56 protein-coding genes, 1 tRNA gene and 2 pseudogenes (1 of these 59 running past the window's edge) are annotated in these 57,671 nt (G+C 44.0%); 27 read left to right on the top strand and 32 right to left on the bottom strand.

All coding sequences use genetic code 11. The annotated features are described in order from the left end of the window. Positions 1 to 521, bottom strand: partial view of a glycosyltransferase gene (locus tag G343_RS0102775; RefSeq protein WP_020006585.1) — the 5' end (the start) only. It extends 1,078 nt beyond the left edge of the window; 521 of the gene's 1,599 nt are visible here — the first part of the coding sequence; its start codon is at positions 519 to 521; its stop codon lies off the left edge, out of view. A 139-nt stretch (positions 522 to 660) separates the two neighbouring features. Between G343_RS0102775 and G343_RS0102770 the strand changes: the two genes are divergently transcribed. Beyond that, positions 661 to 1,332 carry an RluA family pseudouridine synthase gene (locus tag G343_RS0102770; RefSeq protein ID WP_020006584.1) on the top strand — a complete coding sequence of 224 codons (672 nt, stop codon included), beginning with the start codon at positions 661 to 663 and terminating at the stop codon, positions 1,330 to 1,332. Between the two features lie 174 nt (positions 1,333 to 1,506). After that, positions 1,507 to 1,620 (top strand): annotated as a pseudogene (locus G343_RS15915) (cadmium resistance transporter); the annotation flags it as partial. A gap of 35 nt (positions 1,621 to 1,655) precedes the next feature. Here the strand turns inward: G343_RS15915 and G343_RS0102765 are convergent. The 4 genes from G343_RS0102765 to G343_RS0102750 all read right to left on the bottom strand — a co-directional run bounded on the left by G343_RS0102765 (position 1,656) and on the right by G343_RS0102750 (position 6,329). Next, a complete protein-coding gene (locus G343_RS0102765; protein WP_020006583.1) occupies positions 1,656 to 2,666 on the bottom strand; it encodes an NAD(P)/FAD-dependent oxidoreductase in 1,011 nt (336 codons plus the stop codon). A gap of 241 nt (positions 2,667 to 2,907) precedes the next feature. Beyond that, a complete protein-coding gene (gene cysC, locus G343_RS14165; protein WP_020006582.1) occupies positions 2,908 to 4,743 on the bottom strand; it encodes an adenylyl-sulfate kinase in 1,836 nt (611 codons plus the stop codon). After that, entirely contained in the window at positions 4,744 to 5,646 is a 903-nt protein-coding gene (gene cysD / locus G343_RS0102755; RefSeq protein WP_020006581.1) for a sulfate adenylyltransferase subunit CysD, read from the bottom strand. It lies immediately after the preceding gene. Positions 5,647 to 5,786: 140 nt separating this feature from the next. After that, a complete protein-coding gene (locus G343_RS0102750; RefSeq protein ID WP_020006580.1) occupies positions 5,787 to 6,329 on the bottom strand; it encodes a recombinase family protein in 543 nt (180 codons plus the stop codon). A 114-nt stretch (positions 6,330 to 6,443) separates the two neighbouring features. On the opposite strand from G343_RS0102750, the gene G343_RS0102745 reads away from it, so the two are divergent. Both G343_RS0102745 and G343_RS0102740 read left to right on the top strand, forming a co-directional pair. Next, entirely contained in the window at positions 6,444 to 7,898 is a 1,455-nt protein-coding gene (locus G343_RS0102745) for a SulP family inorganic anion transporter (protein ID WP_020006579.1), read from the top strand. A 16-nt stretch (positions 7,899 to 7,914) separates the two neighbouring features. Next, a complete protein-coding gene (locus G343_RS0102740; RefSeq protein WP_020006578.1) occupies positions 7,915 to 8,328 on the top strand; it encodes a universal stress protein in 414 nt (137 codons plus the stop codon). 121 nt (positions 8,329 to 8,449) lie between these two features. Here the strand turns inward: G343_RS0102740 and G343_RS0102735 are convergent, their stop codons facing one another. After that, positions 8,450 to 8,899 carry a GNAT family N-acetyltransferase gene (locus G343_RS0102735; protein WP_020006577.1) on the bottom strand — a complete coding sequence of 150 codons (450 nt, stop codon included), beginning with the start codon at positions 8,897 to 8,899 and terminating at the stop codon, positions 8,450 to 8,452. A gap of 247 nt (positions 8,900 to 9,146) precedes the next feature. Between G343_RS0102735 and G343_RS0102730 the strand changes: the two genes are divergently transcribed. The 3 genes from G343_RS0102730 (at position 9,147) to G343_RS0102720 (ending at position 10,466) form a co-directional block, all read left to right on the top strand. Further along, positions 9,147 to 9,219, top strand: a tRNA-Ala gene (locus tag G343_RS0102730). A gap of 210 nt (positions 9,220 to 9,429) precedes the next feature. Then, positions 9,430 to 10,143: an AzlC family ABC transporter permease gene (locus G343_RS0102725; protein ID WP_020006576.1), complete on the top strand. Its 714-nt coding sequence runs from the start codon at positions 9,430 to 9,432 to the stop codon at positions 10,141 to 10,143. After that, positions 10,140 to 10,466, top strand: a complete 327-nt coding sequence (locus tag G343_RS0102720; RefSeq protein ID WP_020006575.1) for a branched-chain amino acid transporter permease — start codon at positions 10,140 to 10,142, stop codon at positions 10,464 to 10,466. Before G343_RS0102725 ends, G343_RS0102720 begins: the two co-directional genes overlap by 4 nt. Before the next feature lie 93 nt (positions 10,467 to 10,559). On the opposite strand, the gene G343_RS0102715 is transcribed toward G343_RS0102720, so the two are convergent. From G343_RS0102715 to G343_RS0102695, 5 genes are all read right to left on the bottom strand, one after another. Continuing rightward, on the bottom strand, positions 10,560 to 11,234 hold the full coding sequence (locus G343_RS0102715) for an ABC transporter ATP-binding protein (RefSeq protein ID WP_020006574.1): 675 nt from the start codon (positions 11,232 to 11,234) through the stop codon (positions 10,560 to 10,562). A gap of 1 nt (position 11,235) precedes the next feature. After that, positions 11,236 to 12,264, bottom strand: a complete 1,029-nt coding sequence (locus tag G343_RS0102710) for an ABC transporter permease (RefSeq protein WP_020006573.1) — start codon at positions 12,262 to 12,264, stop codon at positions 11,236 to 11,238. An 86-nt stretch (positions 12,265 to 12,350) separates the two neighbouring features. Further along, a complete protein-coding gene (locus G343_RS0102705) occupies positions 12,351 to 13,739 on the bottom strand; it encodes a sensor histidine kinase (protein WP_020006572.1) in 1,389 nt (462 codons plus the stop codon). Further along, positions 13,739 to 14,413 (bottom strand): response regulator transcription factor, encoded by a 675-nt coding sequence (locus G343_RS0102700; protein ID WP_020006571.1) that lies wholly within the window; start codon positions 14,411 to 14,413, stop codon positions 13,739 to 13,741. The genes G343_RS0102705 and G343_RS0102700 overlap by 1 nt, the downstream gene beginning before the upstream one ends. A 111-nt stretch (positions 14,414 to 14,524) precedes the next feature. After that, positions 14,525 to 16,912, bottom strand: a complete 2,388-nt coding sequence (locus tag G343_RS0102695; protein ID WP_020006570.1) for a heavy metal translocating P-type ATPase — start codon at positions 16,910 to 16,912, stop codon at positions 14,525 to 14,527. Positions 16,913 to 17,178: 266 nt separating this feature from the next. Here G343_RS0102695 and G343_RS0102690 point away from each other — a divergent pair, with 266 nt between their 5' ends. Continuing rightward, positions 17,179 to 17,952: a CHAD domain-containing protein gene (locus G343_RS0102690; RefSeq protein WP_020006569.1), complete on the top strand. Its 774-nt coding sequence runs from the start codon at positions 17,179 to 17,181 to the stop codon at positions 17,950 to 17,952. Positions 17,953 to 17,982: 30 nt separating this feature from the next. On the opposite strand, the gene G343_RS0102685 is transcribed toward G343_RS0102690, so the two are convergent. Continuing rightward, a complete protein-coding gene (locus G343_RS0102685) occupies positions 17,983 to 18,363 on the bottom strand; it encodes a DUF3021 family protein (RefSeq protein WP_026366247.1) in 381 nt (126 codons plus the stop codon). A 535-nt stretch (positions 18,364 to 18,898) separates the two neighbouring features. On the opposite strand from G343_RS0102685, the gene G343_RS0102675 reads away from it, so the two are divergent. Genes G343_RS0102675 through G343_RS0102665 form a run of 3 tightly spaced genes read left to right on the top strand, consistent with a single transcriptional unit; the run spans position 18,899 to position 21,040 of the window. Then, positions 18,899 to 19,759, top strand: coding sequence for a fructosamine kinase family protein (locus tag G343_RS0102675; protein ID WP_020006566.1), 861 nt, complete (start codon positions 18,899 to 18,901; stop codon positions 19,757 to 19,759). Positions 19,760 to 19,783: 24 nt separating this feature from the next. Then, on the top strand, positions 19,784 to 20,566 hold the full coding sequence (locus G343_RS0102670) for a sulfite exporter TauE/SafE family protein (RefSeq protein WP_020006565.1): 783 nt from the start codon (positions 19,784 to 19,786) through the stop codon (positions 20,564 to 20,566). A gap of 24 nt (positions 20,567 to 20,590) precedes the next feature. After that, on the top strand, positions 20,591 to 21,040 hold the full coding sequence (locus G343_RS0102665; RefSeq protein WP_020006564.1) for a hypothetical protein: 450 nt from the start codon (positions 20,591 to 20,593) through the stop codon (positions 21,038 to 21,040). Positions 21,041 to 21,071: 31 nt separating this feature from the next. On the opposite strand, the gene G343_RS0102660 is transcribed toward G343_RS0102665, so the two are convergent. From G343_RS0102660 to G343_RS0102600, 12 genes are all read right to left on the bottom strand, one after another. After that, on the bottom strand, positions 21,072 to 21,704 hold the full coding sequence (locus tag G343_RS0102660; protein WP_020006563.1) for a helical membrane plugin domain-containing protein: 633 nt from the start codon (positions 21,702 to 21,704) through the stop codon (positions 21,072 to 21,074). Then, a complete protein-coding gene (gene fdhF, locus G343_RS0102655; protein ID WP_020006562.1) occupies positions 21,704 to 24,664 on the bottom strand; it encodes a formate dehydrogenase subunit alpha in 2,961 nt (986 codons plus the stop codon). Before fdhF ends, G343_RS0102660 begins: the two co-directional genes overlap by 1 nt. Positions 24,665 to 24,794: 130 nt before the next feature. Next, positions 24,795 to 25,295, bottom strand: a complete 501-nt coding sequence (locus G343_RS0102650) for a CHAP domain-containing protein (RefSeq protein ID WP_026366245.1) — start codon at positions 25,293 to 25,295, stop codon at positions 24,795 to 24,797. Positions 25,296 to 25,399: 104 nt separating this feature from the next. Then, positions 25,400 to 26,566 carry a M24 family metallopeptidase gene (locus tag G343_RS0102645; RefSeq protein ID WP_020006560.1) on the bottom strand — a complete coding sequence of 389 codons (1,167 nt, stop codon included), beginning with the start codon at positions 26,564 to 26,566 and terminating at the stop codon, positions 25,400 to 25,402. 109 nt (positions 26,567 to 26,675) lie between these two features. Then, entirely contained in the window at positions 26,676 to 27,122 is a 447-nt protein-coding gene (locus G343_RS0102640) for a hypothetical protein (protein ID WP_020006559.1), read from the bottom strand. Between the two features lie 12 nt (positions 27,123 to 27,134). Next, complete coding sequence (locus G343_RS0102635; RefSeq protein WP_033426501.1) at positions 27,135 to 28,763, bottom strand: sodium/proline symporter; 1,629 nt, start codon at positions 28,761 to 28,763, stop codon at positions 27,135 to 27,137. A 351-nt stretch (positions 28,764 to 29,114) separates the two neighbouring features. Then, positions 29,115 to 31,070 (bottom strand): fructose-bisphosphatase class III, encoded by a 1,956-nt coding sequence (locus tag G343_RS0102625; protein WP_020006556.1) that lies wholly within the window; start codon positions 31,068 to 31,070, stop codon positions 29,115 to 29,117. A gap of 218 nt (positions 31,071 to 31,288) precedes the next feature. Next, positions 31,289 to 32,581, bottom strand: coding sequence for an acyl-CoA thioesterase/bile acid-CoA:amino acid N-acyltransferase family protein (locus tag G343_RS0102620; protein WP_020006555.1), 1,293 nt, complete (start codon positions 32,579 to 32,581; stop codon positions 31,289 to 31,291). Between the two features lie 136 nt (positions 32,582 to 32,717). After that, entirely contained in the window at positions 32,718 to 33,146 is a 429-nt protein-coding gene (locus tag G343_RS0102615) for an Hsp20/alpha crystallin family protein (RefSeq protein ID WP_020006554.1), read from the bottom strand. 122 nt (positions 33,147 to 33,268) lie between these two features. Beyond that, positions 33,269 to 33,544: a hypothetical protein gene (locus tag G343_RS0102610; RefSeq protein WP_020006553.1), complete on the bottom strand. Its 276-nt coding sequence runs from the start codon at positions 33,542 to 33,544 to the stop codon at positions 33,269 to 33,271. A gap of 437 nt (positions 33,545 to 33,981) precedes the next feature. After that, the gene (locus G343_RS0102605; RefSeq protein WP_020006552.1) at positions 33,982 to 34,743 is read right to left on the bottom strand and encodes a 2OG-Fe dioxygenase family protein; all 762 of its coding nucleotides are present in this window, start codon (positions 34,741 to 34,743) and stop codon (positions 33,982 to 33,984) included. Positions 34,744 to 34,969: 226 nt separating this feature from the next. Then, positions 34,970 to 36,598: a BCCT family transporter gene (locus G343_RS0102600; RefSeq protein ID WP_020006551.1), complete on the bottom strand. Its 1,629-nt coding sequence runs from the start codon at positions 36,596 to 36,598 to the stop codon at positions 34,970 to 34,972. Between the two features lie 276 nt (positions 36,599 to 36,874). On the opposite strand from G343_RS0102600, the gene G343_RS0102595 reads away from it, so the two are divergent. Continuing rightward, complete coding sequence (locus G343_RS0102595) at positions 36,875 to 37,204, top strand: antibiotic biosynthesis monooxygenase (protein ID WP_020006550.1); 330 nt, start codon at positions 36,875 to 36,877, stop codon at positions 37,202 to 37,204. A gap of 59 nt (positions 37,205 to 37,263) precedes the next feature. Here G343_RS0102595 and G343_RS14160 read toward each other — a convergent pair whose 3' ends face one another. Both G343_RS14160 and G343_RS0102585 read right to left on the bottom strand, forming a co-directional pair. Beyond that, the gene (locus tag G343_RS14160) at positions 37,264 to 37,563 is read right to left on the bottom strand and encodes a TIGR04104 family putative zinc finger protein (protein WP_020006549.1); all 300 of its coding nucleotides are present in this window, start codon (positions 37,561 to 37,563) and stop codon (positions 37,264 to 37,266) included. A 200-nt stretch (positions 37,564 to 37,763) separates the two neighbouring features. Continuing rightward, positions 37,764 to 38,768 (bottom strand): NADP-dependent oxidoreductase, encoded by a 1,005-nt coding sequence (locus G343_RS0102585; RefSeq protein WP_020006548.1) that lies wholly within the window; start codon positions 38,766 to 38,768, stop codon positions 37,764 to 37,766. A gap of 461 nt (positions 38,769 to 39,229) precedes the next feature. On the opposite strand from G343_RS0102585, the gene qoxA reads away from it, so the two are divergent. Genes qoxA through qoxD form a run of 4 tightly spaced genes read left to right on the top strand, consistent with a single transcriptional unit; the run spans position 39,230 to position 43,132 of the window. Further along, positions 39,230 to 40,198 carry a cytochrome aa3 quinol oxidase subunit II gene (qoxA, locus tag G343_RS0102575; protein ID WP_020006546.1) on the top strand — a complete coding sequence of 323 codons (969 nt, stop codon included), beginning with the start codon at positions 39,230 to 39,232 and terminating at the stop codon, positions 40,196 to 40,198. Beyond that, a complete protein-coding gene (gene qoxB, locus G343_RS0102570; protein WP_020006545.1) occupies positions 40,198 to 42,153 on the top strand; it encodes a cytochrome aa3 quinol oxidase subunit I in 1,956 nt (651 codons plus the stop codon). The genes qoxA and qoxB overlap by 1 nt, the downstream gene beginning before the upstream one ends. Beyond that, the gene (gene qoxC / locus G343_RS0102565) at positions 42,140 to 42,745 is read left to right on the top strand and encodes a cytochrome aa3 quinol oxidase subunit III (RefSeq protein WP_020006544.1); all 606 of its coding nucleotides are present in this window, start codon (positions 42,140 to 42,142) and stop codon (positions 42,743 to 42,745) included. The genes qoxB and qoxC overlap by 14 nt, the downstream gene beginning before the upstream one ends. Then, positions 42,746 to 43,132 carry a cytochrome aa3 quinol oxidase subunit IV gene (gene qoxD / locus G343_RS0102560; protein ID WP_020006543.1) on the top strand — a complete coding sequence of 129 codons (387 nt, stop codon included), beginning with the start codon at positions 42,746 to 42,748 and terminating at the stop codon, positions 43,130 to 43,132. Positions 43,133 to 43,308: 176 nt separating this feature from the next. Here the strand turns inward: qoxD and G343_RS0102555 are convergent, their stop codons facing one another. The 6 genes from G343_RS0102555 to G343_RS15815 all read right to left on the bottom strand — a co-directional run bounded on the left by G343_RS0102555 (position 43,309) and on the right by G343_RS15815 (position 47,371). Then, positions 43,309 to 43,665: a DoxX family protein gene (locus tag G343_RS0102555; RefSeq protein ID WP_020006542.1), complete on the bottom strand. Its 357-nt coding sequence runs from the start codon at positions 43,663 to 43,665 to the stop codon at positions 43,309 to 43,311. A 97-nt stretch (positions 43,666 to 43,762) separates the two neighbouring features. After that, on the bottom strand, positions 43,763 to 44,125 hold the full coding sequence (gene dhaM, locus G343_RS0102550; protein WP_020006541.1) for a dihydroxyacetone kinase phosphoryl donor subunit DhaM: 363 nt from the start codon (positions 44,123 to 44,125) through the stop codon (positions 43,763 to 43,765). After that, positions 44,118 to 44,702: a dihydroxyacetone kinase subunit DhaL gene (gene dhaL / locus G343_RS0102545; RefSeq protein WP_020006540.1), complete on the bottom strand. Its 585-nt coding sequence runs from the start codon at positions 44,700 to 44,702 to the stop codon at positions 44,118 to 44,120. Before dhaL ends, dhaM begins: the two co-directional genes overlap by 8 nt. A gap of 17 nt (positions 44,703 to 44,719) precedes the next feature. Then, positions 44,720 to 45,682: a dihydroxyacetone kinase subunit DhaK gene (gene dhaK, locus G343_RS0102540; RefSeq protein WP_020006539.1), complete on the bottom strand. Its 963-nt coding sequence runs from the start codon at positions 45,680 to 45,682 to the stop codon at positions 44,720 to 44,722. A 72-nt stretch (positions 45,683 to 45,754) separates the two neighbouring features. Further along, positions 45,755 to 47,182, bottom strand: coding sequence for an aldehyde dehydrogenase family protein (locus tag G343_RS0102535; RefSeq protein ID WP_020006538.1), 1,428 nt, complete (start codon positions 47,180 to 47,182; stop codon positions 45,755 to 45,757). 57 nt (positions 47,183 to 47,239) lie between these two features. Further along, positions 47,240 to 47,371, bottom strand: a complete 132-nt coding sequence (locus tag G343_RS15815; RefSeq protein ID WP_020006537.1) for a hypothetical protein — start codon at positions 47,369 to 47,371, stop codon at positions 47,240 to 47,242. A gap of 122 nt (positions 47,372 to 47,493) precedes the next feature. On the opposite strand from G343_RS15815, the gene G343_RS0102525 reads away from it, so the two are divergent. From G343_RS0102525 to G343_RS0102475, 11 genes and pseudogenes are all read left to right on the top strand, one after another. Then, a complete protein-coding gene (locus tag G343_RS0102525; RefSeq protein ID WP_020006536.1) occupies positions 47,494 to 48,066 on the top strand; it encodes a thymidine kinase in 573 nt (190 codons plus the stop codon). Positions 48,067 to 48,189: 123 nt separating this feature from the next. Continuing rightward, positions 48,190 to 49,050 carry a PepSY domain-containing protein gene (locus G343_RS0102520; RefSeq protein ID WP_020006535.1) on the top strand — a complete coding sequence of 287 codons (861 nt, stop codon included), beginning with the start codon at positions 48,190 to 48,192 and terminating at the stop codon, positions 49,048 to 49,050. A 149-nt stretch (positions 49,051 to 49,199) separates the two neighbouring features. Further along, the gene (locus tag G343_RS0102515) at positions 49,200 to 49,877 is read left to right on the top strand and encodes a response regulator transcription factor (protein WP_020006534.1); all 678 of its coding nucleotides are present in this window, start codon (positions 49,200 to 49,202) and stop codon (positions 49,875 to 49,877) included. 4 nt (positions 49,878 to 49,881) lie between these two features. Continuing rightward, positions 49,882 to 51,255, top strand: a complete 1,374-nt coding sequence (locus G343_RS0102510; protein ID WP_020006533.1) for a sensor histidine kinase — start codon at positions 49,882 to 49,884, stop codon at positions 51,253 to 51,255. Continuing rightward, positions 51,239 to 51,967 carry a PepSY domain-containing protein gene (locus G343_RS0102505; RefSeq protein ID WP_020006532.1) on the top strand — a complete coding sequence of 243 codons (729 nt, stop codon included), beginning with the start codon at positions 51,239 to 51,241 and terminating at the stop codon, positions 51,965 to 51,967. The genes G343_RS0102510 and G343_RS0102505 overlap by 17 nt, the downstream gene beginning before the upstream one ends. A 136-nt stretch (positions 51,968 to 52,103) precedes the next feature. Then, on the top strand, positions 52,104 to 52,841 hold the full coding sequence (locus G343_RS0102495; RefSeq protein ID WP_020006530.1) for a methionine ABC transporter ATP-binding protein: 738 nt from the start codon (positions 52,104 to 52,106) through the stop codon (positions 52,839 to 52,841). Then, positions 52,834 to 53,520, top strand: a complete 687-nt coding sequence (locus G343_RS0102490) for a methionine ABC transporter permease (protein WP_020006529.1) — start codon at positions 52,834 to 52,836, stop codon at positions 53,518 to 53,520. The genes G343_RS0102495 and G343_RS0102490 overlap by 8 nt, the downstream gene beginning before the upstream one ends. 26 nt (positions 53,521 to 53,546) lie before the next feature. Beyond that, the gene (locus G343_RS0102485; RefSeq protein ID WP_020006528.1) at positions 53,547 to 54,392 is read left to right on the top strand and encodes a MetQ/NlpA family ABC transporter substrate-binding protein; all 846 of its coding nucleotides are present in this window, start codon (positions 53,547 to 53,549) and stop codon (positions 54,390 to 54,392) included. Positions 54,393 to 54,593: 201 nt separating this feature from the next. Beyond that, positions 54,594 to 54,818, top strand: a pseudogene (locus tag G343_RS15685) (amidohydrolase); the annotation flags it as partial. Positions 54,819 to 54,859: 41 nt separating this feature from the next. After that, a complete protein-coding gene (locus tag G343_RS0102480; RefSeq protein ID WP_020006527.1) occupies positions 54,860 to 55,870 on the top strand; it encodes a PTS sugar transporter subunit IIC in 1,011 nt (336 codons plus the stop codon). Between the two features lie 109 nt (positions 55,871 to 55,979). Then, positions 55,980 to 57,335 (top strand): alanine/glycine:cation symporter family protein, encoded by a 1,356-nt coding sequence (locus G343_RS0102475; protein WP_020006526.1) that lies wholly within the window; start codon positions 55,980 to 55,982, stop codon positions 57,333 to 57,335. The last annotated feature ends 336 nt before the right edge of the window (positions 57,336 to 57,671 follow it).

Genomic DNA, 57,671 nt, shown 5'->3' with positions numbered 1-57,671 from the left:
TCATAGAAAATTTCCTGCCTGACTTTATTCTCTTCGAAACTGAAGTATTGCACCCTGTCTATGTGTCCGTGATAGTTATAGTGTTCCCTCCTGATCCGGTATCGATTCTCATTGAAGTAATCAATAAAGTCCAGGGTGTCATCATCTCTCAGGGAAATGTATTTTTCATATATTCCATTTTTATAGAGCCTGTATGCATTGTGGTTATCTCTTTTTGTCACAGCATATGTTCCGGAGTAGGCGGAGATGTTCACTTTCAGTTTATCAATCGGTATTTTATCCCGTCTGTTGTAGGCCGCAAAATCCCTGAACATGTTTTTGATGGTGACCCTTTCACTGATTTTCCCCATCTGTACAAGTTTTTTGCAGATAAAGGGGAATCTGGGTTCGTAATTGAACGTTAAAATCTGAGTGTCATAACCGGCATCTGCGAATGCGCTTGCCTGTCTCATGGAGGCATTGGTCAGCCCGCCTCTATTCACGTCTATGGAATTAAGCAAAAATATAATCCTGGGTTTCATATAACCATCCTTCTCTTAACCTCATTTATACTATTTTATATTACTTTAAGTATATACTAAATGAAAAAAGATAAACGTAAAGCATGTCACAAATGAAGCAATTAATGATAAATTAGACACTAGGTAAAGGAGTGATCCAGTGGAAATTAATGTGCTTTATGAGGATAATCATATGCTGGCTGTTGAAAAACCGGTGAATATTCCGGTTCAGGCAGATGAATCAAAGGACAGAGATCTGTTGAATATCTTAAAAGCTTACATAAAAGAAAAATACAACAAACCCGGCAATGTATATCTGGGCCTGGTTCACAGACTGGACCGTCCTGTCGGCGGCGCAATCGTTTTTGCAAGGACTTCGAAGGCAGCCGCCCGCCTGGCCAACGAAATCAGGAAAAATCAAGTCGAAAGAAAATATCTGGCTGTCACCCGGGGACACCTTCCTGCCGACAAAGGACAACTGAGAGATTATCTCTATAAAGATCGGCGGAAGAACAAGGTCAGTGTTGTAAATCGTGGCATGCAGGATTCTAAGGAGGCAATTCTTGATTATAAGGTCCTGGACAGAACTGGTGAAGGCAGTCTGATTGAGGTCAGACTGCAGACCGGCCGTTCCCATCAGATCAGAGTCCAGCTGGCAAATCAGGACGCACCGCTTTATGGCGACCAGAAGTACGGTCAGTATGTGAATCAGCCCGGTGAACAGATTGCGCTCTGGGCCGCACATCTAAGTGTCAGACACCCGACAAAAGATGAAACGGTATCTGTGGACTGCCCGCCGCCGGATGCATCGCCATGGAATAGGTTTCTTTGATTTCGCGGGGCGATATCGTATGACTGTTTCTATTCCCCGGAAATAGTATCAGTGTATATTCGACGGTATTTTTCAGCTTTGAATATGCCTGGAATTATTGCAGCTGTGATTGTCTTTTTAATTAAGGCCGGTATGCTATGTTCGATAAGTTATCGGTGATCATCTTTAAACTTTGTCTCAGAAAAAATCGAGAAATACGGACGGATTGTACCTGTTGTATTCAGAGGTTTTGGTGTTTATATTATACATGAAAATGGCACATTCGATGCGCTGTTTTCACAGATCTGAGCATTAAATGCACCATTTGAGTAGTCGTTCTTTTTTCACACCTGTTCATTTTGAGAGAACATGGCTGTACTGTGCTTAGGTTGTACTTTGGCTTCCGGATTCATGTAAACCTTGGCATTATTCACAGCTGTCGGCCCTTCCCCAAAGCCCGTAGCAATGAGATTGATTTTCCCTTCATAGGTGCACACATCTCCTGCAGCATAGACTCCGGGAATTACAGTTTCCTGTTTCGAGTTTACAACAATCGAATTTCTATCGATTTCAAGCCCCCAGTCTTTAATCGGACCGAGTGTTGAAACAAAGCCATAGTTACATATCACTGCGTCTGTATCCAGTAACTGCTGCTCGCTCGTATTCCTTTCTTCAATGAGGACCTGCTGTACTGCTTCCTCATCCCCAATAAGGGACACGGGCTCATAGGAGGTGCGGATGTTTACACTCGATGTTTTGAGTTTTTCCACGCTATGTTCATGTGCACGGAATTTATCCCGTCTATGGACAATTGTGACTGATTCAGCAATCGGTTCCAGCGTTAATGCCCAGTCCACTGCCGAATCTCCGCCGCCGAACAATACGACTTTCCGGCCTTCGAGATCATTCAGATCATCGATAAAGTAATGAAGATTATTGTTTTCATATTTCTCGGCGTTTTCCAGCTTCAGACGTCTGGGTTGGAAAGCGCCATTTCCTGCTGTGATAATGATTGTTTTGGAATAGTGGGTCTCCTTGTCAGTTACAATACGGAATATGCCATCATCATGTTTGTCCAGGTTCTGAACTGATTGATCGAGCACCACTGAAGTGTCGAACATTTCCATCTGTTCTGTCAGGTTGTCCACCAGTCCCTGCGCTCTGATATTTGGAAAACCGGCAACGTCGTAAATGTATTTTTCAGGGTAAAGGGCGGTCAGCTGGCCGCCCAAATGGGGCAGACTGTCCATGATTTTCACTTTAGCCTGTCTCATTCCGCCGTAAAAGGCAGTAAACAGGCCGGTCGGTCCTCCGCCGATGATTGTGATATCAAATATTTCTTCATTATCGAGCAATATTTTCACCTCTATAAGTATTATAGTTATTCATATCCAGATGGGTTGAACTAAAAGATTCTCTTTTCCATTATATAGATTTCACTTATTTTTTAAATCCTACTTTATTATGATATTACCATTTCGATGGTTTACACTTATAGTTAACTGCTTCCTCCGGAATTTAAGAGCGCCTGGCACGAAAATAACCCGACCCTCAAACAGTTTGCCTGATGGTCGGGACCCTGTCATATTGATATCGTTATCGTGAGATTTTTGGCCTGATGACTTCTGATAGTATTAATTCGGCTGCGTCTTCGACTGAATATTGCGCGGTATCTACGGTAATATCCGGGTGGGACGGCGCTTCATACGGGCCTGTCACACCTGTGAAGCTGGTGATTTCTCCTGCACGTGCTTTTCTGTACAGCCCCTTTGTATCTCTCTGCTCACATACTTCAATGGGGGTGTTTACATAGACGGTGATAAACTGCCCGTTCCCTATGATTTCCCTGGCATTCTCCCGGTCGCTTTCGTAAGGGGAGATAAATGAAGCAAGCGTAATCAGCCCGCCATCGTTCATCAGACGGGCGACTTCGGCGATGCGGCGAATATTTTCCACGCGGTCTCCTTCGTTAAAACCCAGATCTTTATTCAGGCCGTGTCTCACGTTATCTCCATCGAGCAGGGTGGTATGATATCCGGCTGAGGCCAGCCTTTTTTCGATTTCGTTGGCCAATGTGGTCTTGCCGGAACCGGAGAGCCCGGTAAACCATATTGTTAAAGGTACCTGCCCTTTCTGTCGGGCACGGATATCCGGCGTTATTTCGGTTTTCTGCCACTCGATATTTTTCGAACGTTGAAGTGAGCGTTCCACCACTCCGCATCCGGAAGTCATATTTGTCACTCTGTCGATAAAGATCATGCTGCCCATGGACGCGTTGGCAGAGAATTTATCAAATGGGATACGTTCTGCCAGAGATATTTCACACTCGGCCAGCTCATTCTTATAAATCCGGTCCGCCGGCAGTTTTTCGCCCGTGTTCGTGTCAGTCTTGTGTTTGATCTTCATCACGGAACCAGGCACTGTACGGGTGCCGATTTTTATCAGATAGTTTCTGCCGCTATGAAGCGGCCGATCATCCATCCATAGCACTGAGGCACTCAGCATATCGTTGACCTGCAGATTTTTATCTGTGGTCAGAACACTGCCCCGGGAGACATCCACCTCTTTGTTCAGCTGCACCGTAATTGGCTGCCCGGCGCTGGCTTCCTCTGCCTGTTCATCGGCGAAAAGAAGCGATTCAACCGTCGCGCTTTCATTGCCCGGCAATATCTGCAGCTCTTCTCCGATAGAAACGGTGCCTGTTTCCACCTGTCCCTGGAAGCCGCGGAATTCATGGTTTGGCCGGCTGACCCGTTGTACAGGCATGACGAACTGATCCTGTGCCGGCGTCTGTCCGACCTCGATCAATTCCAGGTAAGGCAGCAGCGGCAGACCTGTATACCACGGTGTGTGACTGGAATTCTCAGTAATATTGTCTCCTTCTGTTGCAGAAATTGGGATGACCTGCAGGCTCGCAATATTAAAGGAAGCCGCCATGTGTTCAAAATTGGTTTTAATTTCTTCAAAATGTTTCCGATCGTAGCCCGTCAGATCCATTTTATTGACAGCGAGTACGAAATGCCGGATTCCCATCAAAGCGCAGATGCGCAAATGCCGCTTTGTCTGGGATGTCAGCCCCTGCGTTACATCCACCAGAATCACCGCGAGATCGGCGGCGGAAGCCCCTACCGCCATATTGCGTGTATACTCTTCATGCCCTGGGGTGTCCGCGACGATGAAAGAGCGGTGTGAGCTTGTGAAATAACGGTAGGCGACATCAATGGTGATTCCCTGTTCCCTTTCTGCCATCAGACCATCCAGTAACAGGGAATAATCGATGTTTCCTGCTCTGCTGCCCAATTTACTCTCCAATTCAAGTGCTTTTATCTGATCTGTGAACAAAAGCTTTGCATCGTATAACATATGTCCGATGAGTGTCGATTTTCCGTCATCCACACTGCCGCACGTAATAAATTTCAGTAATGGTTTCATTTAGAAATAGCCCTCCCGCTTGCGGCGTTCCATGCTTCCGGACGCCTCATGATCGATCACACGGCTGGTCCGCTCAGAAGACACTGCACCAAGTGTTTCATCGATGATTGCATCCAATGTATCCGCGTCGGAATGCACCCCGCCGGTCAGCGGATAGCATCCAAGTGTGCGGAAGCGCACTTTTTCGCGGCGGATTGTTTCACCGTCCTGCAATTTCATGCGGTCGTCATCAACCATGATAATGTTGTTGTCCCGGTGAACGACCGGGCGTTCTTTGGCGAAATAGAGGGGGACAATGTCGATGTTCTCCCTGCGAATGTATTGCCATATATCCTTTTCTGTCCAGTTGGACAACGGGAACACCCGCATGCTTTCTCCCTGGTTTATACGGGTGTTATAAAGCTTCCACATTTCCGGTTTCTGGTTTCTGGGGTCCCAGGTATGATATTCATTGCGAAAAGAGAACACCCGCTCTTTGGCACGGGATTTTTCCTCATCCCGCCGGCCGCCCCCAAACGCTGCTGTAAACCCATACTTATCAAGTCCCTGCTTTAAAGCCTCAGTTTTCATGATATCTGTATAGGCAGCTCCATGGTCAAAGGGATTCATTCCTTCATCCAGGCCTTTCTGATTCGTATGGACGATCATTTCAATCCCATATTCCGCTGCTTTTTGATCCCTAAAGTGTATCATTTCCTTGAATTTCCAAGTCGTATCTATATGCATAAAAGGGAAAGGTGGTTTTTCCGGATAAAATGCTTTGATTGCCAGGTGAAGCATGACAGAGCTGTCCTTGCCGATGGAATACAGCATCACCGGCTTTTCACATTCCGCCGCCACTTCACGAATGATATATATCGCTTCTGCTTCAAGCTGATCAAGGTGCGAGTGCACGTTGGACATAAAATAAGCCTCCTGCTACGGAATTTAAAGTTAAGGATCATGTTACCACTATTTTCGAGTTTCTCTCAACTGGTGTCCGGGAACAGCTGTTTCAAAATTATGCTGAATCTAAAATGACGCGGTTTATTTGTGATTTTAAACTATCTTTCTAAATGACGGTACAATGTCGCACGGCTGATGCGGGTCGCTTCCTTGATTTCATCCAATGTATATTTTTTCGACATATACATTTCTACTGCTCTCTTTATATTTTCATCATTACGTCTCGGTCTGCCCATCTGTTTTCCCCCTTTGGCTGCCTGGTTGATCCCGCGCTTTGTCCTGAACTTCACGATATCGCTTTGAAAGCTGGAAATTTCATACAATACTTGATGAAAGCTGAACTGGGATGAAGGATCGATGACAACATCTATATTGAGCACATGAATACGGAGCGCCTTACGTTCGGAATCATTGACGATATCTACGAGCTGTTTCGTTGAATCGGCAAGGATGCATAAATCGGTAACAAACAATTCATCACCAGGGGATATCGTATCTTTAAGCAATTTCTCCAATTCGTATCGTTTCTTACTATCTGAGTGTGCTTCCGTGAAAAGCCTGTCTGCATAGCTTTCCAGTTTTAGCTGCTGCTCTGAGATTTCATCATATAAGTCCACGGGTCTGGTATAACCATATTTCATCGAATAACACTCCTGCTTTTTTAAAAATTATAACATGCTTTTCTCAAAAAGGGGTATACATATGAAACTATTCTGTTATAATTGCTCTAGTTATTTCAGAGGAGTGCTTCAAATATGATAGAAAAATTCAAAAGAGAATGGCTGAGTAACCCGGGGACCAATATTATGGCAGGTATAGTCGTTGCCCTGGCATTGATTCCCGAGGCTATCGCATTCTCAATCATTGCAGGTGTCGATCCGATGGTCGGACTATATGCATCATTTCTCATTGCAGTTATTATTTCTTTTGCCGGCGGTCGTCCAGCGATGATTTCAGGCGCCACAGGGGCGATTGCTTTACTCGTTGTCCCGCTTGTCAGTGAATACGGGGTCGAATACTTACTCACTGCTACGATTCTGATGGGGGTAATACAGATTCTGCTTGGAGTTCTGAAGGTTGGAAAACTGATGAAATTCATTCCAAATTCAGTCATGATCGGTTTTGTGAACGCACTGGCCATTATGATTTTCATGTCCCAGATAGAACATATTTTTGGCATTTCCTTTGATACATACATCTATGTCATCATTACGCTTCTCATTCTTTATATACTGCCAAGATTTTTGAAAAAGATACCTGCACCACTCATCGCGCTCGTTGTGCTCACAAGTGCTTATCTTATGACGGGTTCCGACCTGCGCACCGTCGGTGATCTGGGCAGTATCGATCGATCCCTGCCAAGCTTTTTGATTCCGGATGTGCCGTTTAACTGGGAAACATTGCAGATTATCCTGCCTTATTCTATCTCCATGGCCATCGTCGGCTTGGTGGAAAGCCTTCTAACAGCAAGGATTGTCGACAATGCTACGGATACCTACAGCAGCAAGAACAGAGAATCTCGCGGACAGGGTATTGCAAACTTCATCACCGGGTTCTTTGGCGGTATGGGCGGCTGTGCAATGATCGGGCAATCGGTCATTAACGTGAAATCTGGTGCGACCACCCGGCTGTCTACATTTACAGCAGGCATCTTTCTGATGTTTTTGATTATTGTGCTTGGGAACTGGGTCGTCCAGATCCCAATGCCGATTCTGGCAGGTATCATGGTAATGGTATCCATCGGCACGTTCGACTGGGGTTCATTTAGATATCTGCAGAAAGCACCGCGTACAGATGCGTTCGTTATGCTGATTACAGTCATCATCGTGCTTTTCACCAGTAACCTGGCTATCGGGGTCATTGCGGGTGTGCTTTTCAGTGCCATATTCTTTGCGACGAAAATTTCTAAGGTAGATATCCATTTTGAATCATTGAAAAATGTCAATATACTGCGTTTTGAAGGACAGATATTTTTCGCTTCCATAGATACAATGATTGCACAGATAGAATTTAAGAAATATGATAAGCCTGTTCAATTGGACTTTTCCCAATCTCATCTCTGGGATGATTCTGCAGTGGATGCCATTGATACCATTGTGAGGAAATTCGAAGAGAAAGGGAATACGGTTTATGTCAGCCGGCTGAACGCAGACAGCCGAAAGATTGTTAAAGAACTCAGCCAGTTGAATGAACAGCATCTGACTCAATAACAAAGGGGGAATTATTATGTATAAAAAGATTCTGCTCGCCGCGGATGGTTCCGATAACAGTTTCAGAGCTGCTGAAGAGACACTCCATTTCATCAATGAAGATACACAGGTAACGATACTGAATGTTATCAATCCGGCGGATTCCAAGGAGGATGTTTTGCATAGCGGGGCGTCCGAAAGTATTGTTAGTAAACGGAAAGCAAAGCTCTCTAAAATCACCGGCTTGTATGCATCCAACAATATCCCGTACCAGGTGCATTTTGAGAATGGGGTGCCGAATGAAACGGTCGTCAAATTTGCCAACAAGGGTGAACATCAGGCGGTTTTCCTCGGGACAAGAGGGTTGAATGGACTACAGGAAATGGTGATGGGCAGCGTCAGCCACAAAGTAGCCAAGCGTGCAGAAATTCCTGTAATGATCGTTAAATAAATTCAAAACCTTCCTGTAAAACCTGCGCAAGCAGCGTTTCTGAGTACTTTGTCATTTCCTATTTAGTATTCTGCCATAATGTTGTAAACATTTGGTTTTAAAAACAGAGCTGTACTCTCAATTACAGGAATAACTTCATTCCTTCATGTGTGACTTTAAAGCCCAATTTTTCATAGAATCCATGTGCCTCTGTACGAGTTTTATCAGTGGTCAATTGGATAAGACCGCAGCCATTCTCTTTGGACAGCCTGACCGCCTCTTCAAATAATGCCTGCCCAACCCCTCTGCTGCGATGAGAATGCCGGACCCTGACCCCCTCGATTTGAGCCCGGGTCATGCCGTTCCTCGCGATGGTTGGTATAAAAGTAAGCTGCAGACAGCCAGCGATCTTTTCGTTTTCAGTGACGACTATAACCTGGTTCCCTTGTTGTTTTTCAATGTTCTTAAAAGCTTCAGTATACTCAGGTGGCAAGGGATCAGTGTCATTTTCCCTCGTCTGACCCAGTTCATCATCAGCAAGCAGTTTTACAATATCATGCAGATCTTCAAGTGTCGCTTCCCTGATTTTCATAATGAAACATCTCCTTTGTGTATGTAAGATGCAGTACAGGCTGTGTTATTTACATCGTACCATGCAGATCAACACATAAGGGTCTGAGAATAAAAAATATTAATTAAACAATCATGACCCTTCATCATTTTAATCCGGCAGGATTAGGATAGAATTTTTCTTTGACAATTTGTTTATTTTGATAGATAATCTTATTGGAGATATTTTAATATTCATCTCCATATCCAGCATTCATACTTCATATTCCGGGGCCATAGCTCAGCTGGGAGAGCGTTGCGCTGGCAGCGCAAAGGTCAGGGGTTCGAGCCCCCTTGGCTCCATACCATATACCTTAAAGTCCCCATAGGTTACGAACCTATGGGGACTTTTGAATACGCGTGTTCTCTGTGGATTGTATACTATAACGAACATTTGAGTTAATCGGAAATTCTGACATGATAACGATTTTCGGAGGAAGGAAGATAATCAACGCCGGGTGGATAATCTCTTCCCTTTTATGTCGATTAAAACTGGAAAGCGGGTGAACATGGATGACTGCAGATAAACATCTAAATGCGATAAAATATGCTTTTCCTAAAACAATCCCCATTCTGGCTGGTTTTTCATTTCTAGGGATGGCCTACGGCATATATATGCACTCTTTAGGATTTGCGCCCATCTATGCCATCATGATGAGCTTGCTTATTTTTGCCGGATCGATGGAATTTGTTGCCGGGAATTTATTGTTAAGTGCTTTCAATCCTGTCAGTGCTTTCATATTGACACTGATGATCAATGCCCGGCACCTCTTTTATGGTATTTCGATGCTGGATAAGTTTAAAAATACAGGGAAGAAAAAGTACTACCTGATATATGGCATGTGCGACGAATCATTTGTCATCAATAGTACCGCGGGTATCCCTAAAGATGTGGATAAAGGCTGGTTCATGTTCTATGTCACGCTGCTGAACCAGATCTATTGGGTTTCAGGCACAGCGATCGGCAGTTTGTTCGGCTCTGCTATCACTTTTGATACCTCAGGTCTGGAATTTGTCATGACAGCATTATTTGTGGTTATTTTTGTGGAACAGTGGATGAAAGAACACGACCATTTCAGCTCGATGGCCGGTTTAGCCATATCGGCGGTCTGTCTGATGATATTCGGGGCAGATCAATTTATACTGCCTGCAATGGTCATTATGCTGCTGGTTCTGTCATTTGTCAGAAGGGATAAGATGAAAGACAAGGTGGTGACAGATAAATGACACTTATACAGGAAATGATCATTATTGGCGTTGTGGCTGCCGGAACACTGACCACACGTTTCCTGCCGTTTATAATATTTTCTTCGGACAGCCCGACGCCTTCCTACATAAAGTATCTGGGTTATGTATTGCCCCCGGCAGTTTTCGGACTTTTGGTTGTATATGCGCTGCGGAACATAGAATTGTCATCTATCCAGAGTTTTTTGCCTGAAATGATATCAGTCGCCGTTGTCATCATACTGCACTATTGGAAAAGAAGTATGCTCCTGTCCATTGCCGGGGGGACTCTGTTTTACATGCTCCTCGTGCAGGTATTTTTTTGAAAAACAGCAGAATAAGAAAAAGCCTCTAAAACTTCACTTTTACAGTGACCAGTTTTTGGAGGCTTTTTTTATCCCGTGTTCACTTTTGTTACCTTAAATTATTTTGCCATCTTTCATCTCAACGGTCCGATCTGCATATTGCAGAACATCTTCATCATGTGTGACCATCAGTACTGTGATATCCAGTTCTTTTGACAACCCCTGGATGAGTGACATCACTTCAGCTGAGCGTTTTGAATCGAGGCTTGCAGTTGGCTCGTCGGCGAACAGCATCTTTGGTTCATGGATGATTGACCGTGCGATTGCCACCCGCTGTTTCTCACCGCCTGACAAATTTTCCGGCTGGCTGTCTCTGTGCGACCACATACCGACGGATTCAAGTGTTTCTTTAATGCGCGACCGGCGCTTTTCTTTTGACCATTTTAATTCCGCTGTATCAAGCATTAGCTCAAGCTGTTCTTTAACTGTTAGAAACGGGACAAGGTGGGCCTGCTGGAAAACGAAACCAAAATGTTTTGCCCGGACTTCCCTCACTTGTTCCGCACTTATTGCTGTAAGTGTTTTGTCTTCAAATCTGATTGTCCCTTCAGTCGTCTCCTGCAGACCGGCTGCGATAGTCAGCAATGTACTTTTTCCTGATCCTGAAGCACCGGTCAGTGCAGTGAGCGCACCTTTGGTCAGTTCCAGGTCAATGCTCTGGAGAATTTGTTCGCTTGTTGTGCCATGTTTAAAAGTTTTTTGTATATTATCAAGTTGAAATAATGCCATTTTAAGCACCTCCCTGGTTGATTGCCTGCATGGGTTCTACTTTTTTAATCTGAATCCCTGATAAGGTCGCACCCACAAAGCCAATAGCGATGAACGCGGCGGATGAGTACAGGATCATATCAAGAGTCAAGTGGAAGGGCATGCCGCTTGGAGCGAAAATATTGAACAGTTCACTGATGCCGGACGCGAGTAGCAGCGAGATGACTGTAATGATGAACATCTGTGCCCACATCATTTTGAACAGAGTGATTGTCTTTACACCGACTGCTTTTAAGATACCGAAAGTGCCGAGTTTCTGAACATTGATCATATAGAAAAATATGGCGAATAACATGCCGCTGATGACGTAAAGAAAGGCGATGATCATATTCAGTGAGAGTTGTTCCGCACTGTAACTCGGGATTGTATTCAAGAACTCGTCGTTGGAAAAGGCGGATAGTTCATCGACTGCTGCATCACTCTCTGTTGAAAAAGCAAGCTGGAATGTATCCGTATCATACATTGAAGAATAGTCATCACTGCTGATGAATCCGACAGGTGAGTGACTGAATTTTTCCTGTTCGACAAAGCCTGCGACGGTCAAATCTTCATCCGTCAATTCATTCCCAATTGTGTCACCCTCCGCAAGGCCTTCTTCAGCAAATGACTGATCTAAAATAATTTCGCCCTGCTCAACTGCAGGGAAATGCTGGTCATCTGATGCACTGACATATGCCAGACTGTGTTTTTGTTCTTCGCTGTCGTTAAATTCCCCCATTTGTATAGAAAAAAATGTGGCATTGTCATCAATGTTTTTAACTTCGTTGATTTGTGAATCCGACAGACTGGAAAAGTTATAACTCTCCTCAGCGCTTTCTTCCATATAGAATGTGCCTTCCGGCATATTTTTAATCAGTGCGGCATTATCCTGGGATAAACCGTTTGCCAGCCCTGAAATACTTAAAGTCAGCAGGCTGATCAGGAAAATGATCGAACCTAATATGATATAGCGCATTTTGTATTTCATCATTTCTTTCCAAGCCATCTTCATAAAAATTTCCTCCTTGATTTCATATGATAATCATAGTTTACTAAGCGAATATGAACTCAATATGAACCAGGAGGAAGAACATGAAATTATTTAATTGAATGATTGAGCGGCAATTTTATCGTGAATGTTGTGCCCTTGGAATCACTAGTGATATCAATGGTGCCGTTATGCAGGTCAATGATCTTTTTAGCAATCGATAGTCCCAGGCCAGAACCGCCGATGTGACTGGTACGTGCAGTATCGATACGATAGAATCGCTCAAAAATCATCTCTGTTAAAGATGGATCAATCCCGATTCCCGTATCGCTTATCGTTATAATGGCTTCATCATCTTTTTCAGTCAGTTCAACATCAATACTGCCCGTGTCAGTATTGTACTTTACTGCGTTGGACAGAAGATTATCCCACACGGTGTTAAGAAGTCCCTGGTCGGCGTATATCGACACATCATCCAATCGATGTGACAGCATCAGCCCTTTGCTGCTGATGCGCCATTCATAGGCGTGGATCAAGTCGGTCAGCTGGCTGTGCAGATTATATGTTTCCTTGCGCAGCATATGATCTTCGTGATCGATGGAGGACAGAACCAGAAGTTGATCTGTCAACATTGACAGACGGTCTATCTCATAATCAATTGTTTCTGTATACGCCTGTTTTTCGGAATTATTTACCTGTTTATTCAATAATTGATTATAACCTTTAATACTTGATAAAGGCGACTGGATATCATGGGAAATATTTGAGATGAAATCCTTCTGCATTTTATCATTGTATTCAATTTGTGCAGCCATATTCACAAAACTGGACGATAATTCTCCAATCTCATCACGACGTCCGGTATCGAGATTGTCCACATTATAATTGCCGCCGGCCAGATTTTTGGTAGCACGGCTTAATTGGGTTACCGGTCTGATCAAGAAGTGGGCACTGACGAAAACGAAAATGATACTCAAAGCAATTGTCAGTACAGCGAGCAGACCGAAGAGCAGGTGCATTTCATTGAAAAGCAGTTCGATATCCGGCCGCAGGAAAAGTGCATAATCCATACCGTTATGATGGACAGGCACGCCGATTGTATTTTCCAGTTCATTGGCGAAAAAACCAGTAACGAACGTCTGGCTTGGGTAGTTCAGCATGCCATGATAGATTTGACCGGCAAGGACGTTTTCGACTACTCTGTCATCTAGCGCAGTCTCTCTGAAATCTGCACCGTAGAATGCGCTCTGGGAATCATCGCCGACCAGATATAATTGATAGCCTGTTGCAGCCATGGTATTCAAGTATTCCTCTAAGTTGATTTCAGGGTTATTGCTGATGAAATGAGAAACTTCCAGTGCGATATCTGTATTCTTGGCATCGTTGGCGGGTTTTAAATTCTGCTGATAATAATAATTTGAAAATAGGAAAGCGGCAAGAAAGCTGAACAACATAATACCTATGGTTATCAGGATGAACTTTACATATAATGATTTCATTAGGCGTCCTCCAGATAATAACCGATGCCGCGGGCCGTTTTTATGGTGAAATTATCGGTCAATTTGGCGAAACGTGACCGCAATCGTTTGATATGAACATCCACAGTACGGTCCTCCCCTGCATAATCCATCCCCCATATACGTTCAATCAGCTGCTCTCTTGAAAATACCTGCCCGCGGTATGAAGCAAGCAGATGGAGCAGTTCGAATTCCTTAAGGGGAAGCTTATAGGTCTTATCGTCGATGTGGACAGTGTAACTGTCGGGATGAATTGAAACGTTCCCCAGACGAATCGGCTGGGTTTGTTCATCAATATTATAACGCCGTAATAACGCTTTGATTCTGAAGATCAGCTCCTGTGGATCAAAAGGCTTGACCAGATAATCATCAGTGCCTGCTTTAAACCCTGCCGCTTTATCTTCAATCTGACCTTTTGCTGTGAGAATAATGACTGGTATATCGTATTCGGATCGTATTGCTTCTGTCAGGGCAATGCCATCCATATAAGGCATCATGACATCGACGACAGCAAGATCGCAGGTTTTCTCTGCCATCCGTTTCAATGCCTGCCTCCCATCATTGGCAGTAACTACTTCATAACCGGTCCCGGACAGATTCAGCTCCACAATATTTACGATATTTGGATCATCATCTACCATCAGTATTCTTTCCATATTCAGTCTCCGTTCATAGGTTCTTTATACATACAGTATACTATCTTAACCGGAGTGACCAGAGCAAAAAGTCTCCAATCTTTAGCAATCGGAGACTTTGAGGGTGTTTCCCTATTGAACTTTCATCCGTTTCAAACGCAGGGAGTTGGTGACCACGCTGACGGAACTGAACGCCATGGCTGCGCCGGCGACCCATGGGGCAAGGAACCCGAGTGCGGCGATCGGGATGCCTGCCGTATTGTAGGCGAATGCCCAGAACAGATTCTGTCTGATATTACGGATGGTACTGTGACTCAGATTGATCGCTTTCGGGATGAGCGTCAGTTCGCCTCTCATGATAGTGATATCGGCTGCTTCAATCGCAACTTCTGTGCCGGTGCCGATCGCAACGCCGATGTCGGCGGTTGCCAGTGCAGGCGCATCGTTGACACCATCGCCAACCATCGCTGTGACTTTGCCTTGGTCTTGTACCTTTTTCACTTGATCGGCTTTTTCTTCCGGCAGTACTTCAGAGATGACTGTATCAATACCCACCTGCCGTGCAATAGCGGAGGCGGTCCGGTGGTTGTCACCAGTCAGCATGACGACTTCAAGATTCTGGTCATGGAGTGATTTGATCGCTGTAACTGCCGTATCTTTAACGGTATCCTGAACAGCTGCGACCCCTTTGACGCTGCCATCCACGGCGATAATTACCGCCGTTTTACCATCATGCTCGAACTGGCTCATGCTTTCCTCAAGTGCATAAGTGTCCAAATTATTCTCTGTCATCAGTTTACGCGTACCGACCAGAACACGTCTGCCTTCTATTTCCGCTTCTATACCGTGTCCGGGTTTCGCATTGAAGTTATCCGTTTCACCGAAGTCAACACCCTGTTCAGTGGCATAGCTGACGATGGCTTCTGCCAGCGGGTGTTCCGATCCTTTTTCTGCAGAAGCGAGCAGTCTGAGTGTATCATCGTCTCCGGTGAAATCAGTTACTTCCGGTTTCCCCTTAGTGATTGTACCTGTTTTATCCATGATAACAGCATCCAGGGAATGCGTTTTTTCCAGATGTTCACCGCCTTTGAACAAAATGCCGCTCTCTGCCCCTTTACCTGTGCCGACCATAATGGAAGTCGGTGTCGCCAGGCCGAGGGCGCATGGACAGGCGATGACGAGAACGGAAATAGCAGCAACGAGTGCCGGCTCCACAGACCCTGGACTCACCAGTGTGTACCATACCAGGAATGTGATGATGGCGATACCGACGACAATCGGTACGAAGTAGCCGGAAATGATGTCTGCCATGCGTTGGATAGGCGCCTTTTTCCCCTGGGCTTCTTCAACAACTCTAATGATTGACTGCAGTGCGGTGTTTTTGCCGACTTTAGTCGCAACTATTTCAACGGTGCCGTTCTGGTTGATTGTAGCGCCAATAACCGAGCTGTCCATTTCTTTTTCAATCGGAATCGATTCCCCGGTTACCATAGATTCATCCACTGAGGTCTGCCCTTTGACAACGACCGCGTCAACTGGAAATTTTTCTCCGGGTTTCACAATCAGGCGATCGCCCTTAAGGACGTCTTCAGCAGACACCATCTGTTCCGCCCCGTCACGGATGACGCGTGCCTCTTTTGCCTGCATGTTCAACAATTCTTTGATCGCACCGGTCGTGTTTGATTTGGCACGTGTCTCCAGGTATTTACCGAATAAAATCAATGTGATGATGATCGCACTGGTCTCAAAGTATAAGTGCGGATTTTGGGAGGCGCCCGTCGTCCACAGATATGTTTCATACAAACTGAAGATAAACGCGGCGCTGGTCCCCATGACGACAAGAACATCCATGTTGGCGCTGAAGTTTTTCAAGCTTTTATAAGCGCCTGTGTAGAACTGCCAGCCAAGAATGAATTGGACGGGCGCAGCGAAAGCCAGCTGGAACCAGGGGTTCATAAATATTGCCGGCAGACTGATGCCGAACAGATGGTCCAGCATCGTCACCAAAAGCGGTGCAGAAAGTATTGCTGAAACGATGACCTTCCATTTCATTCTTGAGAGTTCCCGCTCCTTTTTGGAGCTTTTTTCTTCTGCACTCTGTTTTGGTGAGGCACCATATCCCAGATTACCGATACGGCCGATGAGATCCTGTTCTGACAACACATTGGAATTGTATTCAACCATGGCGTTCTCCGTCGTAAGGTTGACAGATGCATTGGATACCCCGTCTGTTTTGTTCAGTACTTTTTCGATACGGGTCGAACACGTTGCACATGTCATGCCCGTGATATCGAATTCAGCTTCATCGAATTCCACACCGTAACCGAGGTCTGAGATTTTATCTGTAATGGCGTTCAGGTCTGCGTGCTCGGGATTATAATCAACGGTAGCCTTTTCTGTTGCCAGATTCACTTTGGCATCGACCTGGTCCATCCTATTCAATACTTTTTCAATACGGTTTGAACATGCTGCACATGTCATGCCCGTCACATTCAATGTTTCATGCTGTTTTTCGGACATATGCTCCGCCCCCTGTCTGTAGGATATTTATTAATTCCATTATACCCATTAGGGGTATTTAAGTCAATACAGAGATATGATTATCACTTTGCTATGGGAAAATTAATGGGCTTTGCTGCAATATTATTTTGTAAAATTATGATGACTGAAGTTTATATCTGATGAATCGGGAATATAATAATAAGGACATAATGATTGAAGCAGGCAGCGCAATCTGGAAATAAATTGTTTTCTGTTTCTCTGTTCATACAAATGAGGTGATAAAGATGGAAGAAGTGCAAAAGGTGTTATCTGAACGCGTGGATATATTGCAGAAAGCATATAAAGATTATCAAAATAACCCGTATCATCCCAAAACAGCACATGCAATCCGGGTGAACAGCAGGAAACTGCGGAGCCTGTTGGATTTTATGAAGAAGACACTGGATACAGATTTTTACGATGAGCTGAATGGGGAGCTGAAAGCACTGGCTGAGATTTACAGCACTGTACGGGAACTAGATGTATTGATCGAGTTATGTGAAACAGTGGCACTTGAAAATCCCGATTTAAGCGAACATTATAAAAAAATGTTCAAATTTCTCCACCAGGAACGCCGAAGAGAAATGAACCGGACATTTAATAAGACCAATGTCAGGAATGCTGAAACAGCGATAGAAGCGGTGGAAACTGGGGTTCAGTCAATATTTGATGGAGAAGCCGGGGAAGTGGACTGGTCTGAATATGTAACAGATCGTTTGAAGAAAAAGAGAGAGAACCTGAAGAAAGACTATAAAAATCTGGACAGAAATGATTATGAGACAGTCCATGAAGTGCGTAAAAAAGCCAAGAAACTGCGATTTTCTGCAAGATATTTTGGAAAGCTTGCAGATGTCAAACACAAGAAGATTGCCAAAGAATCTAAAAGTATCCAGGATGAATTTGGTAAATTTACAGATGCCCATGTGAACAGTGAAATATTAGAATCGTACGCTGAAAAGACGGAAGACCAGGATCTGAAGGATCTTTTCCTTAAAATTAATGATATACAGCAGGCATAAGCAGCAATGTAACCGCTCCAAACCGCTTCCTCACGGACGCGGTTTCTTTTTATGGGTGACAATTTTAATCGCTCCCAGGACAGCCGACCAGATAATTACACCAGTGCATATGAACAACAGGAAAATCAGGAGATAGTCTGTGACTGAGGATGTACTGAACCACCCGCTGATGATAAGCAGCGGGTACACTGTCACAAGCATGATCAGGAAGTGGACGAGGGTCTGTTTTCTCAACCCCCATCTGTCCACATCGTATATCACTGTAGCTGCGCAGACCACTGTGATGATCATTCCTGTGATGAAAGTCCCGCCAGCAGTATAAATCTGATCGTCGAAGTAAAGAAAAACAGAAAGTGTGCCCATTATGGCCAAAGGTATGAGTCCTCTTATCAACGCTTGAATCCAGAGCATATGAAAGACCTTCATCCGGCTGCTATTAAGACAATGTTTTAATCATGATAATATCGATTTGCTTTGTTGTGTGTTCTGATTGTTTCTTTCATTTTACCCCTTCTTTCTGCATGTGCAGGTACCTATACCATATAGCATTTCTAATGTTTTTCCAAAGAAGTATATTTGCAGAGAGATATGTTAGAATTATCATAAATCATTGGAGTTTTAAGGAGACCATTATGTATTATGTCATCACTTTCGCTGCCTTATTTATATTCTGCATCGCAGCAAATTTCGTGATAAACATGTTTAAGAAAGGGGACAAGGGGAGTATATCATCAATCATCTTTGAAGCCTTTCTGATCGCGTTCATTGTGTCTGTTGTGTATACAGTTCTTACTTTGTTCGCGCAGTAACGCCACCCATTACAGCGATATAATGGGTGGCGTTACAAAATGATGAGAAGCATTATAATTATTTGATAACACTGTTACACAGGTTTTTAACATACTAATATGTTTAAGGATTATATTATTTTTCAAGGAGTGATTTTATGAATCAGCAATGGAAGCGCCAGCTGCCTGCAGAAAATATTCAAAATATCATCCCTGTGGCTGGCGGAGATGTGAACGATGCATATCGTGTAGATACGGCAGATCAATCTTATTTCCTGCTCGTCCAGCCGAATCATACCGCTGATTTTTATGCCGCTGAAGTTGCGGGTTTGAAAGAATTCCAGAATGCCGGTGTGACGGCCCCTGTTGTTCAGGGGAATGGAGAAATAGACGGCAATGCTTATCTGTTGCTGGACTATTTAGAGGCGGGCGCCAGGGGCAGTCAGCGTAAACTCGGGCGTCTGGTGGCCAAGCTGCACCAAAAACATCATCCAGACAACCGCTTCGGGTATGATCTGCCGTTTGAGGGCGGGGACATTTCCTTTGATAATACATGGACCGGGTCATGGAAAGAGCTGTTTGTCAATCGCCGTCTGGACCAGTTGAATGATTCAATCATTGAAAAAGGTTTATGGAATAAGGCCCAGGCTGCAACTTACCAGCAGGTGCGTAAGATTATTGTTGAAACGCTGGAAGAACGCGAAAGTGTCTCCTCATTGCTGCACGGTGATCTGTGGGCGGGAAATTATATGTTCCTGACAGATGGAAATCCGGTATTATTCGATCCTGCACCATTATATGGAGACCGTGAATTTGATCTGGGTGCGACTTTGGTTTTTGGCGGATTCACTGAAGACTTCTATCATGCCTATCAGGAAGACTATCCACTTGATGATGATGCGTGGAGCCGCATCCAATTTTATAAACTCTATCTGCTGATGGTTCATCTGGTGAAATTTGGCAGAGTATATGAGCAAAGTGTAGACAGAACGATGCAGGAAATAGTGTCTAATGGGTGATATACAGGGAGAAGCGGTGCTTGAATGGACATTATACTTTTACTGCTCATAGGAATTATCGCATCAATTATTGGTGCACTCATGGGAATCGGCGGCGGGGTGATTATCGTGCCTGCGTTGATTTACCTGGGAAATAATACTCATATACTCGATGCAATGACTGTGCAGAATGCGGTGGGCACCTCTGCTGTAACGCTCGTCTTCACCGGATTATTCTCCATGCTTGCATACGGGAAATCCAAAACAACGGATATTCGAAACGGTACATTGTTTTCTATCGGCATAATGCCGGGTGCGCTCCTGGGTGCTTATCTAAGCAGGTTCTTGGATCAAGATTCGTTCGGTATCATATTTGGTCTTTTTTTACTCGTTATTTTCACTGTCTTAACTTCTAAAAATAAAATGATTGATAAAAAGGATGGCCTTTACAAAGAGAAGAAAGCATTTAAACCTCTCCAGAGTATTACAGCATCATTCTTCATTGGTATCAGTGCCGGTTTATTCGGGGTCGGCGGCGGTGCGTTGATGACACCTCTGATGATTATTGTGCTTAACTTTTCCCCCCATGCTGCAGTTGCTACAAGTATGATCATCATTTTTTCTTCCAGCCTTTCAAGTGCCGTGGGTCATTTTGCCCAAGGAAATATTTTATGGGGGTATGCTGCATTATTGATAATTGCGACCTATATCGGTTCTAAAATAGGTGTCAAAATTAACCGGTCTCTAAACAGCCATACGCTGTCCCAGGTGTTACGGTTCGGTTTATTAATATTGGGTATATACATGATAATAGATGCTTTAATATAGTTGTTTGACTTAGGAGGATAGTACATGAAGGATGTCATAAAGTCTGTGTTAACAGAAACGTTTGAAGGTATTGAAGAGGGTTCACCCAGCCGTTTTGTAGAGTCCAGAGCGGAAACGGGGATTTTTGGGACCTTGAGATCTATCAATGCGAGTCAGGCATCTGTGGATATTAATGGAACGACAATCGCTGCGCATGCCCATCATACGATGTATCATACGGATGTATGCTGTAATAACCTTGAAGGCAAAGATCAGGATGTGAATTGGCATGTGAGCTGGGAAATCAGTAAAGTGAATGAAGAAGAATGGTTTGAGATAAAAAGAGGGATCGAAACACAATATCACCGATTGTTGGCGCTGATTGATGAATCTGCATTTGAAACTTTCGATAGACATGTTATACAGGGAAGTTTATCTCATTCTGCATATCATCTAGGTGCGATGAGGCAAATGATAAAAGGGGTCTCCCGTTGATGGGAGCCCCCTTCCATTTATCAGGCATAATTCATTTTTTCTTAAACATAAACGGTACTAATGCCACCACTGCTCCGCCGATGAAGATATACCATTTTGGTGAAGTGCGGCTCACTCTTCTTTCCTCTTTTTGCAGCTGTCTCTCTCTGTCTGCATACTGTTCCAGCTGCGATTCTGTTTTTTTCTCCCCGCTGACATTAGTGCCCAGCCCCTGGACAATCCTGAGCATTATATTTGTTCCTTCTATCACTTCAGGATCTTTCAATGCAGAAAGCAGGCTTGCGTAACCCCCGCGTTCGCCGCCATGTTCATATTTACCGGCTTTTTCAACGCCTTTTTTGAATTTAATAATCAAAGGTTCCAGCTGTTCCATATCCAAAGCAGCAAGCAGCTGAAAGATAAGCAGCATATTCTTAATGGATTTTGAAGCATCCGTGTCCTTCACGGCTGTAATAATACGTTGAGTGATCTGATCGCTTTGACCAAGTCCGGCATTCAGTATGTTGAGAATTTCCTGATCATTCAATTTATCCAGTATGGAAAGCAGCTCATTCAGACTCTCTTTATGTGCTAAAAGTTGTTGCTCCAGCTCCTTTATCTCCTGTTCATGCCTGGCATTCGGGTCGTTTTCCATTTTATGAATGACTTTTGTTGATTTGGCCATTATTTATACGACCTTCTTCCTTTAACGATGTCGCCGGGGAATACATAGTCACTGCGTGCCCATTTCTTTTCCACCCCGACACCGATCTGTGGCTGTGGATTACCGTAACGGTGATTCATTTTTGTCAGCGGGCTTTCTCCTTTGGGTTCAAGTACTTCCATCTTCACAGACACTTCTTTGTAAGCCGGGGTATCTGTATCCTTATCTGCATGAGAGCTTGTCAGATAGTTAATTGCGCCTTCTCCGGCTGTGTTCATCGGGAGATAGAGCTGGTTGCCTGATACTCTGTCTGTGACAATACAGCTGACCTTTACTTTGCCGTAAGGCGACAACAACCGTACTTTGGTGCCGTCTTCAACACCGCGTTCTTTGGCAAGTTCCGGAGATACTTCAAGAAATACACCGGGTGTTTTTCCTGTAATCGCCTCGGATTTATATGTCATATTTCCTTCATGGAAGTGTTCGAGTATACGTCCGTTATTGACGTGCAGGTCATACTCATCTCCGAAATCTATCGGTTTTGTCCATTCAACCGGCCACAGTCTCGCTTTACCTTCAGGCAGCGGGAACTCTTTTTCGAATAAAAGCGGTGTATCCGTACCGTCTGCTGCCACCGGCCACTGCAGGCTGTCGTACCCTTCCAGACGGTCGTAGCTCACACCGGCAAACATCGGTGTTAAGGAAGCTGCCTCATCCATAATTTCACCTGGATGATCATAGTGCCATTCGGCATCGAGACGGTTGGCAATTTCCTTAATGATCTGCCAGTCCGGTTTGGATTCTCCAAGCGGATTCAACGCTTTATAAAGTCGTTGGAAGCGGCGTTCTGTATTGACAAATGTGCCGTCTTTTTCAAGACTCGGACTTGCCGGCAGGACTACATCTGCATATTCACAAGTCTTAGAGAAGAAGATGTCCTGTACTACGAAGAAATCCAATTTTTCAAAAGCGGATTGAACATAGTTGATATTTGAATCGACAATGCCCATGTCTTCACCCTTGAGATATAAAACCTCTAATTTACCTTCGTGTATGGCGTCGACCATTTCATGGTTGTTCAGTCCAGGTTCTACAGATAATTCTGTGTCCCAGCTCTTTTCAAAACGATGACGGACCTCATCATCAGTGACGAACTGATAGCCCGGGAAGCGGTCAGGCATACTGCCGAAATCGCTCGCTCCCTGAACATTATTATGTCCTCTGAGCGGATATGCACCCGCGCCCTGTTTCATATAGTTGCCTGTAATGAGCAGCAGGTTCGATATGGCAGTACTTGTATCACTGCCGCCGCCATGCTGTGTGACACCCATCGCCCACAGGATAGATGTTGTTTTAGCTTCATGAATTGAAGTGGCTATTTCGATTAATTCATCTCTGGTCATGCCTGTAACTTCTTCTGCATAGGCAAGCGTATATTTGTCCAGGCTTTCCATATACGCCTCAACATCATTGACGTGTTGCTCAAGGAAATCATCATCCTGCCATCCCTGGTCAATGATATATTTTGTAACTGCGGAGAGCCATACAAGATCACTGCCTGGCGCCGGCTGGACAAATAAGTCCGCCCGGTCTGCAAGTTCGTGCTTACGGAGGTCCGCCACAATTACTTTCTGCCCATGCAGTTTTTGAGCACGTTTGACGCGTGTGGCCAAAACTGGATGGGATTCAGCAGTGTTGGAACCGACTGTAATGATGAGTTCAGCCTGGGCGATATCGTCATTAATGCTGCCTGAATCCCCGCCGTAGCCGACAGTACGCCATAAGCCCATTGTCGCTGGGGACTGACAGTATCTTGAACAGTTATCAATGTTATTTGTACCGATAACGCCGCGTGCCAGCTTTTGCATTAAGTATGATTCTTCATTCGTACATTTTGAGGAAGAGATAAAGCCGAGTGCATCCGAACCTTGTTGGGCCATCTTTTCTTTGAATTTTCCTTCTATAAGGTCTAGAACTTCTTCCCATTCCGTTTCCCTGAAGGCATCCCCTTCACGGATGAGTGGTTTTGTAAGTCGTTCTTCACTGTTGACAAAGTCCCAGCCGAACTTTCCTTTCACACAAGTGGAAACACCGTTCGCCGGAGCATCCACAGAGGGTTCAATTTTTAAAATTTCCCGATCTTTTGTCCATATATCAAATGAACATCCAACACCGCAGTAGGTGCATACTGTTTTAGTTTTTTCGATACGTTCTTCTCTCATTTGGGCCTCGACATCTGAGACAGTCATCAATGAGCCGTATCCAGTTTCAACTTCTTTGGTTACGTCCACCATTGGTCTGAATGTTTCTTTGGCCATGTTTGTCAGGAAGCCGGCTTCACCTTCCATGCCTACTTCCATCATTGCATTACAAGGACAGACTGTTGCGCAATGGCCGCAGTTCACACAGGATGATTCGTCAATTGTCGTGTCGTTATCCCAGATTACTCGCGGTCTTTCCAAATTCCAGTCGATCAGCAATGTTTCATTAACCTGTAAATCCTGACAGGCTTCCACGCAGCGGCCGCAAAGAATGCACTGATCGGGATCATAACGATAAAAGGCGTTCCACTGGACACCGGAGTCTTTCGAAGTATGTGGTGTTTCCTGATGTTCAATTTTCATTTCCTTAACTGTATTATGTATCTCACAGTTACCGTTATTGAAATCACAAACAGTACAGTAGAGTTCGTGGTTGCCCAGCACCCTGTCCATCGCTATCAGCTGCGCTTCATGAACCTCATCATCCATCGTTTCCGTTTCAATTACGTCACCCGGCTTCAGTTGTGTCGAGCAGGCGCGTTCAAACTCACCGTTTACTTTTACAATACAGGTATCACACGTTTCCAGTGCACCAAGGCTTGGATGATAACAGAGGCTTGGCGGTTCGATATTCTGCTTTTCCAAATAGCCGCGTATTGTCTCCTGTTCTTCTACCCGCTGAATCTTACCGTTCAGCATAATATCAAAAGGCATCGACATCATGATTCTCCTTCCATCCCAGTTTTATAAAATATTCCCCGAAGCATATAATTCAAACATTTTAAAATATTGTGAGGAATACTTAAAGTTTAACATAAAACAGGCACACTGCTGAAATCATCAGTGTGCCTTATGCGTTATCCTGGATGCGTTCATATTCAGCATGCGGATTGATTTTTGGATGGATGTACGTGTAATCGTTGAGGTTCTGGGCTTCAATCGTTCGTTCAGTGACTTCATGCGGTTCATAAAGATTCATTTCCGAGATGTGAATTGAGCCATCCGAGTTGACTGATTCAATATAGGCCACATGGCCGATTTCACCTCTGGCGGTCTGCATGATAGCACCTGTTTCAGGCTGATCATTGACAACATATTCATCCGCTTCTGCGTTTTCCGCCCAATGCTCTGCATCACTCCAGTCGGATTCTATCATATGCCCGCGTTCTTTAACCTTTTCGAAAATGTAATGGGTACACTGACCGGTGTCATAAGTGTTCCGTTCCATTGGGTCCGGCAGCACGTGATATTTAATATCTGCAACCAGCCCCTGTTCACTTTGTTCGTTGGCTAATATTATGCCGCAGGCAGCCAGGATGATGATTATTAATGAGATAATTCCCTTTTTCATTTCCAGCATTACTCCTTCGTTTATCCACTGGATTATATCAAATTCATTCAATATAAAAAAGAATTGAACTGTAAGATAAAGTATACAGTTCAATTCGGTATGCCCTATTTCCCCGTAATCAATGATTCATGGTCATTGGTAAACGGTGTGAGGATTTCACAGCCATCCTTCGTGACAACAATGCTGTCTCCGACCTGCGTACGGTACTGACCAGTTTCAGCGCCCCCGTCGACTGCAAATACCATGCCTTCCTCCAAAATGGTTTCATCCCCTTTGGCAAGCTGCGGCGCTTCGTTGACAGAAAAGCCGACTGCTCTCCCTGCTCTGAACGGAATCGGGTAGCCTGCGCCTTCTATGACCCCGGCATAAGCCTTAAATACCTCTTCAGCCACGGCGCCCGGTTTGATCACCGACAGAGCAGCTTGCTGGGATTTCTCGGCGACATCCAGCAGTTTGCTGACTTCGTCATTAATTTCTCCGATAAAAAGCGTCCGGTCAAATCCAAGGTTAAACCCTTTAAAATGGGCTGAACCGCAATGGCAAATGAATAATGGTTCGCCATGGACGAGCTTTGTCAGACTGTTTCTGTGATGACACATTGTCGTGTGTTCACCTGTAGCCATGATCTGCTGACTGCTGATGGCCGGGTGGTTAAAGGGATTTTCATCCGCATAATACTGCTGCATTAATTCAGCTGCTTTATATGTTCCGGCTTTTCTTGCAGCCAGAGAAACTTCGAATTCTCTGACGCCCGGCACGGCTGCTTTCATTGCGCCTTCCAGCATAGCTGTCGCCACTTCGCCTGTATGGCGGGCGATCTGTATTTCATCCTTATCTTTAATCATCCGCATCTTTTCGATGATTGGAGTAATATCCGTAATCTGTTCTTTGTGAATATGTACTGTAAGAAAATCCCAAACAACGTGGGGCATGGAATAATAATCGACGCCGATATTTTCCCCTTTATAAGACTTCATATAATGGATAAGCTGCTCTCTCCATTCCCCGGCGAGTCCGTCTATCCACGGCCGGATATTGGAGATCTGTGTCTGTCTGTAGGCCATTTCCTCTTCCATCGAAGGCGTGATGATTGCAGGGCCCTGGTCTATGGTCATGAGAAAGAGCTCCGGCCGGCCCCATTCAATGCCGAGGGCACCATGAAAACCTGTGTAATAATAAATCGAGTCCGGACTGGTGATGATGATGAGAGGGCAGCCGTTCTCTTCCATCTTTTCTCTGAGCCTTTCCCTTCTCCCTTTAAAATCCATCATGATAAAATTCCTTTCTATAAATTGTTTTGTGTATCAAATGATAAAAAAAGCGCCTCAAATCAGATAGCTTCGATATCTATCTGAATTTAAGGAACAATAAAATAAACGCTTATATATCGTCTCGGTCGAGTCCTTTCACCGAATCCACAAGAGCTCTCTTATTCTCTGTTTCAACGAAGAAGAATGCTTTGTAGGATTCCTGCTCCTGGACGATTTCGATGGCAGGTGTCCGGAATACATGGAATTTGTACATGATCCATTTAAGTGCGAGCTTTCTTGCCTGACTGACTGCTTGCTCATAAGAAATAACCGGGGGGACCAGTGCGGATTTTTGAATATGAATCTTATCTGCTTCTGGGAACATATTTGCCCTTGCCGCAATGCCTTTAACCAGATCAGTGGTAACTACTGTAAAAACGATTCTTGGTTTCAGAAAAGGTCTGGGCATGCTGATCTTCAGCGTTGTGATCAAATATGGATAACATACCAGTTCTCTGCCCTCAAGATCATAGGGTGTTTGAATCAATGATATTGATTCCGTACTTTGTTCCTCCACAATGGCTCCTCCTTATCCATTTTCGAATGTACTTGCGGTTTTAAACTTGCCGTCAAGCAGTTCCATAATGATCTCTTTTTCTGTTTTTGTAGTCAGATCCTGAGTTTCAAGTTTTTGGACAGTTTCCAGATCAGAAGGCTGGAATGATGGCCTACCCAGCTCATTTTTCCGTGTGTATTCATCCCAGAACTTCTCAAATCTGTCGCCTTCCGGCGGTTTAGTAAACAAGCTGACAACAACGATGACAATGAGTGCTGAGATGAATGCCGGTCCGCCCTCATAAATATCCAGCGGCGGGAACAAATACCAGAGGACTGTGACGGCGGGTCCTGTAATCATACCTGCAATCGCCCCGATTTTCGTCACGCGTTTCCAGAAAAGAGAGAGGATAATCGGCGGCCCGAAGCAGGTAGCCAGTCCTGCCCAGGCAAATACTGCCATCCAGAATACGGAATCCAGCGGATTGATGGCAATGACGATACCGAAGGCACCAAGCAGGATCGTTGCAATGCGTGAAATCAGAATGGTTTTTTCCTCATTAAGTTCTCCCTTATGGAAAATTTTATTCCATAAGTCTTCGGCAATGGTTGACGACGCAATCAGCAGCATGGAGTCAATTGACGACATCATTGCTGACAGTGAACCTGCCAGGATGATACCTGCAAGCCACCATGGCAGCAGTTCGACCGCCATCGTCGGGAAGATCTGCTCAGGGTCTGCCAGGTCCGGAAATAACACGACTCCAGCCATACCGATTAAAACTGCCCCGTAGTATGCAATCATCATCCAGATAATTCCAATCAGTGCGATGCGCTTCACGTCACGCGTGTTTCTGAGGGCCATATAACGGACCAGTATATGCGGAGATCCGTTGAAACCAAAGCCAATGAATAAGTAACTGATGATTGCGATAAGACCTGCAAACGTCAGAGCGGACTCACCGAATAGCGGCATCAGAAATTCAGACCCCATGGATGCTGTGAGCTGATATCCCAATTCATTAAATCCGCCGACTTCCATGATTCCAATAATTGGCAGGAAGAACAGCGCGAAAGCGATGATGATTCCCTGGATGAAGTCCGTCAGTGAAACGGCAAAAAAACCGCCCAGCACTGTATAAATAATTGTGATGATACCGCCAGCAATGACGCCTGTCGCAAAATTTAAACCGAGGACAACTTCGAATAGTACACCAAAAGCAACAAATTGTGCCGTCACATATACGGTCTGGAAAACAGTCATGACGACAATCGATACAATGCGCATTGAATTCGTGTCATCCTGGAAACGGGACGACAGGAACTCAGGAATCGTAATGGACTTCTGAATCTCAGAAATTCTCCTGATCGGTTTCGCGAAGAAAAACCAGTTAAAGATGGAAAATACAGCCGATACTGAGTTCCAGGCGGCGCTCATACCCGTGTTATAACCCTCACCCGGCAGGCCGACGGTCATAAATCCGCTGCTTTCCGATGCTTTTTCACTCATGGAAATGACCCATGGCCCCAGCTTTCTGCCACCGAGAAAATATTCAGATGCCCCCTTGCTGCTTGTCCGGGCTGACCAGATACCGATGCCCAGCAGCATAACTAAATAAAGAATAAAAATAATCAGAATCCCTGTTGAACCCAAAATATCCATCCCCCTTTAGGAATTATTATATTGTTTCTTAATCAGTTCATCTTCCATTTTTTCCATTTTAACTTCTCTGACATACCACAGAGCGACTGAGAGAATCATAAGTATTGGAGGAACAATGAGAATCAACCATCCAGTCAATGGAAAAGCGTCCATGATCACACCTCGCTTTATATTAAAATATGAAACGTAAAGTTTAACCGGCTTAAATTTGACTAACTATTTCAACAATTATAAAAAGAATAACACATATCGCAGATATGGCAACATATTGCAGCGGCTTATATCTGTAAAAAGTAAAGAAAGAGCATTGAGATTCATGATTTCTCAATGCTCTGGATAATTGCTGTGATATCAGTTCATATAACGGTAGGACATCAGTTCTTTCAGAAGCACGATCTCCTCCTGAAGCTGTTCTCCGATATTTGTATCCCTAACTTTTTTACGTTTCAGTTCTTTGTCCACGATCCGTCGTGCGGATAATGCATCTGCACCGTTATGCAGCACCTTTTCTTTTGAATTAAAATGTTGATGGGCAACGAGCTGCATGCCGTAGGAATTATACAGCAGTGTATATCCTGCAATCCCTGTGGTGGACTGATATGCTTTAGAGAAACCGCCATCGATGACGATCATCTTGCCGTCTGCTTTGATCGGGTTTTCTCCATCCCTTTCCTTAACCGGTGTGTGGCCATTTATAATATGTCCCTGTTCAGGGTCAAGGTCAAATTCCGTAAGCATCTTGCGGCACATGTCCACGTCTTCCCTTAAATGATAATATGGGTTTTTTTCTTCTTTATGGGATGCCTTGTCTTTGATGAAATAACGTTCGAACGTTGTCATTGCACGCTTGCCAAAGAGCGATGAATATTTTCCTGTCCAAAGGTACCAGACCAGGTCCGTTGCCAGATCATCTGTCGTTTCTTTATCTGCAAACGCCTGACGGAAGTACATTTCAAATTGGTCCAGAAGCTCGCGCCCCCCGTATTTCTGACCTTCAATTTCCATCTCTTCCATATCGCCGTTTTCATCTACTGGAATACATCCATGAATCAGCAGATTGCCGTTATATTTAAGATAAAGACTGCCCTCTTTCATCATGAAGTTCATATGTCTTTTTAGTTTTTCCGATTGCTGTACAGAAAGCAGCAGTTTGTTTATGACTTCCGCTTCCTCTTCAAGAAGTCTGTCCGGGTCATTCCGGTCCACTGTTGAAAAACAAGTGTTTTCGAGCTGATATGTGTGGCCGTAGACAGTGATTTCCTGCGTGTCATAATCCACTTTCTCCAGCACTAGCCGTTCATCCATATCAAAATAAGGACGCCTCTTAATGATGGGGGCTTCAAGTTTGAATTGAATGATGGAGATTGCCTGATGAATTTTGGTGATCTGTGTCTTTTCTTGTTCTGAAAGATTGCTGTCTGCCGTTTTCTTGGGATGGAAGGCAGGATTATCCCCGTAATATTTTTCGGCAAGGTTTACGAGCGGACGCAGGTTGATGCCGTACGCATCTTCGATAATGTTCAAGTTATCGTAACGGGCACATATTCTTAGAATGTTGGCCAGGCATACTTTTGAGCCTGCATAGGCGCCTGCCCAGAGTACATCATGATTCCCCCACTGGATATCTACAGAATGGTAGTTGATCAGTGTTTCCATAATTTTATCCGGTTCCGGGCCTCGGTCGTATATATCTCCGACAACATGCAGATGATTCACTACCAGCCTTTGGGTGGTATAGGACAGACCGATGAGAAGTTTATCCGCCTGCCCGAGATCGATAATCTGCTGGACAAGTTTTTCGTAGTATGGTTTTTTATTGGAATATTCATCACTTTTGTACAGCAGTTCCTCAATGATAAAGACAAACTGTTCCGGCAGGGCTTTACGCAGTTTGGAACGTGTATACTTGGAAGATGCATAAGCAATCAGGTCTATCATCTGATGGATGGTCGTCACATACCATCCATCTAATTCTTCTTTTGATTCAAACTGATTCTTAATCACCTGCAGTTTATCTTCCGGGTAATAAACCAGTGCAGCAAATTGACTGATCTCTTTTTCGGTCATTGAAGCTTTGAAAATGTCCTTGATTTTTTCACGCACATTGCCGGAACCATTTCTCAGCACATGCTGAAAGGCATGATGTTCGCCGTGTAAATCGCTCACAAAATGCTCCGTCCCCTTTGGCAGGTCCAGGATTGATTCCAGATTTATGATCTCTGTAGCAACTTTCTCTTCCCGATCGAAATTTCGTGCCAGCAGATCCAAATAATTTTTCTTTAAATTTTTCTCATAAGACATTGCCATTTTAAGACACTTCCCCTCCGCTTATTAGTTACTGTTACACCAAGCTTCCACCTTCATAATCCTTTATGCACAGACAGCTTGTTATCAATTATAGCAAAGAAATTCACATGTCTGTGCACTTTAGGGTGATGTCGGCAGTTGAAACAATGAAATATAGAAATCAGAAGGGATAATGATTATAACGCTCGACCGGACGGGCATCGGTATGCGCTTCGTCTTCAGCAGTGTCTTTGCAGATAGGTACTAAAAAATTCAAGGATTTTTCTCCATGAATCTTCAGCCGCGCGGTTATTGGTGATCTGACTGCCGCCGAAGGTCATTGTCACCGGGCCGCTTGTCATAAGGATTTCGGGGGGCATATTAGGGAAGGCATATGGAAAGCTCATAAAATGTCCTGCATTACTGTAATTCAGGTGGTGATATGCGAACGGATGATGTGTTTCAGATAAACGCGCCATGATCATTTTCGCATATAAACCGGACGGCCATAATTGATCATCTCCGCCTGAAATCAGCAGCACAGCTCCGTTGATGTTCTCGACAGGTATAGAAGCGGCTTCCGCCTGTTCCCAGTCATCCATCATCCTTGAGAATAGGGGGAGATTTGAAATCGGCCGGCGGGTGAGGAATTTGGAGAAAAAACCTGCCGATGTTAAGAAATTGTTCTTCACTTTCATATAAGGCAGTGACTCATCCTGATATGACCATGCAGATGCTTGCACGGGCATATAGTTATCCAGTCCTGCATGTCTGACATTGCTTGGTGCACCTGCGATGACTGCTTTAATCGCGGGGAAAATACTGCCAAGCTGTAAAGCAAGTTCCGCGCCGCGTGAGTAGCCGATAATACCGATGTTATCCGGATCTGTATTCGGCTGCTGTTGCAGGCAGTGTATTGCTTTCTCAAAGTATTCCAGCGGAATATTTATCAGGCTTTTTGGCAGATTTTCTATACCAAAGTATGCTAATGCCATCGCAGAGTAGCCGTGTGAAGCAAGCAGCGCCGCAGCATTATCAAGTTTGCCGCCGTCCGAACCGCCCAGGATGATAACCCCGGGGTAAGTATCGTCACCGACCGGATGGTACAACGTCCCCACCAAACCATCTTCAGATATCTCGACTTCATTAATATTATTGGCTGAATACCGTCTTTCAACCAACGTCTGGGCAATGATGTTGTCATTGATTTCAGCACTCAGCGTCACTTTGACAGGTGAGGCGCCGGTCTTATGATAAAAAGTATTTATTTTAGGATCATCGAATGCCATCGACCAGAACAGTCCCATTCCGTCGATGATGTCGTAAGAGCCGGTCTGCGGTTTTTGTGATGCCAGGCGGATACTTCCCTCCGCATTTGTGATAAATTCTCCGAAAGCAGTAAATCTATTCATCTCTTCATCATAACTTTCAGCGCGTATAATTACGTTCTGAGCAGGCACACAACCTGTTAATTTTATCTCCAGCAGTTCGTCAATCAGTGCATTTTCCGGTGTGATTATAAATTGTGCCATTGTCCTCCCCCTCTTATACTTAATACTTTGATTATACGAGATTTTGTAAAAAATTACACCATAAAATGAAGTTGAATGTAGAACGAAAAAATCCCGCTTAGATCCTTGCAGGGATTTAAACGGGATTTGCCTTCAATTATTGAATTTCAATGTGTTTTGAACTGGTTTCACTGTTGCTTTTAGGCAGTGTGATGTTTAAGATGCCGTGATCAAAGTTTGCTGAAATGCCAGTTTCATCAATGTGTTCAAAGTTAAATTGACGTTTGATGTTATTATAACTTCTTTCGCTGTGGATGACTTTGCCATTTTCATCTTTGGCCTCATTGTCTACTGATTGCTGTCCCTCTATTGTCAGTATACCGCTGTTAAACTCAATGTTGATGTTTTCTTTGTCAATACCTGGCAGTTCTGCTTCGACGACATAGAAATCCTCTACTTCCCTAATGTCGGTTTTCATACCTTGTTTAGGAAAGTCAGCAAAAAATCTGCGACCAAAATCTTTAAACATATCACTAGAGCTCATATCAAATAAGCTATTGTTAAATGGTTTCATTTCAAAAGCCATTTCATATCTCTCCTTTTATGATTATATTCAAAGTCCTGGTAAAATGATTGGAGTAACCGTTGCTTCAATACCCTATCGACTTTGTAATTATATGATATCATAAAGGTCAAAGATAGTCAAGATCAAACGACTGCACTCTCCACAGAAACAAAAATGATGGAAAAGATAAGTATTAAAATGATAAGATTCCAAATAATCACGAAGTAACTGTAAAACAAATCTTGGCTGTGACGAGGATAAGGGATTAATGAAGTGATGCCAAGTATCAGCAGTATAACGCCGGTTACTGTCGTGGCTGCAAGTATTGTTCCGGAAATGGAGACCATTATCATGGTCCCGCGCATGAAGAGCAGCAGTGTATTGAGAATAGTAATTATAAAAATGATTTTTCTGAACATATTTTTCATTTCCTTCCTTGATACACGGTGGCTGCGGTACAGAATCGTACATTTTTATTGCAGCGTTTTCATTTACTTATCTATACCCATATACTCAAAAATAATATGTAAATTCTTTCTATTTGATTAAAAAATTTGAGAAGATCGCATGGAACAGATTGAAAACTGTTTCAAAGTGCGAACAATTAGACCTGGGTAATAATTTTATCTTTCATAATACGGAAGAGCTGTGACCCTGCCCTGCTGTTACTTTTTATTTCAGGTGCTCTATGAACATCAGGAACATAAAAGAAGTGACTCTGACCAGTGGCTGTATGAGCTAAATATCTGCTTTGTGAGAAGTCGTTATAAAAATATAAATTCGGGGCTGGGACAAAAGTCCCAGCCCCTGTCTTTCTATATGCAAAATCATATATTCATGACTGAAAGACTATGGATTAATCCATATCCGCCACAACTGTCAGCTGGTAGTCGATGAGAATGACAGACCGTTCGCCGGTGCCTGTTTCACCGCCCTTTTCTACAGGGCTGACATAATGACTCACCTGTGGATCATGAACGCCGTATGACTCTAGTGGCTTTGTAATTTCAAACACTTCATGCAGGTCGTTCTGATCGACATCTTCAGGCACTCTCCCCTTGGCTTCGGGAAGGGCTATTGTGTTTGTGCCTCCTTTTACATTGTTGCGTTCAATCAGGTGTGCAAAGGTGAATGGTTCACCATCCTGGTGAAGATTATTTGGCGAGGATACTGCTTTTTCATCATCGTTCACAACCCGGAGTTTTACAAAATGTACACCAACATGAATCGGCATGATCATGTCTTCTTTTTCCCAGAACGTTTGCCTGTAATTCGCCATGATAATTTCCTGAAGCAGTTTATTATCCTGGATATCAGAGGAGATGGTATGAAATTCACGATAGTCTCCGGGATGTTCCGGATTAAATTTTCCCTGGAAATAGGCAGAGTACTCTCTGTCATCTTTCTTTACCGTGGGCAGCCATTCTATACTGCCTGAATTCGGGAGCACAAGCGCCCTGGAATATCTTCTGTATCTGTTCAGACCCGGTGCATAATCATCTGCCGGCAGATCTTCAAAATATTTTAACAGCGCTTCATAATCCGCTTCGATACCTTCATAATTCAGATTTTCCATTAAATCATACCTGGCATAACCATAGTGCTTTAAGTTGTTCATACTCAATCTATCCTTCATCAGTTGTCATATTAACATGAATATATTAACACGTATAAAAAATTATGAACAGGTTCACGGGCTTACAGCCATCTTATACCGATATTAGAATACTTTTCCAAATGTTCTAGTTTGTTTCTGCAGCTGGTTTAAGTAGTTTTCATTAATAAACGAAATTTTTCAGAAGAAAACCCGGCGAATTTTGCCGGGTTTGTGACTTTCTATAGGCTTAGATACCTGTCGTCTCATCTTCCTCTTCTTCGATGAATGCATCCACTTCTTTTAAATGTTCCTCAGTGGATTGGTCTTTATAAGCTTCGTAACGTTTTCGGTTTGGTGTAATGGATAATCCAAGATATTTTCTTTCATAGTTGGCAGCCCGGTAGAATGAAATCATCATCAGTATTACAACCACACTGAACGGCAGTGCTGAAATGATTGCTGCGGACTGTAATGCATTCAGTCCCGTTTCTCCGCCTGCCAACAGAAGTATAAACGCTATAGATGATAGGGCAACTCCCCAGAACAGCTTAGTTCTGGCGGGCGGGGTTAGTGAACCGAATGACGATTGTATACCCAGGACGAATGTTGCCGAGTCTGCTGAAGTGATAAAGAATGATGACACGAGCAGTATAGCTACAATGGATAATACTGAGCCCAGCGGGAGTTCATTGAAGATGGCGAAAAGCTGTGTTTCAGGTGCCATTCCCAATATTTCAGGTACTGTCTGTCCGATATCAATGCCGGTGACACCGAAAACGCTGAACCAGAGAATGCTGACAATTGTAGGTACAAACAGCACTGCCATGACAAATTCACGTACAGTACGGCCCCTTGAAATTCTGGCGATAAAGATACCGACGAAAGGACTCCAGCTCATCCACCAGCCCCAGTAATAGATCGTCCAGTCAGCCATCCATGTGCTTTTCTGCTCATTCAGGGGAGCGACATCGAAACTGGAGAACAAGAAGTTCTGCAGGTAAGATCCTGTGGAACTTGTCATGATGTTTAAAATCAGCATTGTCGGTCCGATGATAATGAGGATTGCGAATAGTATGGCAGCGAGCCCCATGTTCAAATTACTCAGGTATTGGATCCCTTTGCTCAGACCGCTCCATGCACTGATCATAAAGAGTACGGTAACAACTGCAATGATGATGCCCTGTACGAAAGTATTGTTCGGGACATCGAACAGGTAATTCAAGCCGCCGTTGATCTGCAGTGCACCTACACCCAGTGAAACGGCGACCCCGATAATAGTGGCGAATACGGCAAGGACGTCTATCACAATACCTAAGGGGCCGTCGACTCTGTTACCGAACACCGGCCGTAATGTCTTGGAGAGGAGGCCGGGTTCGCCTTTTCTGAATTGTGCATAGGCCAGTCCCAGTGCCACTACACCATAAACCGCCCAAGGGTGGATGCCGTAGTGAAGGAAAGTTGATCTCATGGACTCCAATATGGCCGCCTCAGTTTCAGGGTCCGCAGTTGGCGGGGCAACAAAATGGGACATTGGCTCCGAAGCACCGTAGAATACCAGACCGATACCCATTCCGGCACTGAACAGCATCGTCAGCCAAGAAATCGTGTTGAATTCAGGTTCATCGGTGGGCTTTCCAAGTTTCAGTTTGCCTATCGGGCTGAGTATGAGGAACACACAGAAAAAGACGATTATTGTAGTTAATATCATATAATACCAGCCGAAGTAATCAGTGACCCAGGCTGAAACGGTGCCGGAAATGCTGCCAAATTGATCCGGGAAGAGTGCACCAAGTACAACTAAAGCACTCACAATAATGGCTGCGAATGTAAATACTTTGGAAATTCTAATGGATTTTTTCTCATTGGAATTCTTCATAGTTCTCTCCTTTACGGGATTTTGATGTAATTAAGATAATTAAGACTGTTAGAAACAACGTGATCTACAATAGCAAATATACACATTGGAGGCAACCTTATTTAATGTTAAATACCCAATGTCACAGTTTTGAATCCTTTTGATACCAGTGTTTCCACATAGAAAAAAGCGTTGTTTGCAAATGAAAAAATCAAGTAAACGGACAATTAACTGTAACAAATGAGCGAATGATAAATGGTATATTGGGAGAAGAAACTTATACGAGGAGGCAGGAAAATGATCAAAGCAGTGAACACACTACGCATTAAAAAAGGAAGAGCAGATGAAGTTAAAGAAAGATTTGCAGAGCCTAAAGCAGTCCATACATTTGAAGGATTCGTATTCATGGAAGTACTCGTTAAAGAAAATACCGAGGAGTATGATGAACTGCAGGTATGTACGACATGGGAAGACCATTCACACTTTGAAGCCTGGAGAGCAAGCAGGTCAACACAAAAAGCACATGAAACCAAGGCATCCGAAGCGGGGGCGTCAGAAAACAGTCCGATCCTGGGAGCAGAACTGACAACGCTTGAAGTATTTGTCCAGCATCATCCAGCTGAGTAGATAAATTATAATGCCGTTTTTGATTTCCAATAACGGCATTATAATTTCATAGTAAACGATTAAAACGGGTACTCTTCCTTATCGCTTAATTCAATTGTCTTGATCTGTAGAACTATAGTGACAAATAATCCAACCGCTGCAATCAGAATATGAAGCTGCCATGGTGTATCGAGAAATCCAGGGATGAAGAAAAAGAGCAGCATCGGAAATATGAAGTAACTGCTCCTTATTTTGGACTTTAATGAATAATATTGTATTGTGCCACAGTAAGGGCACGGCAACCCTTGGGAGAATGTCACAAGTCGCCTGATTTTATCCCTAACGCTCCATGGTGTGCTGCAGTGCGTGCATTGAGTCATATGTAACCTCCTGATATTGTGTGAATCCAGACATTTTCAACGGCGTTACTTAAGCGTTGCTAATAAGTTTAAAAGCCTTTCAAATCAATATTTTAAAAAGTGACGCCAGGCGTTATAAACAAGGTTTTTCAATTACAATTGGATAAAAAATTTTTGCAGCATAAATTTGAAAGCGTCTATGGCAGCATAGACGCTTACATTCATTCTTCGGCAACCTTCACAACCTGTTTGCCAAAATTCGTCCCTTCAAATAGGTTCCTGAAGGCATTTGGAATATTTTCAAAACCTTCTTCTACAGAGACTTCAGTTTTAATCTTTTCATCTTTAACCCATTCTTTGAGTTGTTTATCGGCATTGGCGAAGTCCTCCGCATAATTGCCCACGATAAACGCCTGCATCAGGGTCTGGGTTTTGATAAGTATCGGCTGTATCCGCTGGCCGATATCTTCGGAAGGGTTGTTGTAGGCGGATATGGCACCACAGACAACAATTCTTGAAAATTTATTAAGATGCTTGAATACTTCATCTGAAATGGGGCCGCCGACATTTTCAAAGTACACATCGACACCTTCAGATACAGCGTCTTCGAGCCGCTGCGGGTAATCAGGGTCTTTATAATCGACAGACGCATCGAATCCGAGTGTTGAAGTGAGGTACTCCGTCTTTTCCTTACCGCCGGCGATCCCCACTACACGGGCGCCATTGATCTTGGCGATCTGTCCGACAATTGACCCGACAGCACCGGATGCTGCTGAAACGACTACAGTTTCACCCGCCTGTGGTTTACCGATTTTGAGCAGCCCATGGTAGGCGGTTTGTCCCGGCATACCTAAGACACTCAAGTACAAATGAAGCGGCAGATCTCCGGACGTGATTTTATTCAAGTGTTCAGCAGAAATAGTGTTGTAACGTTTCCATGGCAGGATTCCTGTCACATAATCGTCTTTTTGCAAACTCTCTGCTCTTGATTCAGTAATCCTGCCCACAATATGGCCTTCCAGCGGTTTATCTACCTCGAATGCAGCGGTGTAAGATTTCGCGGCTGACATCCGTCCCCTCATATACGGATCGACGGACACATATATGGACTGAACTGTGACTTCCCCCTTTGCCGGTTCCTGGATGTCTATTGTTTCGTATTTGAAAGTGTCATCGTCAGGCATGCCTTCCGGTCGTTTGGCAAGTACGATCTGTTCATTGTTCATTGCTTTTCCACCATCCTTATTTGCTGATACCTCAAGTGTAGCGCTGATGCTGAATAACATCAAACAATGCAACACGTGCAGACAAGATTTCATATGTGTTTTTTTACTGTGATGAGTATATTACCTTGAGAAGTTGAAAAAGAAAACGGAACATGATTTGAAAACAGTATGCAGAGGAATGATGACTATATGTTCGGATATACATCTGTATCACTGGCATAATCTGGGGCAGCCAGCCGATAACCCCGAAAGGAGCTGTATGATGAACAATAATTCAAAAGAAAAGTATGAGCAGGTAAATAAAGTAAAATATTTGTCTAAATTTTTCACAAACTATTACAATGTCGTTACTTTTATATGACTTTTTTGTGTAATTGTTTTAAATCGCCTCTCAACACTGATAAAGTGTATTAGTGAAAGTATCATAAACTTATTTATATTTAATAATTGGAGTGATTGGAATGAAAGGAAAAAAAGTTTCATTGCATAAAAAATGGTTCACTCTAGCTCTTTTTGTTTTTACATCTTTTTTGGCAGGCTGTGAACAAATAGCAGTCCTTGACCCCATCGGACCGGTGGGTGAAAGCCAAAAGAATTTAATATTATATGCAGTGATTTTCATGCTCGGCATCATTGTGGTTGTCTACACAATTTTCGCCGTTGTGGTATTTAAATATCGTGCAAATAACCCCAACAGGAAAGAGTCAGACTATAAACCGGAGCAGCATGGAAATGCATTGATTGAAACGATCTGGATTACTATCCCGGTATTGATTGTTATCGCATTGTCAATTCCAACAATAAATACAATATTTGCATTGGAAGAACCGCCGGAATCCAGCAACGATAAGGAGCCGATTGTTGTTTATGCAACTGCTGCCGATTGGAAATGGATATTCAGCTATCCTGAACAGGATATTGAAACGGTGAACTATCTACATATTCCTACCGATCGGGCAGTCGAATTCAGGCTGTCTTCCACCGAAGCCATGGCCTCTTTCTGGGTGCCGCAGCTTGGCGGTCAGAAATATGCCATGGCAGGCATGGAAAATACACTCTATCTCCAGGCAGATGAAGAAGGCGTCTATAAAGGCAGAAATGCAAACTTCACGGGTGAAGGATTTGCCGCTCAGACATTCAATGTCCATACACAGAGCGAAGATGAATTTAATGAATGGGCAGAAAATGTGCAGAATGAAGCACCGGAACTCACACAGAGTGAATATGATGAAATTATTGCCCCTGGCCTGACTGATGAGATGGCATATTCCGGCACACATCTGGACTTTGTAGACCATGGCTCAAATGATGGCAGGGATTATGCCGTTGAACGGCATGCTGAGAAATACGGTGAAGAAATTCATTTGGAAAACGAGCCTGGTTTTGCACCGGATGAAATTAATGAAGAGCAGAAAGAAGGTAGTGAGTAATGCAATTGGATGAATTTTTTGTTACCGGGGAACCATTGATATATGCCGGAATGGTTGCTATTGCCGTAGTCTCTGCAGCAATAGTCTTTCTGTTAACCTACTTTAAAAAGTGGAAATGGCTCTGGCAGGAATGGTTAACTACAGTTGACCACAAAAAAATAGGTGTCATGTACATTCTAGTGGCGCTGGCGATGATATTCCGTGCTGGTGTCGACGCTCTCATGATGCGTCTGCAGCTTGCATTTCCAGACATGAATTTCTTGAATTCCCAACACTATAATGAAGTATTTACAACACATGGCACAATTATGATCTTCTTCGTGGCAATGCCGTTTCTGATCGGTTTGATGAACGTCGTCGTACCGTTGCAGATCGGTGCGAGGGACTTCGCTTTTCCTTATGTCAACGCGCTCAGTTTCTGGTCACTTTTCTTCGGAGCGATGCTGTTTAATATCTCATTTGTCATCGGTGGTGCACCGGACACTGGATGGACAAACTACGCGCCTCAGGCTGGGGCGGTATTGAATCCTGGACCCGGCATCAACTTCTACCTGCTGGGGCTGCAGCTATCAGGGATTGGTACGCTTGCCACAGGTATCAATCTGATGGTGACAATATTGAGGATGAGGGCACCGGGTATAACACTGTTCAAAATGCCGATATTCTCATGGTCCACGCTTATTACATCATTCATTATCGTATTTGCTTTCCCGATTTTGACAGTGGCGCTCGCATTGATGACCGTCGACAGAATTTTCGGGTCACACTTCTTCACCCTTGCTGGTGAGGGGCTGCCGATGATGTGGGCAAACTTATTCTGGTTGTGGGGACACCCTGAGGTTTATATCGTAATATTGCCTGCATTCGGGATTTTCTCTGAAATCATTGCAACATTTGCCAGGAAACAATTATTTGGATACAAAACGATGGTTTGGGCAATTATACTTATTGCTGGACTCAGTTTCGTTGTATGGGTACACCACTTTTTCACAATGGGTGCAGGCGCCTTCGTCAATTCAATCTTTTCCATCACGACAATGGCAATTGCGGTTCCAACCGGAGTGAAGATATTCAACTGGCTGGCGACCTTGTATAAGTCTAAAATAATATTCCCGGTGCCAATGCTTTGGTCGCTCGCCTTTATACCAAGTTTTACAATCGGTGGCGTTACCGGAGTCATGCTTGGTATGGCTGCAGCCGATTACCAGTACCACAACACATACTTCCTTGTATCACACTTCCATTATGTGCTGATTCCAGGAACAGTGTTTGCCAGCTTTGCAGGACTTGTATTCTGGTATCCAAAATTGTTTGGGCACAAGCTTAATGAAAAAATTGGAAAATGGGCGTTCTGGTTATTCCTCATCGGATTCCATGTATGTTTCTTCCCGCAGTATTTCCTCGGCCTGGATGGCATGGCAAGGAGAGTGTTCACAGTTGGACCCGAGTGGTTCACATTGAACTTTATCTCTACAGTCGGTGCATTTACTATGGGCCTTGGATTCATGGTTTTCGTATTCGGCGTCATCTACAGCTTCAGGTACAGCACCAGAGATCTGCCGGGTGATGACTGGCAATACGGCCGTACATTGGAATGGGCAACGCCGACACCGGTGCCTAAATACAATTTTGCGACATTACCTGAAAACGTGAGAACTCACGATACATTGATCGACATGAAAGAAGATGGAGAAACGACCTTCGATGAGAAGAAGCTGGAATCAATTCATATGCCAAGCTATACGGGACAGCCCTTCATCATGATGGCGATCCTCTTCTTTGCAAGTTTCGCGTTAGTCTTTGAATGGATTACACTGGCAGTCATCGGATTGATCGCAACCATCGTGATGATGTTCATCCGTTCGTTTGATTACGATGAAGGCTACCATATTGAGGTAGATGAACTGAGAGAAAATGAACGCAGGGCGAGGGGGCTTGACGATGACAGAGAATAACAATAACACTTTGCCTTTGGAGTACAGTACAGAGCAGGGTCAGATGAGCATCGTTGGTTTCTGGATATTTGTAGCTGCTGAGGTTGCACTGTTTGCAACTTTGTTTGCCACATATGCAGTATTGTTTGGACGTACCGCGGATTCCCCGGAAGCGATGGAATTATTCCAGCCCGGAATCGCACTTACCATGACATTCATACTTTTAACCAGCAGTTTCACTTGCGGGCTGGCAATTCACAGCATGCGTGAAGGTTCCTTGAAAGGATTAATGATCTTTCTTTTCATCACGCTTGCTCTGGGTCTTACATTTTTAGGATTTGAGATTTATGAATTCGTTCATTATGCAAGCGAAGGAGCAACACTGCAGTCGAGCGCATATTGGTCAGGGTTTTTCATATTGACAGGCACACATGGTGTCCACGTTACTCTCGGTATCGGATGGATGATAGCCATCCTTATACAGCTGAAACAGAGGGGTCTTACCGCAGTAACAAACAGAAAGGTATTTATCTTAGGTTTATACTGGCACTTCCTTGATGTTGTTTGGATCTTTATATTCACGGGTGTATATCTGATAGGGATGGTGGTCTAAATGGCGAAAAATAATAAAAACTATCCAATTAATCATATCGTCGGATTTGCTTTGTCGATCATATTGACCATTGTTGCTGCCTGGACAGCATTGTCTTCCGGGCTGCCGACCATGTGGATTATCATTGCAATCATGGTACTTGCGGTCATACAGGCAGGCATACAGCTGTTCATGTTCATGCATATCACAGAAAGCGGTGCGACGAACGCTCCATGGAATATGATAATTCACTCCGCTGTGATTGCATCAATCGTCATTGCCGGCTCATTGTTCACCATGTCATTTGGTTTTACACATGATCACGGGGGCGGCGACCATGAAGGAGGAAGTGCTCCGGGTGAAGAAGAACAGCAGGATACAGAACATGACGGGCACGAAGGACACTAGGATATACTCTTATGAGGATGCTAATCGAAAAACAGCCCCTTTAGCGTCAAGTTTGAATAACTTCTGGAGAAAGAAAATAGGTTATCACGGATGGTCTCTGTTTCAGAGGCCATCTTTTTTATGCCATCAGAAAAAAAGCCGCGAATTCATCTTTGAATTCGTGGCTTTTTGTAAAACTACTTATTGTTTGTACGGAATGTCTCAATGAAGCTTAACGTGTTCAATCCGAAAAATTTAAGTGCATTTTTGCTGCCTTCGTAACCATGCCCTGCTCTGAGGTGTTTAAAGATTGCAACTCCCAGAATGACATTCAGAAACACTGCCCCTATCCGGGTGAATGTTTTGCCGAGGAAAGATATGAGCATAAAGATGGCACCGGCTGTTTCCAAGTATCCGGCAACTTTCATCTGGTTATCATCAACATTGAATTCCTGTTCAAATTCTTCGCCCATCTGGCCTTTATTTTGAACTTTCGAGATGCCGCCATCAAACATGGTTTTGCCTATGAATGCATTTAACAGATAATGAATCATTTTATTTCTCCTTCACATACCATATTATTATATCCTAGAATATAATAGTTTAGATTTAAATAAAGTTCAAATTATTGAACTGAAATACAGTGATATTCTATTTTTGCATTTCAGAAAGTTTCTCCATAATAGATTCAGTATCTGTGCCGACGCTAATCTCTACACCTGCTAAGAAACTCCCCTCGACTAAGGGGGCGCCTGAAACATGGATATTATGGCCCCCATCATACATTTCAACTGCCATTTCCAGGTTCATCAGGCTGGAGCCGATATCATAGAAGCAGATTGTATCTTCCTCTACATCATTCAACATTGAGGAAATCTGTGCGCTGTTTGTACCAATGCTGCCATCCACACCGCCTGAAGCGCGTATTGTCACATCTTTTGCCATTTGTTCTACAAGTGCTTTTGTACCTTCCGCAATATGGCTGCTGTGACTAATAATCAGTATTTCAGTCATTGCCGGCACCTTCTCCCAGTGCATGAATGATATAAACGGCACTTTGTGCGCCGGGATCCACGGTTCCTTTTGAATCTTCCTTAAAGTATGCGGCACGCCCTTTTGTGGCAATCATGTCTTCAGTTTCATCAGCGAGACGCTGTAAATCTTTCAGTCGTAACCCGCCTGTTTCACGTAAAACATTGGCGGATTTTACAATAACGTCATACATTGTCTTCTCCCCGGCTTCCACTTGGCCTTTATCGCCCACCGTTTTACTGAAGACTTCCAGCATTTCCATCAGATTATCATTGTCGATTTCATCTTTTGCGACTTCACTCATTTTGACGAAGCTGAAGCCGTATAATGGGCCGCTGGCGCCCCCGATCGAATTCATCAGCGTCATCCCGGTCTGCTTCAAAATATCCTGTGCAGAACCGTCAGACACTTTCTCCGCGACTGCGTTGAATCCCCGTTTCATATTGACACCGTGGTCTCCGTCTCCAATTTCACGATCCAGCTGGGTCAATTCATCTTCCTTTTCCTCAAATACTGCTTTTAATCCATTGAGCTGTGTGAGGAGCTGTTCAGCATTCATAATATTTCCTTCTTTCATTAGAAATGTTTCGATTCTGTTGGTGCATTCAACGCTTGAGCAAGATAATCATCGTGTTCAACGACAGTGAGTGAGAAGCCCTGCATATCCAGTGATGTCATATAGTTGCCGACAAGCAGTCTGGATACGGATTTTCCCTTTGACTCCAACCCTTCCATTACATACTTGGTGACAATGTTAAGTTCACTGTCAGGCGTTGCACCCATACCGTTGACCATAACAATCAGATGGCTGCTGTCTGTATGTTTGAATATCTCATCCTGCAGGCGATTGACTATGCTGTCTGCCGTTTCAATCTTTTCTCTGTAGATACCTTTTTCACCATGAATGCCAATACCTATTTCCATCTCGTCTTCTGCCAGATCGAAACCATATGCACCGGTGGTCGGCACAAGACAGGGCTGTACCGCCATTCCTATGGAATAAAGGCCAGTCATCATCTCTTCTGTCCTTTCCCTGATCTGTTCAAGGGAGAGCCCCTGTTCCGACAGGTAGCCGGCAAATTTATGAACGAGTATCGTTCCGGCTACGCCGCGGCGCTGTTCCTCATTATCGATTGAAATGTCATCCCTCACAATGACTGAAGCTGTCCGATGTCCTTCTGCTTCTGCCATCTCCTGAGCCATTTCAAAATTCATCACATCCCCGGCGTAGTTTTTTATGACGAGTAACACCCCCTCGCCGCAGTCTGTGGCTTTAATTGCTGCCAGTACCTTATCCGGGGTTGGGGAAGTGAAGACTTCACCGCAGACTGCTGCATCGAGCATACCATGAGCTACATAGCCCGCATGTGCAGGTTCATGGCCGCTGCCGCCGCCGGATACTATTGCTACACCTTTGTCTCTCTTGTTTTTTCTGACTGCGACCGTCTCTTCAATGATTTCTATCTGCGTGTCTCTGTATTTCAGACCATCGAGCATGTCATTCAGGAAAGATTCTTTTTGCTTGATTAATTTTTTCATAGTTTTTCCTCCAGAAATATTTGATGTATACAGCCGGTTCCAATCCTCACACAGATTGGAACCGGCTGTATATCATGCGAAATACCCTTTTATCGATTTGACTTCGAGGAATTCTTCAATGCCGAAATCACCCCATTCACGGCCGATGCCTGATTGTTTGTAGCCGCCGAATGGCAGATTCGGCGATCCGGGTGCGCCGTTGATTTCAACTGTTCCTGCTTCAATGGAACGGGCTACTTTTTTTAGTGTTTCCTGATCTTCACCGAAGACATATCCGGCCAGTCCATATTTAGTTTCATTAGCAATCTCAATTGCTTCATCCAGATTCTTATATGTGATGACAGACATTACTGGACCAAAGATCTCCTCCTGGGCAATATCCATCTGGTTGTCAACGTCTGTAAATACTGTCGGTTTGACAAAGAACCCTTTATCCAGTCCGTCGGGGCGTTCAGGACCGCCGTAGTAAAGGTTCGCGCCTTCTTCAACGCCTTTGTTGATATAGGATTGTACGGTGTCATACTGCTTCTGGCTGATCAGCGGACCCATTTTGACACCTTCTGCTCTTGGATTTCCGACCTTGATCAAGTCCATCTGTGCTTTTACTTTGTCCAGAAATTCATCTTTCATCGACTCAGGGATTAAGGTACGGGTACCTGCTGTACATACCTGGCCGCTATTATTGACGACTTTTTGTACGGCAGTATATGCAGCCTGATCCACATCTGCATCATTCAGTATAATCAGCGGGGATTTTCCACCCAGTTCAAGGGAGACTTTCTTGAAATCTACGCTGGCCTTCTGCATGATTTTTGAACCCGTTCTGCCTGAACCTGTAAAAGACATCATACGTACTTTTGAATGCTCGCTGAGCGGGGTGCCGACACCGTCGCCATCTCCATTGACGAGATTAAATACACCTTTTGGTACATCTGCCGCTTCAAAAATTTCAGCTAAAATCACAGCAGCAAAAGGGGTTTCCTCTGAAGGTTTTAAGACAACTGGACTGCCTGCTGCAAAAGCAGCTGACAATTTCAGTGATGTCTGGTTCGTCGGAAAATTCCATGGAGTAATCAATCCGGCAACGCCCATGGCTTCTTTGACCACGAGGTCGTCGCCGCGCTGCTCTTCAAATTCAAAATTTTCGAGAGCATCACGTGCAGCAGCAAAATGGTTCAGTCCCATTTGATAATGAATTTTTTCAGATTTTTCTATCGGAGAACCGAGTTCATCTGTAATCGCTTCAATCAGATCATCTTTACGGTTCTCGTATTCTTTAGCGATTCTGTCCAGCATGGCGCGGCGCTCTTCTACAGATGAGTTCCGAAATTCAACATATACGTTGTGTGCTGCTTCGACAGCTTTGTCGACATCTTCACTGTTGCCTCTGGCTACCTTGCCGAAGACCTCTCCGGTCGCAGGGTTTACAACATCAATGGCTTCACCGCTTGCGCTGTCTCTCCATTCCCCGTTTATAAATTGTTTCGTATATTCCCGCATCAATGATTCTCCTTTAATAAGTAATACTGTACTTTATCCATAATCATGGTCCTTTAATCACTTCTGCATACAATTGTTTTTTATTTCTTTATCAATCACTATATTGGGTGCCAGACCGATGCCGCGAAAACCGTATTCATAGAAGAGCAGTTCAGCTGTTTTTATCAGATTGTCCCGTTTGACAGACATGCATGACCAGCCGCTTCGATAAAAGCTCCGTCACTTTTGTGTTATCATGTTCTGCGGGGGTTCAAGCCTTTAAAATTATACGGTGGTATATAGAGACATATACTGAGGGAGACATTTTTGGGATGGCAAAACTTTATTATCGATACGGCACAATGCAGAGCAATAAGAGCAATCAGATCATTACGACCCACCATCAGTATACTACGCAGGGGAAAAAGTGCCTGGCGTACTCAACACCGGTGGATTCCAGAAGCGGCTATAAAAAGATTAAATCCCGCATTGGACTGGAACTTTTATGCGAATATATGCACGAAGGTGTCTACGAAGAAGTAGAAACAATTCATGAGGTGACTCGTGTTCATGCAGTGGTTGTGGATGAAGCGCAGTTTTTATCGAAGACGGAAGTACATCGTTTGAGTGATATTGCGGACTATTTGGATATTCCGGTGATTTGTTTCGGCTTGAAGACTGATTTCAGGAATGAATTGTTTGAAGGCAGTAAAACTTTGCTGGAGTTATCCGATGCGATTGATGAGCTGAAAACGATCTGCCAGTACTGCAATAAGAAAGCAACGTTAAACCTGCGTATGATGGATGGCCAGCCGGTGAACGTCGGAGAAACCATACAGATCGGGGACGAAGAGTATGTGCCCGTCTGCAGGAAATGTTATAAGGATCGTCTTGATCTGATTTGAACAGTTTATAATGAACGGTTAAAGAATGATAATGTTCTTTAATCGTTTTTTAATTTTTCATTAACTCTCCTTTAGCTGGCAGCGGTTAAACTAAAAGTACCAAATAAAAGGAGGGCGTTGTAAATGGCATTTAAGAAAAATTCTTTGTTTATCGGCACTTTGGCGTCAGCGCTGGTATTGGGAGCATGCTCAAGCGTCAATGCGGAGACAAATTTAAAATGGCAGGGGGAAAGCAATGAAGGCAAAGCTGAAGTAGCGGCCGCAGAGGAAGCGAACGATAATCTTCACACAGCACAGGAAGCCGTTGATCTTGCCATCTCGAATTTTGCAGGCGAAGTTGAGGAAGTACAGCTGGATGAAGATGACGGGCTCTATCATTATGAGATTGAAATCAATAATGGCAGTGACGAATATGAAGTGGATGTTAATGCCCATGATCTGACAATTTTAGAGGAAGATTTCGACAAAGATGATGATAATGATAACAGGGATGACGAAGCGGAAAAGAAGACAGCACAAGGAAACAGTGATATCCACAAGAAAGAAGAAGCGGCAGCAGCAGCTAAGGAAAACTTCGACGGAGATGTAGAGGAAGTGGAACTGGATGAAGATGACGGCGTTCTTTACTACGAAATCGAAATGCACAATGGCAGTGACGAATACGAAGTGGATATTAACGCAGAAGATCTTTCAATTATAGAAGAAGATTATGATGGTGACAACGACAGAGATGAACAGACTGAAGAAAATGCTTCCGAACAAGAGCAGAAAAATCAAAGTGATCAAAAGTCCAACAGTAAGAGTGCGGTAAGTTCAGAGGAAGCGATTGAAATTGCTCAAAATGAAGTGGGCGGCGGTAAAGTTGACGATTGGGAAAAGGACGACGGAAAGTTTGAAATAGAACTGGATGCTGACGGTACCGAGTACGAAGTAGAAGTCAAGGCAGCTGACGGAGAGGTTCTTGAGGTTGAACAGGAGGACTAATCAGCGCTTCATCCTTAGTAAAGTCCGGGTTCAGATCAGAGGATCCGGACTTTTAATTATATTTATAAATATCGAGTTAATTATTGATGCGCTTCCATGCTATAATTGATGTAATAAGAAACTTCGTTTGATTGATGCTGGGGGTTCATATGGAGAGAATATTAATTGTTGAAGATGATGAGAAAATCGCACGGGTGATCCAATTGGAATTGGAATATGAAGAATATGAAGTTGAAATTGCCTACACAGGTAAAACAGCGCTTGAGAAATATGAAAGCTCTTCATTTGACCTAATCTTGTTGGACGTTATGATTCCCGAGCTGAACGGGCTTGAAGTGCTGCGGCGAATCAGGCAGAAAGATGCAAATACAAGGGTGATCATGCTGACAGCCAGAGATGCCGTTATGGATAAGGTCAGCGGGCTGGATTCAGGTGCCAGTGATTACATGACGAAGCCGTTTGAAATTGAAGAGCTGCTTGCACGCATCCGTACGCAATTAAAACAGAAGACGTTGTCTGAGACGGACACTGCTGTAGAAATTGAATGCCGTCATATTAGAATCGTTCCCATGGCGCGTGAAGTATATATCGATGACGAATTGATTTTTCTGACCCAGAAGGAATACGATCTGCTGTATTACCTCATTGAACATAAGAACCAGGCATTGTCACGTGAACAGATCATTGAAGCTGTATGGGGGTTTGACTACTATGGGGATACCAATACCGTGGATGTCTATATTAGATATATCCGGAAGAAAGTGGACAGGGAAAAGCCCTCTATTATCTCGAGCGTTAGAGGTATTGGCTATATAGTAAAGGATTGACGCGATGAAACTCGGAACGAAGATACAACTGTATATCACTGTAATGACGGTTATCGTTGTTATATTGATCAATACTTTTGTCTATTTCTCTTACAAGAATTTTTCTTTGAATGCAGAGATGGGCCAGTTGGAAAACCGCGGTATCAACATTACACAGGAAATTCAAAATGCCAATGCCAACAACATTGACAGCGAGGCCGTCCTCCAGGCCTATCTTTTGTCAGATGGCTTTATCACCGTTGTGGATGAACAAAACAACCCGATTGTCCGTATTGCAACAGAAACTGAATATGCAGATATGAGCCAGCCTTACAGCACTTCTCAATACACACAGTCAGTGGAACATGCGGGGGAACACTTTGTCATGGCGTCAATGCCGATCATCTGGGAAAATGGAGAAGTTCATTCACTTCAAATTTATGAGAACGTATACTTTCTGTATGAAACATTCGATATTCTGCGCTGGATATTAATTGTTTCCACCATTATCATTCTGGTTGTCGTTTTCCTGATGAACCGTGTGATTACCGATAATATTATAAAACCGATAAACACGCTTATTGACAAGATGAAAAAAACTGAAGATACAAGCAATTACACGATGATTGAAACCAATGAAAATGATACCAGGGAACTAAAAGAACTCTCTGAATCATTTAATGACATGATGGAAGATTTAAGAAGACATGATGAAAACCAGCAGGCATTTATCATGAATGCGTCGCATGAACTGAAGACCCCGATTACTGTCATCGGTTCCTACAGCCGGATGCTGAACCGTTTCGGTAAAACGAGAGAAGATGTCCTCGATGAAAGTATTAATGCTATCAGCAGTGAAGCGGAACGGATGAAATACTTGACTGAACAGCTGCTGACGTTTGCCAGGGTCAACCGTGAAGATGAATCATTCAATCAGGAGCCGATCAGAATGTACAAGTTGATCAGCGATGTTGCCAGACGGTTGGAATCAGTATATGAGAGGGAAATTGAAGTCGTTGCAGATGATGAAAACGTACTCGGGTTCGTTGACAGGGATACTTTCGATCAGTTGATTAAAATCTTCATAGATAACGCCTATAAATACAGCTCAGAGAAGATTTCCATTGATATCCGAGGCAAGGGAAATAACGTTGAAATAACGGTGCAGGACAGAGGTCTCGGGATACCTGAAGAGGACTTGGATCAAATATTTACCCGCTTTTACAGAGTCGACAAAGTCAGAGACAGGAAAACAGGCGGATCAGGACTGGGTCTGTCAATCGCCAGGGAGCTTGCGAATATGAACGGTATAGAAATAAGGGTCGACAGCGAGGAAAATGTGGGCACTGCATTTAAACTTATTATTGAAAAGGTGAACAGTAATGAGGAATATGAATAAGTTATGGATTGCTGTTCTTGTTGTCATTGCAGGTTTGGGTGCCGGCATCCTGCTTTTCAGTCAGTCAAACGGGGATTACATCGGTGAACAGGAGGCGGAGGCAATGGTCAGTGACCGGTACTCGGGAGAGATTGAAGATATTTCGAAGACTGAAGATGAAGCATTCTATATCGTAACCGTCAATGATGATACACACAGTTATCAGATCAAAATCGACAGAGACGACAGTACTGTTGAGGATATACAGTCTGAGGAGACAGAGCAGCCGGAAGAAGCGAATACGGAGGGAACTGCTGGAGAACCGTCCGAAGAGTCCTCTGACGAAATATCCGGAGAACAGAATGCGGAAAATGAAACTTCTGAAGAAGCCGCTGAAGCGGAAGAAGAAACAATGATTTCAGATGCAGAAGCCCGGGATATTGCTGCACGGGAAGTCGGCGGCTGGTATATCTATTCATCCTTGAATGAAAACAGCCATCCCGGCGCCTACCAGGTAATCCAGGGCGTCGACGATGACGAAGGTGCATTGGTTACAATCAACGCCCAAAATGGGGAAGTGACTAAACTGCTCTGGTTTGAAAAAGAGTTCGATGAAGTGGCAGACTTCGAAGCATTTGCCCAGCAGCTCCGGGAATATAATACACAGTATCAAAATAATCATTATATAGAATTCGACGATTATGATGACGACGATGATTATGATGACGATTAAATAAGCACTCCGCTCCTAAATCCATTGAAGCGGAGTGCTTATTGATTTTCCAGGCCAAACGATTGAAAAGCTTTGATAAACAGCTTAATCGTTATGTTATCATTATATTTATTGGGAAAGGTGAGGAGGAGAGGAATTGATAGCGTTTAATAATGTAACAAAATCATTTGTTGATAAGGACGGTGATTTTAAAGCGGTAGATAATGTGAGCCTCTCGGTCAAGAGTGAGGAGATATTTGGTATAATAGGCGAGAGTGGCGCGGGCAAATCTACTTTAATGCGATTTATCAATGCACTTGAAAAACCTGATGCAGGCCAGATCGTTGTCGACGATATAGATGTTGCAACTTTGGGGGGCAGGCGGCTGAGGACACATCAGAAAAATATCGGGATGATATTTCAGCAGTTTAATCTGCTCAGCAATAAGACTGTGGAAGATAATATTAAAGTCCCTTTGGAACTTCACAGATACAACCATCCGCTGCCCTTAGATGAAGTGATAAAATTTGTCGGTCTGGATGATAAACGCAGCAGTTTTCCTGCTGAATTGTCCGGCGGCCAGAAACAACGTGTGGGCATTGCCAGAGCATTGGTCACGCGCCCGGAGATACTGCTCTGTGATGAGCCGACGTCTGCATTGGATGAGAAAACAACAGAGGAAATTACAGATGTGCTGAGGCGTGCACAGATGGAATTTGGTATGACAGTTATTATTGTGACGCATGAATTGAATGTCATAAAACAATTATGTGACCGTGCGGCAGTACTTGAAAAAGGGAAGTTGATAGATATCATAGATGTTGAGCAACCCACCCGGATGAACAGTGAACAATCTTATTATGATCGGATTTTGGCAGTGTTAAAAAATGGCTGAGACCTTGACTGGGTACATACAACGGGTGGTTGAGTATACGCCGGCTTTACTGGAAAGCCTGTACGAGACGGGTATCATGATGATGTTTGCAATGGTTGCCGCCATTTCTCTGGGTTTGCCCTTAGGCACAATATTGTTTTTAGCTTCAAAAGGTAACCCGCTTGAAAATAAATTTCTATATCAGATTGCAAATATTTTTGTCAACATTGTCCGTTCATTCCCATTCCTGCTGCTCGTTGTTGTTATGCAGCCGCTGATCCGGTATTTTTACGGACGTGCCACAGGCGACCCGGTAGCGGCATCATTTCCGATGATGGTGATCGCAATCGCTCTGTACGCAAGGTTTGTCGAACAGTCTCTGCATGATGTCCCGAAAGGTGTTCTGGAAACCGCAAGATCAATGGGTGTGACAACGCCGCAGCTGGTTTGGAAATTCTTATACGTCGAGGCAAGAAGTTCGCTGATCATCGGCTTTACAACAGCTTTTGTCAGTTTCATCTCCTATTCGACAATAATGGGAGTTGTTGGCGGCGGCGGTATCGGTGATTTTGCTATCCGGTACGGTTACCAAAGATATGAAACAGATATCATGTACACTTCTGTAATAGTTATCATCATATTTGTCATTTTCATCCAGTGGCTTGGGCTCAAGCTCGCTGCAAAGTTGGATAAGCGCTAATTTTATATACAGAGGAGAAAATATTTATGTGGAAAAAAGTTTTGTTTTTTAGTGGTCTGGCATTAATGCTGGCGGGTTGTAGCACTAATGACGACAGTGAGGAAGAGACTGCAGAGAATGCAGAAGGTTCTGAGGGGGAACAGGTGATACAAATCGCCTCACACCTGGAACCCATGACAGATGTGGTGGAAATTGCCGCGGATAATATCGAGGAGCCATATGAAATTGAACTTGTCGAGGTTTCCGACAATATACAGTATAACGAAGCGCTGCTAAACGAAGAAGTAGATGCCAATTTCGCGCAGCATGAGCCTTTCATGGAAAAATTCAATGAAGAGCGTGATGGTAATCTGGTTGCCATGCAGCCGATTTACGATGCAATCGTCGGATTTTATTCCCCGGTTTATGATTCGATCGAAGATATCGAAGACGGTGCAGAAGTTGCCATTCCTTCCGATTCTTCAAATGAAGCGCGTGCATTGTTGACTCTGGAACAGCATGATCTGATTACACTTGACCCCGAAGCTGGCTATTTTGCGACAGTCGATGACATTCAGGAAAATCCATATAACTTTGAATTCACTCACATTGATCTTCTGAATCTGACGGGTGCATATGAAGACGGTATTGAACTGGTTTTTAATCTTCCCACCTATATCGCGAGTATTGGCCTTACCCCAGATGACGCAGTCTTCCTGGAGGAAGATGTAGAAAATACATTTGCAATCTCGCTGGTTGCGCGCGAAGATAATCAGGATTCAGAGGCCATGCGGGCGGTTCAGGAGGCAATGACTTCCCAGGAAGTCTATGATTTCCTCTCTGATCTGGAAGAAGAGGGTCACCTTGAATCGGCGTTTGAAGTGGAAGACTAAAATACTTTGAAGACTAAGCCGGAATTCTTCTGGCTTTTTAATATAAAATTTCACTTTCCAGTGCATTTTTAGAGTTATAATTGCATTTCACATGGGCATTTTGATATGATAATTCTATTATTCTAAGCTTGTCTGGAGCTGTTCTATGTCAATTGAAAATTTGCAGATGCTATTAGAATAGGGAACTTTTCTTCTGTTAAAGGCATGGAGCGTTGCGCACTTCAGCCGCCGTCTGAAGACTTTGCATATTATTCGAAATAACGGTCCTCTGTCTTTATCTGTATCGATGCCTCGCCTGAAGGTGAGGTATATCCGCACCATCATTCCAAGTTTGACATTAATGAAAAATCTTTGCTGATTGCAGCCCAGGCGGTCGGTGGCGCTGCAGCAGATTATTTGATGGATGATGAACAATGGTATTTATAAATGATAAGTGCTGACAATTAGTGTGATAGGAGAAAGAAAGAATGGAACAGATAACAGGTATTTCATTGTTAGTGCTTATACTGGTATTTTTTACTGTGTTTACACATTATGCCCCTAACGGGGGTCAGGTGATGGGAGCGCTGGCAAGTGCAGCCATTGCCACATTTTTAGTCGAGGCGTTACAAACCTTTGTGATCGGGGATATTTTCGGTCTCCCCTTCTTTCAGGAAGCCGGCACGCAGGCAGGTTTATTAAGCGGCGTTATTGCGGCGTTCCTGGTTGCTTTAACAATGGGTATGAACCCTTTAAATTCAGCGATTATAGCGGTATCGTTCGGCGGTATCGGACTGATTCCGGCATTCATTGCCGCCTATCTGATTTCCTTTGTCGTCAAGGCCCTTGAGGAAAAGATCCCCCATGGACTTGATTTCATAGTAGTGGTCGTTGCGATTGTTCCGCTGGCCAGATTGATTGGCATGCTGATCACACCCCTGGTAGACGGTTCACTGCTCAGGATCGGTTCAATTATAGAAGTTGCTACAGAAGCGAGTCCGTTGATTATGGGACTGCTGCTTGGCGGTATCATTACAGTAGTCGGTACTTCTCCGCTGAGTTCCATGGCATTGACGGCATTGCTTGGATTGACAGGAATCCCTATGGCAGTGGGTGGTATGGCTGCTTTTGGATCCGCATTTTTAAACAGTACGCTGTTTCATAAATTGAATATCGGCGATATAAGGTCAGTCATTTCAGTGGCGATAGAACCGTTATCTAAAGCGGACCTGATCTCTGCAAATCCGGTGCCTATCTATGCAACCAATTTTATTGGCGGCGGTTTGTGCGGTATGGTGATTGCTTTTTCAGGACTGATTAATGGTGCGCCGGGGACAGCAACGCCAACTGCAGGTTTCCTGGTCATGTTTGGTTATAATCCGGCAGCCCGGGTGATTTTATATGGTCTGATATGTGCAGGCATTTCATTTATCGTCGGTTTAATCGGCAGCCGCGTCTTCAGAAATTACCGCATAAGAAAAAGTGATTTTGATATATAGTGAAACAATGACTGAGCAATTTTGATTCATTTATTTCACCCCCTTTATTGACATTTTCTGAAAACTCTTATAAGTTTATTTATATGTTACATATTAAGGGGGAAATTAAATGGGTCAATGGTTTGCAGATTTTGCAGCGGATGTCAGCACCTTCGTCTGGGGTCTGCCGTTAATTATCTTTTTAGTGGGCACAGGTGTATTCCTGACAATTCGAATTGCATTTTTCTCATTCAGGATGCTGCCGCATGCATTGAAGATGGCGTTCAGTAAATCAGATGAAAAAAGTAAAGGGGATATTTCACATTTTCAAGCTTTAATGACAGCGCTTGCAGCAACTGTAGGTACCGGCAATGTGGTCGGTGTTGCGACCGCAGTAGTACTTGGCGGGCCGGGTGCAGTATTCTGGATGTGGATCACTGCGCTTGTTGGTATGGCTACTAAATATTCTGAAGGAATTTTAGGGGTGAAATACCGTCGGCTCAACGCAAAAGGTGAGATGTCCGGGGGCCCGATGTATTATCTGGAACATGGGCTTGGACAAAAATGGCTCGGTGTTCTTTTCGCTATCTTTGCAGTGTTTGCTGCGATATTCGGCATAGGGAATATGATTCAGGCAAATGCGGCCTCAGATGTTGCAATGGATGTATTTAATATCCCACTGTGGGTTACAGGTTTAATATTTACAATACTGGTAGGACTTGTACTGCTTGGCGGGGTCAAGAGTATCGGCAGGACAGCGGGTGTGCTCGTACCGGTAATGGTTGTGATTTATCTGGTTACAGGCGTTGCTGTGCTTATTTTCAATTTTGCAGATGTGCCGGCAGCGTTCGGTTTGATTTTCAGTGATGCGTTTACTGGTAACGCTGTAGCAGGGGGTGCACTGGGAACAGTAATCCGTATGGGTGTCGCCCGCGGGCTGTTCTCCAATGAAGCCGGTCTTGGTACAGGCGGTATCGCAGCAGCGGCTGCGAGGACGGATGTACCTGCCAGACAGGCACTCATTTCCATGACACAGGTTTTTATCGATACTATTGTCGTATGTTCAATTACAGGGGTCTCTTTGACAATGGCTGGAATGTACACGTCGGGTACAGAAGGTGCCGCACTTACAGCACAGTCATTTGAAATGTTACTGCCTGGCGGTATCGGTGATGTTATCATTGCAGTGACACTGCTTACTTTTATATTCTCAACAATTCTCGGCTGGGGATATTTCGGGGAAAAGTGTTTCACTTACCTCTTCGGTGATAACCTTACATTCTTATACAGAATAATATTTGTTCTTGCAATTATCCCTGGTGCGACTATGTCACTTGAGACTGTTTGGAATCTTGGGGATATATTCAACGGTCTTATGGCGGTACCGAACTTGATTGGTCTCATCGGTCTCTCAGGTGTTGTAGCAGCTGAAACAAAGGTATTTCTAAATATCAGGAAGAAGGAAAAACAACAGGGACTTGGATAAATCGGATTGAGAGGGGGGACAGCGAGGCTGTCCCCCTCTTTTTAAGTATGACGGGCATGTCATATATCTGGGGTGAAAGTCCTCTTAGCGCGTAGTTATCGACGAAGCTAGCTAGCGACTCGCAAGCTTCACATCGTGAGATGTGGGGGAGAGGAAGCGATAGCGAAATCGTGGCCTGACGAATAGGAACAGGATAATGAGGCATTGTAGGAGGGTGAGTTGACTTAAGACAACAAAGTCCCTAAAGATAACCGTAACCCTATGGTGTAAATCCTGCAGGTAAACGAAGAAAGATATATGACTTATCCCGTGAGGTCTCATGAACGCTTAGTAGTA

The sequence above is a fragment of the Salinicoccus albus DSM 19776 genome (genome assembly GCF_000385175.1).
In the GTDB taxonomy this organism is placed as follows: Bacteria; Bacillota; Bacilli; order Staphylococcales; family Salinicoccaceae; genus Salinicoccus; species Salinicoccus albus.
The sequence above is the reverse complement of the archived record's forward strand: the minus strand, read 5'-3'. Positions and strand labels throughout refer to the sequence as shown.

What these genes read in the sequence shown, in the direction of transcription:
- cysC (WP_020006582.1), bottom strand. Translation starts at nt 4,743, where the DNA reads ATGAAACCATTACTGAAATTTATTACGTGCGGCAGTGTGGATGACGGA.
- cysD (WP_020006581.1), bottom strand. Translation starts at nt 5,646, where the DNA reads ATGTCCAACGTGCACTCGCACCTTGATCAGCTTGAAGCAGAAGCGATA.
- G343_RS0102750 (WP_020006580.1), bottom strand. Translation starts at nt 6,329, where the DNA reads ATGAAATATGGTTATACCAGACCCGTGGACTTATATGATGAAATCTCA.
- G343_RS0102745 (WP_020006579.1), top strand. Translation starts at nt 6,444, where the DNA reads ATGATAGAAAAATTCAAAAGAGAATGGCTGAGTAACCCGGGGACCAAT.
- G343_RS0102740 (WP_020006578.1), top strand. Translation starts at nt 7,915, where the DNA reads ATGTATAAAAAGATTCTGCTCGCCGCGGATGGTTCCGATAACAGTTTC.
- G343_RS0102735 (WP_020006577.1), bottom strand. Translation starts at nt 8,899, where the DNA reads ATGAAAATCAGGGAAGCGACACTTGAAGATCTGCATGATATTGTAAAA.
- G343_RS0102725 (WP_020006576.1), top strand. Translation starts at nt 9,430, where the DNA reads ATGACTGCAGATAAACATCTAAATGCGATAAAATATGCTTTTCCTAAA.
- G343_RS0102720 (WP_020006575.1), top strand. Translation starts at nt 10,140, where the DNA reads ATGACACTTATACAGGAAATGATCATTATTGGCGTTGTGGCTGCCGGA.
- G343_RS0102715 (WP_020006574.1), bottom strand. Translation starts at nt 11,234, where the DNA reads ATGGCATTATTTCAACTTGATAATATACAAAAAACTTTTAAACATGGC.
- G343_RS0102710 (WP_020006573.1), bottom strand. Translation starts at nt 12,264, where the DNA reads ATGAAGATGGCTTGGAAAGAAATGATGAAATACAAAATGCGCTATATC.
- G343_RS0102705 (WP_020006572.1), bottom strand. Translation starts at nt 13,739, where the DNA reads ATGAAATCATTATATGTAAAGTTCATCCTGATAACCATAGGTATTATG.
- G343_RS0102700 (WP_020006571.1), bottom strand. Translation starts at nt 14,413, where the DNA reads ATGGAAAGAATACTGATGGTAGATGATGATCCAAATATCGTAAATATT.
- G343_RS0102695 (WP_020006570.1), bottom strand. Translation starts at nt 16,912, where the DNA reads ATGTCCGAAAAACAGCATGAAACATTGAATGTGACGGGCATGACATGT.
- G343_RS0102690 (WP_020006569.1), top strand. Translation starts at nt 17,179, where the DNA reads ATGGAAGAAGTGCAAAAGGTGTTATCTGAACGCGTGGATATATTGCAG.
- G343_RS0102685 (WP_026366247.1), bottom strand. Translation starts at nt 18,363, where the DNA reads ATGCTCTGGATTCAAGCGTTGATAAGAGGACTCATACCTTTGGCCATA.
- G343_RS0102675 (WP_020006566.1), top strand. Translation starts at nt 18,899, where the DNA reads ATGAATCAGCAATGGAAGCGCCAGCTGCCTGCAGAAAATATTCAAAAT.
- G343_RS0102670 (WP_020006565.1), top strand. Translation starts at nt 19,784, where the DNA reads ATGGACATTATACTTTTACTGCTCATAGGAATTATCGCATCAATTATT.
- G343_RS0102665 (WP_020006564.1), top strand. Translation starts at nt 20,591, where the DNA reads ATGAAGGATGTCATAAAGTCTGTGTTAACAGAAACGTTTGAAGGTATT.
- G343_RS0102660 (WP_020006563.1), bottom strand. Translation starts at nt 21,704, where the DNA reads ATGGCCAAATCAACAAAAGTCATTCATAAAATGGAAAACGACCCGAAT.
- fdhF (WP_020006562.1), bottom strand. Translation starts at nt 24,664, where the DNA reads ATGTCGATGCCTTTTGATATTATGCTGAACGGTAAGATTCAGCGGGTA.
- G343_RS0102650 (WP_026366245.1), bottom strand. Translation starts at nt 25,295, where the DNA reads ATGAAAAAGGGAATTATCTCATTAATAATCATCATCCTGGCTGCCTGC.
- G343_RS0102645 (WP_020006560.1), bottom strand. Translation starts at nt 26,566, where the DNA reads ATGATGGATTTTAAAGGGAGAAGGGAAAGGCTCAGAGAAAAGATGGAA.
- G343_RS0102635 (WP_033426501.1), bottom strand. Translation starts at nt 28,763, where the DNA reads ATGGATATTTTGGGTTCAACAGGGATTCTGATTATTTTTATTCTTTAT.
- G343_RS0102625 (WP_020006556.1), bottom strand. Translation starts at nt 31,070, where the DNA reads ATGGCAATGTCTTATGAGAAAAATTTAAAGAAAAATTATTTGGATCTG.
- G343_RS0102620 (WP_020006555.1), bottom strand. Translation starts at nt 32,581, where the DNA reads ATGGCACAATTTATAATCACACCGGAAAATGCACTGATTGACGAACTG.
- G343_RS0102615 (WP_020006554.1), bottom strand. Translation starts at nt 33,146, where the DNA reads ATGGCTTTTGAAATGAAACCATTTAACAATAGCTTATTTGATATGAGC.
- G343_RS0102610 (WP_020006553.1), bottom strand. Translation starts at nt 33,544, where the DNA reads ATGTTCAGAAAAATCATTTTTATAATTACTATTCTCAATACACTGCTG.
- G343_RS0102605 (WP_020006552.1), bottom strand. Translation starts at nt 34,743, where the DNA reads ATGAACAACTTAAAGCACTATGGTTATGCCAGGTATGATTTAATGGAA.
- G343_RS0102600 (WP_020006551.1), bottom strand. Translation starts at nt 36,598, where the DNA reads ATGAAGAATTCCAATGAGAAAAAATCCATTAGAATTTCCAAAGTATTT.
- G343_RS0102595 (WP_020006550.1), top strand. Translation starts at nt 36,875, where the DNA reads ATGATCAAAGCAGTGAACACACTACGCATTAAAAAAGGAAGAGCAGAT.
- G343_RS14160 (WP_020006549.1), bottom strand. Translation starts at nt 37,563, where the DNA reads ATGACTCAATGCACGCACTGCAGCACACCATGGAGCGTTAGGGATAAA.
- G343_RS0102585 (WP_020006548.1), bottom strand. Translation starts at nt 38,768, where the DNA reads ATGAACAATGAACAGATCGTACTTGCCAAACGACCGGAAGGCATGCCT.
- qoxA (WP_020006546.1), top strand. Translation starts at nt 39,230, where the DNA reads ATGAAAGGAAAAAAAGTTTCATTGCATAAAAAATGGTTCACTCTAGCT.
- qoxB (WP_020006545.1), top strand. Translation starts at nt 40,198, where the DNA reads ATGCAATTGGATGAATTTTTTGTTACCGGGGAACCATTGATATATGCC.
- qoxC (WP_020006544.1), top strand. Translation starts at nt 42,140, where the DNA reads ATGACAGAGAATAACAATAACACTTTGCCTTTGGAGTACAGTACAGAG.
- qoxD (WP_020006543.1), top strand. Translation starts at nt 42,746, where the DNA reads ATGGCGAAAAATAATAAAAACTATCCAATTAATCATATCGTCGGATTT.
- G343_RS0102555 (WP_020006542.1), bottom strand. Translation starts at nt 43,665, where the DNA reads ATGATTCATTATCTGTTAAATGCATTCATAGGCAAAACCATGTTTGAT.
- dhaM (WP_020006541.1), bottom strand. Translation starts at nt 44,125, where the DNA reads ATGACTGAAATACTGATTATTAGTCACAGCAGCCATATTGCGGAAGGT.
- dhaL (WP_020006540.1), bottom strand. Translation starts at nt 44,702, where the DNA reads ATGAATGCTGAACAGCTCCTCACACAGCTCAATGGATTAAAAGCAGTA.
- dhaK (WP_020006539.1), bottom strand. Translation starts at nt 45,682, where the DNA reads ATGAAAAAATTAATCAAGCAAAAAGAATCTTTCCTGAATGACATGCTC.
- G343_RS0102535 (WP_020006538.1), bottom strand. Translation starts at nt 47,182, where the DNA reads ATGCGGGAATATACGAAACAATTTATAAACGGGGAATGGAGAGACAGC.
- G343_RS15815 (WP_020006537.1), bottom strand. Translation starts at nt 47,371, where the DNA reads ATGTCTGTCAAACGGGACAATCTGATAAAAACAGCTGAACTGCTCTTC.
- G343_RS0102525 (WP_020006536.1), top strand. Translation starts at nt 47,494, where the DNA reads ATGGCAAAACTTTATTATCGATACGGCACAATGCAGAGCAATAAGAGC.
- G343_RS0102520 (WP_020006535.1), top strand. Translation starts at nt 48,190, where the DNA reads ATGGCATTTAAGAAAAATTCTTTGTTTATCGGCACTTTGGCGTCAGCG.
- G343_RS0102515 (WP_020006534.1), top strand. Translation starts at nt 49,200, where the DNA reads ATGGAGAGAATATTAATTGTTGAAGATGATGAGAAAATCGCACGGGTG.
- G343_RS0102510 (WP_020006533.1), top strand. Translation starts at nt 49,882, where the DNA reads ATGAAACTCGGAACGAAGATACAACTGTATATCACTGTAATGACGGTT.
- G343_RS0102505 (WP_020006532.1), top strand. Translation starts at nt 51,239, where the DNA reads ATGAGGAATATGAATAAGTTATGGATTGCTGTTCTTGTTGTCATTGCA.
- G343_RS0102490 (WP_020006529.1), top strand. Translation starts at nt 52,834, where the DNA reads ATGGCTGAGACCTTGACTGGGTACATACAACGGGTGGTTGAGTATACG.
- G343_RS0102485 (WP_020006528.1), top strand. Translation starts at nt 53,547, where the DNA reads ATGTGGAAAAAAGTTTTGTTTTTTAGTGGTCTGGCATTAATGCTGGCG.
- G343_RS0102480 (WP_020006527.1), top strand. Translation starts at nt 54,860, where the DNA reads ATGGAACAGATAACAGGTATTTCATTGTTAGTGCTTATACTGGTATTT.
- G343_RS0102475 (WP_020006526.1), top strand. Translation starts at nt 55,980, where the DNA reads ATGGGTCAATGGTTTGCAGATTTTGCAGCGGATGTCAGCACCTTCGTC.